At 54.8% G+C, this 55558-nt stretch carries 60 protein-coding genes and 2 tRNA genes (2 of these 62 only partly in view); 23 read left to right on the top strand and 39 right to left on the bottom strand.

The features are described from left to right. The 4 genes in view from HV355_RS14650 to HV355_RS14635 are tightly spaced (at most 1 nt apart) and all read right to left on the bottom strand, a layout consistent with a single transcriptional unit that may run on beyond the window. Positions 1-341, bottom strand: partial view of an amino acid ABC transporter permease gene (locus HV355_RS14650; RefSeq protein WP_010430258.1) — the start only. Its footprint begins 346 nt before the window's first position; 341 of the gene's 687 nt are visible here — the first part of the coding sequence; the start codon lies at positions 339-341; the stop codon falls past the left edge of the window. Then, positions 325-1071 (bottom strand): amino acid ABC transporter permease, encoded by a 747-nt coding sequence (locus HV355_RS14645; RefSeq protein WP_182402433.1) that lies wholly within the window; start codon positions 1069-1071, stop codon positions 325-327. Before HV355_RS14645 ends, HV355_RS14650 begins: the two co-directional genes overlap by 17 nt. After that, positions 1071-1886 carry an amino acid ABC transporter ATP-binding protein gene (locus tag HV355_RS14640; protein ID WP_010430263.1) on the bottom strand — a complete coding sequence of 272 codons (816 nt, stop codon included), beginning with the start codon at positions 1884-1886 and terminating at the stop codon, positions 1071-1073. The genes HV355_RS14645 and HV355_RS14640 overlap by 1 nt, the downstream gene beginning before the upstream one ends. 1 nt (position 1887) lies before the next feature. Next, positions 1888-2718 carry an ABC transporter substrate-binding protein gene (locus HV355_RS14635; RefSeq protein ID WP_182402533.1) on the bottom strand — a complete coding sequence of 277 codons (831 nt, stop codon included), beginning with the start codon at positions 2716-2718 and terminating at the stop codon, positions 1888-1890. Between the two features lie 247 nt (positions 2719-2965). Here HV355_RS14635 and HV355_RS14630 point away from each other — a divergent pair, with 247 nt between their 5' ends. The 5 genes from HV355_RS14630 (at position 2966) to HV355_RS14610 (ending at position 7267) form a co-directional block, all read left to right on the top strand. Then, on the top strand, positions 2966-3133 hold the full coding sequence (locus HV355_RS14630; RefSeq protein ID WP_042713742.1) for a hypothetical protein: 168 nt from the start codon (positions 2966-2968) through the stop codon (positions 3131-3133). A gap of 144 nt (positions 3134-3277) precedes the next feature. After that, positions 3278-4684 carry a DUF1996 domain-containing protein gene (locus HV355_RS14625; protein ID WP_182402431.1) on the top strand — a complete coding sequence of 469 codons (1407 nt, stop codon included), beginning with the start codon at positions 3278-3280 and terminating at the stop codon, positions 4682-4684. Between the two features lie 91 nt (positions 4685-4775). Next, the gene (locus HV355_RS14620; RefSeq protein ID WP_249420870.1) at positions 4776-6089 is read left to right on the top strand and encodes an ATP-binding protein; all 1314 of its coding nucleotides are present in this window, start codon (positions 4776-4778) and stop codon (positions 6087-6089) included. Further along, positions 6082-6693 (top strand): LuxR C-terminal-related transcriptional regulator, encoded by a 612-nt coding sequence (locus HV355_RS14615; RefSeq protein WP_182402427.1) that lies wholly within the window; start codon positions 6082-6084, stop codon positions 6691-6693. Before HV355_RS14620 ends, HV355_RS14615 begins: the two co-directional genes overlap by 8 nt. 94 nt (positions 6694-6787) lie before the next feature. Next, a complete protein-coding gene (locus tag HV355_RS14610; protein WP_126543829.1) occupies positions 6788-7267 on the top strand; it encodes a heme-binding protein in 480 nt (159 codons plus the stop codon). A gap of 38 nt (positions 7268-7305) precedes the next feature. Here the strand turns inward: HV355_RS14610 and HV355_RS14605 are convergent, their stop codons facing one another. Beyond that, the gene (locus HV355_RS14605; protein WP_010430278.1) at positions 7306-7446 is read right to left on the bottom strand and encodes a hypothetical protein; all 141 of its coding nucleotides are present in this window, start codon (positions 7444-7446) and stop codon (positions 7306-7308) included. A 125-nt stretch (positions 7447-7571) separates the two neighbouring features. Here HV355_RS14605 and HV355_RS14600 point away from each other — a divergent pair, with 125 nt between their 5' ends. Next, positions 7572-8354, top strand: coding sequence for an MBL fold metallo-hydrolase (locus HV355_RS14600; RefSeq protein ID WP_108416848.1), 783 nt, complete (start codon positions 7572-7574; stop codon positions 8352-8354). Positions 8355-8426: 72 nt separating this feature from the next. Continuing rightward, the gene (locus HV355_RS14595) at positions 8427-9062 is read left to right on the top strand and encodes a carbonic anhydrase (protein ID WP_010430283.1); all 636 of its coding nucleotides are present in this window, start codon (positions 8427-8429) and stop codon (positions 9060-9062) included. A 28-nt stretch (positions 9063-9090) separates the two neighbouring features. Here HV355_RS14595 and HV355_RS14590 read toward each other — a convergent pair whose 3' ends face one another. The 4 genes from HV355_RS14590 to mdtK all read right to left on the bottom strand — a co-directional run bounded on the left by HV355_RS14590 (position 9091) and on the right by mdtK (position 12490). Continuing rightward, positions 9091-10686 (bottom strand): FAD-NAD(P)-binding protein, encoded by a 1596-nt coding sequence (locus HV355_RS14590; protein WP_182402426.1) that lies wholly within the window; start codon positions 10684-10686, stop codon positions 9091-9093. 119 nt (positions 10687-10805) lie between these two features. After that, a tRNA-Val gene (locus tag HV355_RS14585) sits at positions 10806-10882 on the bottom strand. Between the two features lie 4 nt (positions 10883-10886). After that, a tRNA-Val gene (locus tag HV355_RS14580) sits at positions 10887-10963 on the bottom strand. A 153-nt stretch (positions 10964-11116) separates the two neighbouring features. Beyond that, a complete protein-coding gene (gene mdtK / locus HV355_RS14575; protein ID WP_108416850.1) occupies positions 11117-12490 on the bottom strand; it encodes an MdtK family multidrug efflux MATE transporter in 1374 nt (457 codons plus the stop codon). 225 nt (positions 12491-12715) lie between these two features. Between mdtK and HV355_RS14570 the strand changes: the two genes are divergently transcribed. Continuing rightward, positions 12716-13357 (top strand): riboflavin synthase, encoded by a 642-nt coding sequence (locus HV355_RS14570; RefSeq protein ID WP_010430291.1) that lies wholly within the window; start codon positions 12716-12718, stop codon positions 13355-13357. Between the two features lie 31 nt (positions 13358-13388). Here HV355_RS14570 and cfa read toward each other — a convergent pair whose 3' ends face one another. Both cfa and punC read right to left on the bottom strand, forming a co-directional pair. Next, the gene (cfa, locus tag HV355_RS14565; protein ID WP_182402424.1) at positions 13389-14537 is read right to left on the bottom strand and encodes a cyclopropane fatty acyl phospholipid synthase; all 1149 of its coding nucleotides are present in this window, start codon (positions 14535-14537) and stop codon (positions 13389-13391) included. Between the two features lie 299 nt (positions 14538-14836). Beyond that, positions 14837-16036 carry a purine nucleoside transporter PunC gene (gene punC, locus HV355_RS14560; RefSeq protein WP_182402422.1) on the bottom strand — a complete coding sequence of 400 codons (1200 nt, stop codon included), beginning with the start codon at positions 16034-16036 and terminating at the stop codon, positions 14837-14839. Between the two features lie 114 nt (positions 16037-16150). On the opposite strand from punC, the gene punR reads away from it, so the two are divergent. Beyond that, the gene (gene punR, locus HV355_RS14555) at positions 16151-17062 is read left to right on the top strand and encodes a DNA-binding transcriptional activator PunR (protein WP_174339410.1); all 912 of its coding nucleotides are present in this window, start codon (positions 16151-16153) and stop codon (positions 17060-17062) included. A 16-nt stretch (positions 17063-17078) separates the two neighbouring features. Here punR and purR read toward each other — a convergent pair whose 3' ends face one another. Next, positions 17079-18104, bottom strand: a complete 1026-nt coding sequence (purR, locus tag HV355_RS14550) for an HTH-type transcriptional repressor PurR (protein ID WP_010430302.1) — start codon at positions 18102-18104, stop codon at positions 17079-17081. A 297-nt stretch (positions 18105-18401) separates the two neighbouring features. Here purR and HV355_RS14545 point away from each other — a divergent pair, with 297 nt between their 5' ends. Together HV355_RS14545 and HV355_RS14540 are read left to right on the top strand one after the other, a co-directional pair. Further along, a complete protein-coding gene (locus HV355_RS14545) occupies positions 18402-18491 on the top strand; it encodes a YnhF family membrane protein (RefSeq protein ID WP_042717882.1) in 90 nt (29 codons plus the stop codon). A gap of 165 nt (positions 18492-18656) precedes the next feature. Then, positions 18657-19823, top strand: a complete 1167-nt coding sequence (locus HV355_RS14540) for an MFS transporter (RefSeq protein WP_010430305.1) — start codon at positions 18657-18659, stop codon at positions 19821-19823. A gap of 37 nt (positions 19824-19860) precedes the next feature. Here the strand turns inward: HV355_RS14540 and sodB are convergent, their stop codons facing one another. Beyond that, positions 19861-20442, bottom strand: coding sequence for a superoxide dismutase [Fe] (gene sodB / locus HV355_RS14535; protein WP_089599797.1), 582 nt, complete (start codon positions 20440-20442; stop codon positions 19861-19863). Between the two features lie 123 nt (positions 20443-20565). After that, on the bottom strand, positions 20566-21339 hold the full coding sequence (locus tag HV355_RS14530) for a C40 family peptidase (RefSeq protein WP_120158815.1): 774 nt from the start codon (positions 21337-21339) through the stop codon (positions 20566-20568). Between the two features lie 338 nt (positions 21340-21677). On the opposite strand from HV355_RS14530, the gene grxD reads away from it, so the two are divergent. After that, positions 21678-22025 (top strand): monothiol glutaredoxin 4, encoded by a 348-nt coding sequence (gene grxD, locus HV355_RS14525; RefSeq protein ID WP_010430312.1) that lies wholly within the window; start codon positions 21678-21680, stop codon positions 22023-22025. A gap of 77 nt (positions 22026-22102) precedes the next feature. On the opposite strand, the gene rnt is transcribed toward grxD, so the two are convergent. From rnt to eptA, 5 genes are all read right to left on the bottom strand, one after another. Next, positions 22103-22762: a ribonuclease T gene (gene rnt, locus HV355_RS14520; protein WP_042718996.1), complete on the bottom strand. Its 660-nt coding sequence runs from the start codon at positions 22760-22762 to the stop codon at positions 22103-22105. 96 nt (positions 22763-22858) lie between these two features. Next, complete coding sequence (gene gloA, locus HV355_RS14515; protein ID WP_010430317.1) at positions 22859-23266, bottom strand: lactoylglutathione lyase; 408 nt, start codon at positions 23264-23266, stop codon at positions 22859-22861. Positions 23267-23365: 99 nt separating this feature from the next. After that, on the bottom strand, positions 23366-24463 hold the full coding sequence (locus tag HV355_RS14510) for an alkene reductase (RefSeq protein WP_182402420.1): 1098 nt from the start codon (positions 24461-24463) through the stop codon (positions 23366-23368). 53 nt (positions 24464-24516) lie between these two features. Beyond that, positions 24517-25116, bottom strand: coding sequence for a TetR/AcrR family transcriptional regulator (locus tag HV355_RS14505; RefSeq protein ID WP_100166913.1), 600 nt, complete (start codon positions 25114-25116; stop codon positions 24517-24519). Positions 25117-25142: 26 nt separating this feature from the next. Continuing rightward, a complete protein-coding gene (eptA, locus tag HV355_RS14500; RefSeq protein WP_182402531.1) occupies positions 25143-26783 on the bottom strand; it encodes a phosphoethanolamine transferase EptA in 1641 nt (546 codons plus the stop codon). A 148-nt stretch (positions 26784-26931) separates the two neighbouring features. Here eptA and HV355_RS14495 point away from each other — a divergent pair, with 148 nt between their 5' ends. The 3 genes from HV355_RS14495 (at position 26932) to sodC (ending at position 28715) form a co-directional block, all read left to right on the top strand. After that, positions 26932-27171 (top strand): DUF1289 domain-containing protein, encoded by a 240-nt coding sequence (locus HV355_RS14495; RefSeq protein WP_010430327.1) that lies wholly within the window; start codon positions 26932-26934, stop codon positions 27169-27171. 48 nt (positions 27172-27219) lie between these two features. After that, positions 27220-28116 carry an aldo/keto reductase family oxidoreductase gene (locus tag HV355_RS14490; RefSeq protein WP_126815396.1) on the top strand — a complete coding sequence of 299 codons (897 nt, stop codon included), beginning with the start codon at positions 27220-27222 and terminating at the stop codon, positions 28114-28116. Positions 28117-28196: 80 nt separating this feature from the next. Then, complete coding sequence (gene sodC / locus HV355_RS14485; RefSeq protein ID WP_182402418.1) at positions 28197-28715, top strand: superoxide dismutase [Cu-Zn] SodC; 519 nt, start codon at positions 28197-28199, stop codon at positions 28713-28715. On the opposite strand, the gene HV355_RS14480 is transcribed toward sodC, so the two are convergent. The 3 genes from HV355_RS14480 to HV355_RS14470 are packed head-to-tail and all read right to left on the bottom strand — an operon-like array spanning position 28694 to position 31826. Beyond that, positions 28694-30727 carry an FUSC family protein gene (locus HV355_RS14480; protein WP_182402416.1) on the bottom strand — a complete coding sequence of 678 codons (2034 nt, stop codon included), beginning with the start codon at positions 30725-30727 and terminating at the stop codon, positions 28694-28696. The two genes, sodC and HV355_RS14480, sit on opposite strands and share 22 nt — an antisense overlap. Continuing rightward, positions 30724-31587, bottom strand: coding sequence for an HlyD family secretion protein (locus HV355_RS14475; RefSeq protein WP_120158810.1), 864 nt, complete (start codon positions 31585-31587; stop codon positions 30724-30726). Before HV355_RS14475 ends, HV355_RS14480 begins: the two co-directional genes overlap by 4 nt. 2 nt (positions 31588-31589) lie before the next feature. Further along, on the bottom strand, positions 31590-31826 hold the full coding sequence (locus tag HV355_RS14470) for a DUF1656 domain-containing protein (protein ID WP_010430338.1): 237 nt from the start codon (positions 31824-31826) through the stop codon (positions 31590-31592). A 184-nt stretch (positions 31827-32010) separates the two neighbouring features. Between HV355_RS14470 and slyA the strand changes: the two genes are divergently transcribed. Further along, the gene (gene slyA / locus HV355_RS14465) at positions 32011-32451 is read left to right on the top strand and encodes a transcriptional regulator SlyA (protein WP_182402414.1); all 441 of its coding nucleotides are present in this window, start codon (positions 32011-32013) and stop codon (positions 32449-32451) included. Between the two features lie 41 nt (positions 32452-32492). On the opposite strand, the gene HV355_RS14460 is transcribed toward slyA, so the two are convergent. Together HV355_RS14460 and slyB are read right to left on the bottom strand one after the other, a co-directional pair. Then, on the bottom strand, positions 32493-33854 hold the full coding sequence (locus HV355_RS14460; protein ID WP_182402412.1) for a GGDEF domain-containing protein: 1362 nt from the start codon (positions 33852-33854) through the stop codon (positions 32493-32495). 198 nt (positions 33855-34052) lie between these two features. Beyond that, positions 34053-34520: an outer membrane lipoprotein SlyB gene (gene slyB, locus HV355_RS14455; protein ID WP_010430343.1), complete on the bottom strand. Its 468-nt coding sequence runs from the start codon at positions 34518-34520 to the stop codon at positions 34053-34055. A 254-nt stretch (positions 34521-34774) separates the two neighbouring features. On the opposite strand from slyB, the gene anmK reads away from it, so the two are divergent. The 5 genes from anmK to pdxY all read left to right on the top strand — a co-directional run bounded on the left by anmK (position 34775) and on the right by pdxY (position 39356). After that, complete coding sequence (gene anmK / locus HV355_RS14450) at positions 34775-35899, top strand: anhydro-N-acetylmuramic acid kinase (protein WP_089599506.1); 1125 nt, start codon at positions 34775-34777, stop codon at positions 35897-35899. 93 nt (positions 35900-35992) lie between these two features. Further along, the gene (mliC, locus tag HV355_RS14445) at positions 35993-36316 is read left to right on the top strand and encodes a C-type lysozyme inhibitor (protein WP_182402410.1); all 324 of its coding nucleotides are present in this window, start codon (positions 35993-35995) and stop codon (positions 36314-36316) included. A gap of 57 nt (positions 36317-36373) precedes the next feature. After that, positions 36374-37030, top strand: coding sequence for a pyridoxamine 5'-phosphate oxidase (gene pdxH / locus HV355_RS14440; RefSeq protein WP_003857601.1), 657 nt, complete (start codon positions 36374-36376; stop codon positions 37028-37030). Between the two features lie 125 nt (positions 37031-37155). Then, entirely contained in the window at positions 37156-38430 is a 1275-nt protein-coding gene (gene tyrS, locus HV355_RS14435) for a tyrosine--tRNA ligase (RefSeq protein ID WP_108416861.1), read from the top strand. A gap of 65 nt (positions 38431-38495) precedes the next feature. After that, complete coding sequence (pdxY, locus tag HV355_RS14430) at positions 38496-39356, top strand: pyridoxal kinase PdxY (protein ID WP_120158808.1); 861 nt, start codon at positions 38496-38498, stop codon at positions 39354-39356. Positions 39357-39416: 60 nt separating this feature from the next. On the opposite strand, the gene gstA is transcribed toward pdxY, so the two are convergent. The 12 genes from gstA to blr all read right to left on the bottom strand — a co-directional run bounded on the left by gstA (position 39417) and on the right by blr (position 49596). Further along, positions 39417-40022: a glutathione transferase GstA gene (gene gstA, locus HV355_RS14425; RefSeq protein ID WP_023299960.1), complete on the bottom strand. Its 606-nt coding sequence runs from the start codon at positions 40020-40022 to the stop codon at positions 39417-39419. 109 nt (positions 40023-40131) lie between these two features. After that, a complete protein-coding gene (gene dtpA / locus HV355_RS14420) occupies positions 40132-41640 on the bottom strand; it encodes a dipeptide/tripeptide permease DtpA (RefSeq protein WP_089599511.1) in 1509 nt (502 codons plus the stop codon). Positions 41641-42251: 611 nt separating this feature from the next. Next, positions 42252-42887, bottom strand: a complete 636-nt coding sequence (nth, locus tag HV355_RS14415) for an endonuclease III (protein WP_042719087.1) — start codon at positions 42885-42887, stop codon at positions 42252-42254. After that, complete coding sequence (locus tag HV355_RS14410; RefSeq protein WP_010430367.1) at positions 42884-43570, bottom strand: electron transport complex subunit E; 687 nt, start codon at positions 43568-43570, stop codon at positions 42884-42886. Before HV355_RS14410 ends, nth begins: the two co-directional genes overlap by 4 nt. Before the next feature lie 2 nt (positions 43571-43572). Next, positions 43573-44193 (bottom strand): electron transport complex subunit RsxG, encoded by a 621-nt coding sequence (gene rsxG / locus HV355_RS14405; RefSeq protein WP_182402408.1) that lies wholly within the window; start codon positions 44191-44193, stop codon positions 43573-43575. 10 nt (positions 44194-44203) lie between these two features. Then, on the bottom strand, positions 44204-45256 hold the full coding sequence (gene rsxD, locus HV355_RS14400) for an electron transport complex subunit RsxD (RefSeq protein WP_089599515.1): 1053 nt from the start codon (positions 45254-45256) through the stop codon (positions 44204-44206). After that, entirely contained in the window at positions 45257-47278 is a 2022-nt protein-coding gene (gene rsxC / locus HV355_RS14395; RefSeq protein ID WP_182402406.1) for an electron transport complex subunit RsxC, read from the bottom strand. Continuing rightward, a complete protein-coding gene (gene rsxB, locus HV355_RS14390) occupies positions 47271-47849 on the bottom strand; it encodes an electron transport complex subunit RsxB (RefSeq protein ID WP_042716342.1) in 579 nt (192 codons plus the stop codon). Before rsxB ends, rsxC begins: the two co-directional genes overlap by 8 nt. Next, positions 47849-48430, bottom strand: a complete 582-nt coding sequence (gene rsxA, locus HV355_RS14385; protein WP_010430378.1) for an electron transport complex subunit RsxA — start codon at positions 48428-48430, stop codon at positions 47849-47851. Before rsxA ends, rsxB begins: the two co-directional genes overlap by 1 nt. Positions 48431-48506: 76 nt before the next feature. Beyond that, a complete protein-coding gene (locus HV355_RS14380; protein ID WP_010430380.1) occupies positions 48507-48947 on the bottom strand; it encodes a DUF2569 domain-containing protein in 441 nt (146 codons plus the stop codon). Positions 48948-49032: 85 nt separating this feature from the next. Further along, entirely contained in the window at positions 49033-49248 is a 216-nt protein-coding gene (gene ydgT / locus HV355_RS14375; protein ID WP_108416867.1) for a transcription modulator YdgT, read from the bottom strand. A gap of 222 nt (positions 49249-49470) precedes the next feature. After that, positions 49471-49596, bottom strand: a complete 126-nt coding sequence (gene blr / locus HV355_RS14370) for a division septum protein Blr (protein ID WP_168112406.1) — start codon at positions 49594-49596, stop codon at positions 49471-49473. A 241-nt stretch (positions 49597-49837) separates the two neighbouring features. Between blr and HV355_RS14365 the strand changes: the two genes are divergently transcribed. After that, entirely contained in the window at positions 49838-50878 is a 1041-nt protein-coding gene (locus HV355_RS14365) for an oxidoreductase (RefSeq protein WP_182402404.1), read from the top strand. Positions 50879-50929: 51 nt separating this feature from the next. On the opposite strand, the gene add is transcribed toward HV355_RS14365, so the two are convergent. From add to malX, 3 genes are all read right to left on the bottom strand, one after another. Then, positions 50930-51931 (bottom strand): adenosine deaminase, encoded by a 1002-nt coding sequence (gene add / locus HV355_RS14360; protein WP_010430386.1) that lies wholly within the window; start codon positions 51929-51931, stop codon positions 50930-50932. A gap of 96 nt (positions 51932-52027) precedes the next feature. After that, positions 52028-53200 carry a MalY/PatB family protein gene (locus tag HV355_RS14355; RefSeq protein WP_182402402.1) on the bottom strand — a complete coding sequence of 391 codons (1173 nt, stop codon included), beginning with the start codon at positions 53198-53200 and terminating at the stop codon, positions 52028-52030. 49 nt (positions 53201-53249) lie between these two features. Continuing rightward, positions 53250-54842 carry a maltose/glucose-specific PTS transporter subunit IIBC gene (gene malX, locus HV355_RS14350; protein WP_089599526.1) on the bottom strand — a complete coding sequence of 531 codons (1593 nt, stop codon included), beginning with the start codon at positions 54840-54842 and terminating at the stop codon, positions 53250-53252. 178 nt (positions 54843-55020) lie between these two features. On the opposite strand from malX, the gene HV355_RS14345 reads away from it, so the two are divergent. Further along, positions 55021-55558, top strand: partial view of a Mal regulon transcriptional regulator MalI gene (locus HV355_RS14345; protein WP_126815407.1) — the 5' portion only. Its footprint extends 491 nt past the window's final position; the window shows 538 of its 1029 coding nt (coding positions 1-538); it begins with the start codon at positions 55021-55023; its stop codon lies off the right edge, out of view.

Here is a 55558-nt window from a genome sequence, read left to right as displayed (position 1 = left end):
ATAACCGATGCCGCCGTGAACCAGGCCAGCGCCAGCGTCACGGTAAGAGCGCCGGGCAGATCGCCGCCGGTCATCAGCGGCAGCAGATACCACATCCAGAAAATCACAAAGATGAGCGGAATGCCGCGTATCAACTCTGCCCACAGGAACAGCGCCTTACGCACAAGCCCGGGATAGCGCCACGCGGCGCACGCCAGCGCAATTCCGCAGGGCAGAGCAAGTATGGCGGCTCCTGCGGCCATCAGCAGCGAGAGCAACACGCCGCCGGGTTCACCCGCAGCAGCACGTCCCCACAGCAGATAATCCAGGTTATCAACAATCACGTTAAATCCGGCAATCATGCTGAGTCCTCCCTGCGCGGGGGCCGAGTCGCGTCAGTAGCATACCCATTAGCACGCCGGTAAGCAGATACAGTGCGGATCCCACGGTAAAGGCCTCCAGCGCGTGCGCGTTATAGCTTTCAATCTGCCGCACCTGATAGGTGAGTTCGGCAAAGCCAATGCCGCTGGCGAGTGAGGAGAGCTTCATCAGGTTGAGATACTGACCGATGACAGGCTGCCAGGCATTCGCCAGTCCTTGCGGCAGCAGAATGTAGCGAAATAACCGCCACGCAGAAAACCCCTGCGCCAGCGCCGCCTCCCGCTGTCCGTTGGGGACGGAACGCAGCCCCGACTCAATCTCCTCAATTAAAAAGGCCGAGGTGAACACGCCCAGCCCCCAGGCAGAACATAAAAATTCAGGCGTGAACCACCAGACGTCACCGGGCAAAATCGACCAGGCGTGATCGGCATTCACGACGTCCCGAAACCCGAGCGGCAGCCCGTTCCAGGCGGCGAAGTACCAGAACAGGAGCTGCACCAGCAGCGGCGTGTTGCGAAACAGCGAGACCCAGCCGCTGACGACGGCATGACCGAACCGTCCTGCGGAGAGGCGAAGCAGCAGAAAAAACAACGCAAGCAGGGTGGCAATTACCACGCCCGCGAGCGTGACCCACAGCGTGGTGAGAAAACCGGATACTATCCACTGCAGAGGCTGCCCGGTCAGCACTCCCTGCCAGTCGAGCGCGGGCATTACAGCGGCTCCTGGTGAAGCGGGTCGAGCACTTTTTGCAGGAACCGCTGCGCGCGCGGATGCGACGGTTGACTGAAAAATTGCGCAGGCGGGGCGGTTTCGAGAATGTGTCCGCCGTCGATAAAGACGATCCGGTCAGCAATCTCCCTGGCAAACTGCATCTCGTGCGTCACCACAATCATTGTGATCCCGCTGTGGGCGAGGGCTTTCATCACATATAACACTTCGCCAATCATCTCGGGATCGAGGGCTGACGTCGGTTCATCAAAGAGAATGATTTGCGGCGAGGAGGCCAGCGCGCGAGCAATCGCCACGCGCTGCTGCTGGCCGCCGGAGAGCTGTGCGGGAAAATGATGGGCTTTTTCCAGCATCCCGACCTTTTCCAGCAGCGCCAGCGCGCGCTCCTGGGCAGGCTGCGGCTTCCAGCCGTGTACATGCTCCAGCGCCAGGGTAATGTTCTGGCTGGCGGTGAGGTGGGCGTAAAGGTTAAATTGCTGGAACACAAAACCGACGCGGCTGCGTAACTGGCGCAGTGCCGCAGTGGCAAGCCGGGCGGTGGGTTTGTTATCAATCAGAATGTCGCCGTCACTGAGGGTTTCAAGCTGGTTGATAAGACGGATCAACGTCGATTTCCCTGAACCGGATGGACCGAGGATCGCCACCACTTCACCCGGAGAAATGCTGAGGTTAATGCCTTTTAATACCTCATGGTCGCCGTAACGTTTTACGACGTCACGAAACTCGACGCTGGCGTGTTCCAGATGTGAAAAATCCGCGGCACCGGCCGCGGAGTGTGAAAATAAACCTGAGAGCATATTACCGGGCTTCTATTTTAAAGGCGCGAGGCTGTGGAGCGGGCGTGTTTGGGCCAAACCAGACATCGTAGATTTTTGCCGCCTGGCCGTTCTTCTCGAGATTAACCAGTTCGTCGTTAACGGCCTTCAGCAGCGCGGTTTCACCTTTTTTCACCCCAACGCCAATCTCTTCCTTGCTGAGCAGATCGGGCAGGATTTTAAAGTTCGCTTTATCCGGGGCCTGTGCCAGCAGGCCTGCAAGAATAGTGCTGTCCTGGGTGATGGCCTGCACGTTGCCGTTGCGCAGCGCCGTCAGCGCCAGAGGAATATCATCATAAGAGAGCACGCGAGACTGCGGGAAACGCTGGTGCAGCGCCTGCTCGCCCGTTGTCCCTTTCACCGCACCAATGCGTGCCCGGCTGTATTCATCCAGCTTATCGGGTGATTTTGCGGGGACCAGGAACTGTTGGCCGGTCACGAAATAGGGGGTGGAGAAATCAATCACCTGTGCGCGTTCCGGGGTGATGGTGATATCCGCCACGATCAGATCTGCTTTACCGGACTGAAGCAACGGAATTCGGTTCGCCGGATTGGTGGCAACCAGTTCAAGCTTCACGCCGAGTGATTTTGCCAGCGCTTTGGCAAAGTCCACGTCGTAACCCACGATGTCGTGCGTCTTTGCATCAATAGAGCCAAACGGCGGATTGGCGTCAAAGGTGGCGACTTTCACCACCCCTGCGGCCTTAATATCCGCCAGCTGATCGGCCTGTACCTGCGCTGAAAGCAGGCTCCCGGCTGCCAGTAATCCCAGAACCCATGTCCGTTTGTTAAACCCTTTCGTTTTTGCTGCCATAGTCATACGTCATCCCGTCGTTTTTTGTTTTGTCCCTTTACGCTCCCATAAGCGAAAGCTATCGCCAAATAAGAAATCGTTCTTTGCTATAAGCAAAAAAGCATTAGTGAACAGGGTGTTATGAACAGGTAAATGAAAGGGGACGCTATTTGCAGATACTGCACATGAACAGACGATATTGGTATTTCCCTCGCGCCGAAGTTGAGTGTTTAACTGAGGTCAGGCAAAGCGAAGAGGGGTAAAGACAATGAAAAAATGGATAAGCACGTTACGGCGGTTTTTTGCGACCCGGCAGGTCAATGCGGAGAACAGCGCGCAACGGGTTCTTGAGTCGATACTGCCTGTCGCCAGCCTGTATGGCGTGGACGTTGCCAACATCGATCCGGAGTGGTTCTATGATAAAACGTCACGCTGAGTTGCGCCGGACGCGCGAAATGTACTGGAATGAGCTGTGCGTGATGACTGTAAAGCAGGGATGAGCGGAAAAATACGCAGGCAAATCCTCGGTAAACGATAGCCGTTTTGTTACCACTATCTCCTTTCAGAGATGGAGATGATAATGAAACGGACAGTATTAACCACCACACTTACAACCACCGCATTACTGATTGCCATGCAGGCGGCGCACGCTGCACCACAGGCGCACGTCGTCTGCGGTTACTCCCACACGCTCGGCGATGATGCCATTATGATGTACGGCATGCCCAACGAGGCCATGCTGCACGATTTTTTTGGCAACGTGCAAACGGATGCCTTCTCCAGCCGCGAATCGCTGCGTAGAGATGAAAAGACCACCTGTGATAACAAAGCCGACAGTTCGGCCTACTGGGCACCCTCTCTGAGGTTGCCTGACGGAACGGTGGTCAAACCCGCCTATCAAAAAACCTACTATCAGGCCTCGAACGTTGACGTCTGGCCGCTGCACCCTTTCCCGGCGGGGCTGTCGCTGCTGGCGGGCGATCATCATGGCACCGCGCCGAATCCCCATATCACGTTCTTATGCGCCAACGGCAAGGGCTACACCACCAAAACGGGAGAAGTGTGCGGCTTACGCAAGGCTAACGATGCCGTGCAGTTTAATATCGGCATTCAGTTTCCGAACTGCTGGGACGGGGTCAACCTGAAGCCTGCCCACGGGATGGTCAACGCCACCTACGACACGAAAGGGCAGTGCCCGTCCGCTTTCCCGGTGAAAATTCCGACCGTCAATATGAATATTGCGTACGTGCTCCCGACGGTCAGATCCCTGGATACAAGCAAAGCACAGCTTTCTCTCGACCCCATCATGCACGGCAACGAGCGCGAAGAGCGGTGGGGAAGCCTGTATACGGCGCATGCTGACTTCATGAACGGCTGGACGGAAGACGCCGCGCGCTTTATGACCGATCTGTGCATGAACCGCGGGATAGACTGCGGCACCACCGTTCCGTATGGCTACTCAAAAGCGAAGGCTAACGTCTGGCTTAGCAGCCTGGAGCCAGCGCTTTCCCAGCCGGAACCACAGGTCCTGCTGGTGCAGGATAACTGGCAGAACGGCTGGCGCACGAAAAACAGCGAAACGCTGTCGCTGGTGAAGTTCAACATTCCGCCGCTGCCTGTCGGGCAGGATCCGTCGCAGTTTAAATACCGCGTGCGTATTTATGGCGGGAAAGTGGAAACCAACGGCGCGGATCAAATTTTCTTCTATCCGGCGAGCAATGACTGGGATCCGACCCGCGTGAGCTGGCATACGCGGCCAGCCTGCAACTACCGTTCGGATGCGGTGCTTTACCTTAACCACTCCCGCGAATACCGGATGGTGGACGTGGATAAAGCGGTGCGCAAGGCGCTGGCAGAAGGGAAAACCGAGATTTCGTGGTATATCGGCGGCGATCGTCAGGGAAATCATTACCAGTTTGAGACGGCATCATCTCCGCAAAGTATGCTCCTGATGCTGACCGGCTTTAGCAAAACGCCGGAGATCTAATACCGCCCGCGTTTTTTGTTCTCATCAACGTTAACTGGTAATGTCGGTAGCCTGAATGACGGTGCCAGTTAATGCGATGAGTATAAAAAAGATGATAAAGCGCAGCATCGCCGTATGGGTGGCGATCTGTCTGATAAGCAGTGTGTTGCTGTATGCGGAACAGATCCGCCGTCAGTTCTGGGAGCGCGATCGCGAGTATTCGGTGCTCTTTTCTGAGATTAGCGCCGTCCTTACGCAGAACGAGTCTGTATTGCCGCTACTGAGCGGTAATGAAGACATCACGGCGTTGAATAAAAAATTCCCCCATCTTCTTGCGCTGGAGAAAACAACCGGACGCGCGCTGGACGCCGCCCGCGTTGAGCCCGCCAGCGATCGACAATACTGGCTCTACAATCCCTGGCGGCAAATCCGTGTATGGGTGGATCTTGCCCCTCTACTCAATACGCATCACGCCTTTGAGCGCCTCGACGTCTATTATTCGAAGCGTAGCGAACCACACTCTTCAGATGCCTTCTGGCACTGGGCACGCTCCTTCCCACAGGTAACGCAACCCTTCGTGCTTTCAGCCGATGCTCAGCCGGACTGGCTCGGGATTCAGTGGTTTATCTTCCTGGCCGTCTTTCTCGGATGGGGAATGGTCATTGCGGTGGGCAGCGTGGCGCTCTGGCAGCGCAAGGCAAGACGAGACGCAGAGCAGCGCGCTTTGTATTACCAGCATGCCCGACTCAACACGCTGGGGGAGATCACTGCGGGTATTGTCCATGAGATCAACCAGCCGCTCACGGCCGTGCAGACCTGGATCCAGGGCGCGCAGCGGCAGCAAAAGCTGGACAATCCACAGGCGGTATCCCAGGCACTGGCAGCAGCGCTGGTGCAAACACAGCGTATCAGCGCTCTGTTAACCCGTTTTCGTGAACATGTGGTGCAGGAGAAAGTGACGCTGCGCGAAACCGACCTGGCGCAATGCTGGCAGCAGGTTGTGAATTTACTGGAGCACGAGAGACGCGCTGAACATATTATCGTCACCCATGCGTTTACACCGGAGGCAACGACGGTTCTGGCTGACAGACTCTGGCTTGAGCAGGTACTGCACAATCTGCTCAGCAATGCGATTCAGGCTCAACAGGCGAACGCGCAGGGTTGGGTGCGGATTGAAAGCCGGAAAGGCGCAAATGGCATTCAGGTCATCGTGACGGATGGCGGCCCCGGTTTTAGCCCTGAGGCGCTACAGAATGCCTTTATGCCGTTTTACAGCGGCAGAGAAGAGGGAATTGGCCTGGGGATGACCTTAACGGAGTCACTGATGACGCGCATGAACGGATCGATTACGCTGGGGAATTCGCCGGAGGGAGGGGCGCGAATCGTCCTGCAACTGGCTAATGGAAAGGAGACGACGCATGGATAATATCATCTGGCTGATCGATGACGATGAATCCATCAGAGAGTCGATGGCATTTTTACTTTCGGGCATGGGCTGGGAGGTGAAGACATTCGGGAGTATCGACGCGTTTACCACGGCCCATGTTAAGGACTCAACGCTCGTTGGCTGCCTGCTGCTGGATATGCGCATGCCGGGAAAAGGGGGGCTGACGTGGCTGGAAGAGGGCGAATGGCCGTGGCCGCTGCTGCCGGTGATTATCATGACCGGGCACGGTAGCGTCGACGCCTGCCGCCGGGCGTTCCGTAACGGCGTCTTTGAGTTTTTCACCAAGCCGCTGGATGCGGACAAGCTTATCGAATCCGTGGGGCAGGCGTGTGAGGAGAGCCAGAGACGGTTCGCCGCCTGGCAGGCGCTCTCACGCATAAAAGCGCGCTTTGAACAACTCACCGCGCGGGAACGTGAGGTATTGGCGGTGTTGATGGAAGGGCTCAGCAATAAAGAGGTGGCGGCGCGGCTTAACCTGTCGCCGCGCACGGTGGAAGCGCATCGTGCAGCCGCGTTTGCCAAGCTGGGCGTCACGTGCCTGGTTCAGGCAAGCCGCGAGTACGATAAATTGCAATCCGTATAATTACCAGGATGCGTGCGTAATCAACCGAATTACGCGTCGTTGCCTGTCCCGGTATCCTCGAAGGGTCTTAAGTTATTCTTTTCGAGGTTATGCAATGAAAAAGTTAATGATGGCGGCAGCGCTGGTCGCGGGTAGCGTAAGCCTGACTGCGCAGGCAGATTCCGTGAGTCAGAAGAATCTCTCCCTGGCGCAGGCCAATGCGCTGGCAAACTCTGCCGTTCAGGCGTGTCTGGCGAAGAACTATCAGGTTTCGGTGACCGTGGTTGACCGTGCGGGTGTGGTGAAAGCGGTACAGCGCACCGATAATGCGGGCCCACATACGGTCAAAGCCAGTGAAATGAAAGCCTTCACGGCGCTCAGCGCGAAGAATGCCTCAGGCAAAGTGATGGAAGCGGCGCAGAACAACGCGGGCGCGCAGAATATGCGTGATATCCCCGGCTTCCTGCTGCTGGCGGGTGGCTTACCCGTTAAAGAGGGCGATGAGGTGATCGGGGCGATTGGTATCGGCGGGGCGCCGGGCGGTCATCTGGATGAGGCCTGTGCTCAGGCAGCCATTGACGGGCTGAAGAAGTAATATCAAAAAAAAGCACCGGCTTTACCGGTGCTTTGCAATCAGATCTTGCAGGCGTCGCCGCAGTCATCATCGGCAACCATCGCCTGCGCTTTTTTGTCTGCGTCGTCCAGACGTTCGGCGTTACGCTCTTCTGCTTCATCCAGTCCGTTAAAGACCAGGTTATCGAGATCAATTTCCATGTGGCACCTGCTATGTTCAGTTTTTGATACTGGCACAGTATAGGGCAAAAAAAACCAGGAATGTACCTCGCAGCACATAAGGATAATCCCTGCCATACTCAGTGCGTTGTCACTGAGGAAAGCACATGATTATACTCTGTAAAGCCTGCGGGACCTCGTATGCGTATCAACCCGACAGATGCCCTGTCTGCGAGGATGAACGCCAGTATGTTCCAGTTACCGGGCAGGCGTGGACCGAACTTGAAACCGTCACTGCCGCGCATACCAACAAATGGCAGCAGCTTGAACCGCAGCTCTTTAGCATCAAAACGGTGCCCGCCTTTGCCATCAATCAACGGGCACTGCTGCTGCGCACCCCACACGGCAACATTTTGTGGGATTGCATCGCCAACCTCGACCCGGCAACCCGAACGCTGATCGCCGCCCTCGGGGGTATCAGTGCCATCGCCATTTCACACCCTCACTATTACACCACCATGCAGGACTGGGCGGAGACGTTCGACGCGCCGGTGTATCTTCATGCGAGCGATCGGGAGTGGGTCATGCGCGACAGTCCGGCCATTCACTTCTGGCAAGGCGAAACGCTGGAGATTGTCCCCTCCGTGACGTTGCTGCGTCTCGGCGGCCACTTTGCGGGCGGAACGGTGCTGCACTGGCAGGAGGGCGATGGGGTTTTGCTGGCGGGGGATATCCTGCAGGTCACGCCGGGGAAAGACGCCGTTTCATTTATGTGGAGCTATCCGAATATGCTTCCGCTACCCGCCCACACCGTTGCGTCCGTCACCCATCGCCTTGAAGGCAGAAAATTTGAGCGTCTGTATGGCGCGTTCGAGGGGCAGAACATCCAGGCTTTCGCGGACGATATTGTGCAGCGGTCGGGCCAAAAATATATTGCTTGTCTGAAGTAAAGCACGGTGGGTAAACTTTACGAGTGTGATCGCGATCATACCTAAACTACAACAGATAAAAGAGAAATTGCTATGCAACATATCATTGAAGGTTTTCTCAGCTTTCAAAAAGAGATTTTCCCGCAACGTAAAGAGCTCTTCCGCAGTTTAGCGTCCAGCCAGAATCCCAAAGCGCTGTTCATCTCCTGCTCCGACAGCCGACTGGTGCCAGAACTGGTCACGCAACAAGAGCCAGGACAACTCTTTGTCATTCGTAATGCTGGCAATATTGTGCCACCGTTCGGGCCAGAGCCAGGCGGCGTCTCCGCCACTATCGAATACGCGGTTGTCGCGCTGGGTGTGACCGATATCGTGATCTGTGGCCACTCTAACTGTGGTGCGATGAAAGCGATTGCCGACAATGCAAACCTGGAGCCGATGCCTGCGGTCTCCCACTGGCTGCGCTACTCTGATGCGGCTAAAGCCGTGGTGGAGAAGAAATCCTGGGATCAGCCGATCGATAAAGTGAATGCGATGGTGCAGGAGAACGTGTTTGCGCAGCTGAGCAACATTAAGACCCACCCGTCCGTCGCGGTGGGCCTGCGTAATAATTCCATCCGTCTGCACGGCTGGGTGTACGACATTGAAAGCGGCGACATTCGCGCGCTGGATAAAGCGACGAAAACCTTTATCTCTCTGTCTGAAAACCCGGAGGTTTTCTTCGAGTAATCAGACCGTTCAGGGCAGGGAGGCCCTGTCAGTTTTCCATAAAAGGTAACTTTTTGCGCGTAACCGACGCAGGTTTATTTGCCGCTTTTGCCATTGCTTCCCCAATCTCTGCGCACTCTGCCAGCCCCTGGACAAAGGGGCGGTCGTGCATCAGCCACGGTATCGCACCAAAGGCAATACGTCCGCGAAGCGTATCGGGCGCCAGCAGCGTGTAATCTTCACCAACATCGGGTATATCGTCGCCTGTCGTTTGTAGCAGTTTACGCAAGGACGGGAAGGGTAAATCTTTTGTCTTGAGGGGTTTCTGCCCGCGCGCATCAATAAAGACGTCGAAGCGGTAGCGGTGCCCTTTGGTGGTAATGACCGTTTGAGCACTACCGATATCCAGAGTGTAATCCTCACCCAATGCCACTACGCTTATGCTCCCCGCCTCGCGCAGGGCAAGCAGCCTGCGAATAGACTGAGGGGGGATGGCGGCATAGTTATCAATAAACACGCGCTCCAGCCCGGCTTTGAACCGCGCTCTGTCCTTTTCGTTCAGGGCGGGTACGATTTCTGCAACGATCTCGTGCAGGCGAAGTACGGTATAGCGCCAGGCCACGGTGCGCCGTTCACGTTTGTTTCGCTCGACCTCTTTGAGATTCTCTTCCGCCCAGGTAAAGGGACCGTGCTGTTTACGCTCTTCAAACCACGCCTCGCGAAGGCTGTCTGCGTCCTGTTGCCACAGCGATATGGCCTCGCACCACGCCGGGTCGGCAAGTTCAAGCTCTTTAACCATCAGGGCGAAGATGCGGTCCAGCAAGCCGTCTGCCCCTTTGGCAATCTCGGTTTGAACCACGAATTCAGTCAGTACCGACAGCGGCTCGTAAGGGATCGGGCAGTAAAAATCGGCCTCTGGTAAAATGCCGGTCCGGGACATCAGGACAATTTTTAGCGCCTCGCTTCCTTTATCCAGAATGAACGCGTCGTCCACAAACTCGCCGTGCTGCATCACCACCGCCATGGCCGCGTCCAGGCCGCTCAAAGACGTTCCCATAATGCCCACCTTGCAGGGGCGGATTTCGGCGTCCATGAGTCCTGACCACGGGCTTGGGAAGAACGTGCGCGTGGCTTCATCTTCGCCTGGCCAGACGTGGCCGGTGGCGATAACCGCAAGGTCATACCGATCGGCGAACGCATCACCGTTAACTGAAAGCGTAATAGCGTTTGAGTTGACCTCGATATCTGTGACTTCCGAGGATTCGTGGATCTCGACCTTGAATCCTAATTTTTTAGCCTCTTTTACAACCGTGAGAAAGCTGTCGCGGAAATACTCACCCAGCAGGAGCCGGGGCAGGAACTGCCGGTCATGCAAACGGGCTTTATCAACCTTAAAGCGCGCCAGATGGGCTTCGCTCTGGCCCTTAAGCCAGTCGAGATAGGTCATAAAAATGGGCGGGATTTCAATGCTTGCAATGTTCGCCAGCATCAGACGAGAGTTTTCGTCGTCGTTATAGGGCATACCCACGCCAGCTTCATCAGCTTGTTCAAAGACGGAGATAGAAAGCGGCTGCGGATTTTTAAGAAGTGCGTAAAAGGTGTAAATCCCTGTTGGGCCGGAGCCAATAATCGCGATTTTCTTCATCGGCGTTCTTCCTGCTTTTTTTGTCATGAGAAAAGCGTAGCAGGAGAATAATTAAGAAATCAGGAGATTGGGATAATTCAGAACATAAAGAGAGGATTTGCACCATTTCAGGACTGAAATGGTGCGTCCGAGTGGACTCGAACCACCGACCCCCACCATGTCAAGGTGGTGCTCTAACCAACTGAGCTACGGACGCAGAATGGTGCGTTCAATTGGACTCGAACCAACGACCCCCACCATGTCAAGGTGGTGCTCTAACCAACTGAGCTATGAACGCAACGTGTTGTCGGTGACAACGGGGACGAATATTAGCGGCACAGCATCTTTGAGGCAAGAGGGAAAACGCATTTTTCTCTCTAAATTCACGCGATTGCTTCATTACCGCGCAAAGTGAAGAGAAAGTAGCCGCCAGCTGGCGGCTACTGCCTGTTTAACGTGCGGCGCGTTGCAAAATGACCATGGAAGGCTGGCGTTGCAGAAAACGCATACGCAGCATCATCATGATGGCCGCAGAGGTCAGACCGATGATAAAGCCCATCCAGAACCCTGCCGGACCCATGCGATCAACCACCAGATCGGTAAGCGCCAGGATGTAGCCTGTCGGCAGTCCCAGCACCCAATAGGCGATAAACGTTATAAAGAAAATAGAACGCGTATCTTTATATCCGCGCAGCACGCCGCTGCCAATCACCTGGATGGAGTCAGAGATCTGGTAAATTGCGGCCAGCAGCATCAGGTGCGACGCCAGCGTGACGACTTCCGGGTTGTCGTTGTAGAGCAGCGCAATCTGCTCGCGTAATGCAACGGTAAAGAGCGCCGTACAGACGGCCATGCAGACGCCGACGCCCAGCCCGGTCCGGGCGGCCGTTTGCGCATCCAGCGTTGACCCCTGGCCCAGACGGAACCCTACGCGAATCGTCACCGCCGCTGCCAGTGACATCGGCAGGACGAACATCAGGGAACTGAAGTTCAGCGCAATCTGGTGGCCCGCGACATCAATAATGCCCAACGGGGAGACCAGCAGGGCGACCACGGCAAACAGAGTCACTTCGAAGAACAGCGCCAGCGCGATAGGCAGGCCTAACTGCACCAGGCGCGTCATGATGTTCCAGTCCGGCGTGCTAAATCTTTTCTCGTTGCGAATATCGCGCATGGAACGGGCGCGTTTTACAAAGGTGATCATTGAGAAGAACATCACCCAGTATACGGCTGCCGTCGCCACGCCGCACCCGACGCCGCCCAGCTCCGGCATGCCGAAGTGGCCGTAAATAAAGATGTAGTTCACCGGGATATTGACCAGCAGACCGATAAAGCCCATCACCATACCGGGTTTGGTTTTTGCCAGACCTTCACACTGGTTACGCGCCACCTGGAAAAAGAGGTAGCCAGGCGCGCCCCAGAGCAGGGCGCGCAGATAGCCCACGGCTTTATCCGCCAGCGCCGGGTCAATGTTGTCCATTGCGCGAATGATGTGCCCGGCGTTCCAGAGCACCACCATAATCAGCACGGAGACAAACCCTGCCAGCCAAAAACCCTGACGAACCTGGTGGGCAATGCGCTCGCGGCGGCCCGAGCCGTTCAGCTGTGCAATAACTGGCGTGAGCGCGAGCAGTAAACCGTGACCAAACAGGATGGCCGGTAGCCAGATAGAAGTGCCGATTGCCACGGCAGCCATATCGGTGGCGCTGTAACCACCTGCCATTACCGTATCCACAAATCCCATTGCGGTTTGGGCCACTTGCGCGATGATCACTGGTATAGCCAGTGCCAATAACTGGCGCGCTTCATTCATGTACTTCTGCACGTGAACACCTTTATTTTGTAGTTATTTGAGAGACTAAAAAAGCCGCCGAAACGGGCAGCAAGAAGAAAATGCAGGGGGGTGCCAGCTATTGTAGCGGGCTTTAACTATTTATCTAGTGAAAAAATCGCCAGAAAATGCGCTCCACTGGCAACCTGTTTTTCCAACTGTTATTGTGATGGGATTAAACGGTGTCACCACCGTCCGGAAAAAACAGGAGTTGTAAGCATGTTTACTGGTATTGTGCAGGGCACCGCCAAAGTGGTGTCCATTGATGAAAAACCCAATTTCCGCACTCACGTGGTTGAGCTGCCGGAATATATGCTCGACGGCATAGAGACCGGCGCCTCGATTGCACATAACGGCTGCTGCCTGACGGTGACCGAAATTAACGGTAACCAGATTAGCTTCGATTTAATGAAAGAGACGCTGCGTATCACCAACCTGGGTGAACTGGTGGTGGGGGATACCGTCAACGTTGAGCGCGCGGCGAAGTTCAGCGACGAGATCGGCGGCCATCTGATGTCGGGCCACATCATGACCACCGCCGAGGTCGCAAAAATTGTGACCTCGGAAAATAACCGTCAAATCTGGTTTAAAGTTCAGGATCCCGCATTAATGAAATACATCCTGTATAAAGGATTTATTGGTATTGATGGGATTAGTCTGACGGTCGGAGAAGTGACGCCGACGCGCTTTTGCGTGCATTTAATTCCCGAAACGCTGCAGCGCACAACGCTGGGCGCAAAAAAACTGGGGCATCGCGTGAATATCGAAATCGATCCGCAAACCCAGGCGGTTGTGGATACCGTTGAACGCGTCCTGGCGGCGAAAGAGGCGGCGATAATAAAAGCCGTTGAGGAAGAATAAAAAATAACCCCGGATATCCGGGGTTATTTTTTTAGCGGGCGACACGTAATCCGTGTTCAATGCCGCGACTGAAAACAACCTGCCAGAGCTGAATATCCCGCGCACGGAACGCACCTGCACAGGCATTCAGATAATAGCTAAACATGCGTTTGAACCGTTCGGAATAGTTGTCTGCAATCTCAGGCCAGGCTTCCTGAAAACGGGAGTGCCATGCCATCAATGTGGTGTCGTAATCCGCGCCGAAGTTATGCCAGTCTTCCACAATGAAGTGGGGCTCGCTGGCGTTAGCAATCTGCCGCACGGACGGTAAACAGCCATTCGGAAAGATGTATTTATTGATCCACGGGTCGACGTTATTGTCGGTGCGCTTAGAACCAATGGTATGGAGCAGGAAAATACCGTCAGGCTTCAGGTTTCGGTCGGCAACGTCAAAATAGGTTCTGTAGTTTTTCGGACCCACGTGCTCGAACATGCCAACGGAAACGATGCGGTCGAACTGTTTGTTCAGGTCGCGGTAGTCCTGAAGCCGAATATCGACATCCAGCTCCTGGCAGCGTGCCTGCGCCATTTTTTGTTGCTCAGCTGAAATCGTCACGCCCACAACGCTGGCACCGTAATGCTTCGCCATAAAATACGCCAGACCGCCCCAGCCGCAGCCGATATCCAGCACGCGCATACCCGGTTTTAACTGCAGTTTCTCGCAGATTAGACGCAGTTTATCTTGCTGCGCCTCTTCAAGCGTTGTGGCCTTTTTCCAGTAGCCGCAGGAATATTGCATTAAGGGATCAAGCATACGGCTGAACAGGTCATTACCGAGATCGTAGTGCTCTTTACCGACGATCCATGCCCGCTTTTTACTTTGCAGATTGAACAGTCGAGCGGAGGCGATACGCAGCGTATCTTTGAAGTGGCGAGGGAGTTGATTTTCAAGACCGGCGCGCAATACGCTGGAGAAAAACATGTCCAGACGTTCACACTCCCACCAGCCGTCCATATAGCTTTCGCCCAGGCCTAACGATCCCTCCTGCAAGACGCGTTTAAAAAAATCGGGATGTTTGACCTGCGGATCGGCGGGGGAAGACCCATTAATCGTGATGCCCGCACGCCCCAACAGTTCACTGACGATCCGGGACCAGTTATCGTCCGGAACGCTGACTTCTTCTATACACGATGAACTCATAGCTTCTCCATCACCTTGCTGTGATCAGAACCTTAAAACAGCGTAGACGCTTTTTTGGGTTTGTGAGAAATCTCACGGTAAATGCCCGCGAGGCTAATATCCGACGTAGAACAGAGGAAGGGAGATAACCCTTGCCGAAAAGCCTTCCATGGTAAAACGGGAGCACTCCGGCTCCCGTTAACACTTAATATTTATCGTATTTAATCGAACCAAATTTAGTATAGGCCTCAAAATTTGGTGATTCAATAGAAAATTCTTAGCAACCTAATCACTATGTCTTAACATAATTTCTGGCGCGATTATGCGTGCGACGTTTCCACTTTCTGCCGCGCATTCTGCTCGCGCTGAGCGGAAGACTGCATACGGTAGCCAAGGGCAGCCAGCGCAACGGTCACCAGCATCACGCTGGTGGTGGTCAGGAGCGGCGTGGCAATCAACGCAGAGACCACCAGACTCGCCAGGAAGCACAGACCCAGCTGTAACGTGTTCTGCAGCGCGGCGGCGCGTCCCGTCGCCTGTGGGAACGGACGTAACGCCTGCGCTACCACGATGGGGTAAATAGCACCGTTAGCGACCGCCATGACGCAGAACGGAATCAAAATTTCGGTCAGGCCCGTACCCGGAATAAACCCGACGGCCCATGTGCCGAAAACGCTTAACGCGAACAGCACCAGTAGCCAGGGCAGCATCTGCTGGCCTTCCCACTTCTGCAGCGCTGCACGACAGCCGTAGCCGCCCACCAGGAAAGCGATGGTCTGTGGAACATAACTCAGGCCGATTGCCGCCGGGCTGTATCCCATATCGTGCAGAATGAACGGCGAGCCAGTCAGCCACGCGAAGAAACTGGCGGAACAGGCCGCGTAAATCAGGACGTTGCCACGATACGCTTTTGAACGCAGCAGCGAGGCAAAGGTAATCGGCTTCGAGTCAGGATGCGTCTCTTTTTTATGCGCAGGCTTGAGGAAAAACGCAGGCAGCATCAGTACCAGCGTGATGGCAAAGAGCGTGGCGAAGATCGCCTGCCAGTCAAAATGGGCCAGGATCCAGCTTCCGAGCAACGGTGCGAGGGCAGGCGAGAGACCGACCAGCGGCATAATGGTGGCGAAAATTCGGTTAGTGCGTGATGCCGGGTAATAATCCGTCACCAGCGCCTGCCAGGTGACCGCTGCAGCACAGACGCCAACGGCCTGAATGAATCGCAGTACCAGCAGCCAGGTGGCGTCACGTACCCACAGCATGCCCAGGCAGCCCACGGCAAAAATAGCCAGACCCAGCAGCAGCACCGGTTTACGACCAAAGCGGTCGGAGAGCGGCCCCCAAAGCAGTTGCGCGAAGGCAAAACCGGCGAGGAACAGGCTCAGGCTGGCGCTGATAGCGGCTGCGGGGGTTTGCAGATCTTCCTGCATCGCGGCAAATGCGGGCAGATACATGTCGGTCGCTAAAAAGCCCAGCACGCTTAAGCCGCCGAGCCAGACTAAAAATCCTTTCCTGGGTTGCATTGTTTTATTCTCCTGAGGAGTCAGGTGTACGTTGGCGCAGAGTGTAGGGAGTGCAAAGCGGCTTGTGAAACGCTAATATTTGCTGAGTGCATTCAAATTTTTTGCAGGCAGAACATGTGGTCAGATTATTCTCTTGAAGTTGTGGATGCTGTTGCCCGTAACGGCAGTTTCACCGGTGCCGCACAGGAGTTACACCGCGTACCCTCGGCGATCAGTTACACCGTGCGTCAGCTGGAAGAGTGGCTGGCGGTTCCGCTGTTCGAGCGGCGTCATCGCGACGTGGAATTAACGCCTGCAGGCGCGTGGTTTTTGAAGGAAGGGCGTTCTGTCATCAAAAAAATGCAGATCACCCGCGAGCAGTGTCAGCAGATCGCTAACGGCTGGCGAGGCCATCTCTCCATCGCGGTGGATAATATCGTTAAGCCGGAACGGACCCGGCAAATGATCGTGGATTTCTATCGTCATTTTTCTGATGTCGAACTGCGGGTCTCTCAGGAGGTGTTCAACGGCGTCTGGGATGCGCTGGCAGATGGCAGGGTGGAGATGGCGATTGGGGCAACGCAGGCGATCCCCGTTGGGGGACGCTATGCGTTTCGCGATATGGGGATGCTGAGCTGGACCTGCGTTGTCGCCCGCGATCATCCGCTGGCGGCAATGGAAGGCCCTCTCAGCGATGACACGCTGCGCAACTGGCCATCGCTGGTGCTGGAAGATACCTCGCGCTCGCTGCCCAAGCGCATCACCTGGCTCCTGGACAACCAGCGCCGCGTGGTGGCCCCTGACTGGGAATCGTCGGCAACCTGTCTTTCTGCGGGGCTGTGCGTGGCGATGGTGCCCGTTCACTTCGCGCGTCCGCGCATCGATACCGGAGAGTGGACAGCGCTGACGCTGGAAAATCCGTTCCCGGATGCGGCCTGCTGTCTGACCTGGCAGCAAAACGACGTGTCGCCTGCGATGGCCTGGCTTCTGGATTATCTGGGAGACAGTGAAACGTTGAATCGGGAGTGGCTACGGGAGCCAGCATAACTGGCTCCGTAAGCGATTAACGGCGATAGTCGCGGAACGGACCGTCCGCCACGGAGCGGCGCTCGATGAGGCGTGGGTGAACTTCAATCGACTGGGATTCTTCACGCTTGTTGACGATCCTGTCCATCAGCATGTTGAAAGCCGTTTCGCCCAGCGAGTCTTTTGGCTGGTGAATGGTGGTCAGCGCCGGGGTGAAGAAGCGCGCGTTACGCACGTTGTCATACCCGATCACGGAAATATCCTGCGGCACCCGCAGGCCCAGCTCGTCGGCGGCGCAGAGTGCGCCCATCGCCATAATATCGCCACCACAGAAAACAGCCGTCGGGCGATGCGGTTGGGAGACAATCTGCTGCATTGCGCGGTAACCGGATTCCGGCTCAAAGTCGCCCTGGACAATCCAGTTTTCCGGCACGGTGATGAGCGCCTCTTCCATTGCCTTCATAAACCCGGCCAGACGGCCCGCACCGGTGTTGCGCTCCAGCGGACCCGGGATCACGCCAATCTCGCGGTGACCGCGTTCGATCAGATAACGACCGGCCATATAGCCGCCTTCAAAGGCATTATCGATAACGGAATCGGTGAAGTCCGCGCGCGCTTCGCCCCAGTCCATCACCACCATCGGGATGTGGCGGTACTCTTCCAGCATGGACAGTACGGACTCTGGGTACTCGGAACACATTACCAGCAGGCCATCGACGCGCTTTTGCGCCATCATCGACAGGTAGGCGCGCTGCTTCTCAATGCTGTTCCACGCGTTGCCCAGAATCAGCGTATAGCCTTTCTGGAAGCAGTTTTTCTCAACGGCTTCGATGATTTCGGCAAAATAGGCAGCTTCACTGCTGGTCGCCAGCAGGCCAATCGACTTGGTGTGATTCACCTTCAGGCTGCGCGCAACCGCACTTGGGGAGTAATGTAACTCCTTGATCGCCGCCCAGACGGCGTTGCGCGTCTCTTCCGCGACGAAGCGGGTTTTGTTAATTACATGTGATACGGTTGTAGTGGAAACGTTTGCGCGTTTTGCTACGTCTTTTATTGTTGCCATTCAATGTCACTCCAGACCATATCCTAAACTCCTGAAAAACTTGAAGGTAAACGTTTGCCTTCTCTCACCCTTATTACGCAATCTTGAGTTGCGACACGCCGGGAAAACGACACAGGACGTCAGGAGGGGGTCAATGGCCGGTACGCTAATAAATTTAGCGTGGAATTTTGTCCTATCTTGATGAAAAGGGGAAGAGCTAAAGTGGATATCAGTTTAAATCCAGGAAGATTTTTGACGTAAACTGTGTAAAAATGAGCAAGCTCACTTTTCGTGGGGTGATTAAAAGGAGAAAAATTGATGAGTTCCGATCTGAAGTTTTCGCTGGTGACCACCTTTATCGTGCTGGCATTGATTGTTGCCGGTGGTTTGACGGCTGCGCTGCACTGATTTACGCGGGGGGAGAGTCCTCTCCCTCCTCATTTTCTTCCTATTGTTACCTCTCCGGCAAAAATCTTTTGCCAAAATGTTAACTTCTCAAATTTTGTGATTGATGTCATGCTTTTGACTTCTTAGTTCTGTGTCGCGTGATGACACGGCATCCGGAGTTGACTCATGAAAATCAATTTTCCTCTGCTGGCCCTGGCGATTGGCGCCTTTGGGATCGGCACCACTGAATTTTCCCCGATGGGGTTACTGCCTGTTATCGCACGCGGTGTAGACGTCTCTATTCCTGCGGCCGGGATGTTAATCAGCGCCTATGCCATCGGCGTGATGGTCGGGGCCCCGCTGATGACGCTGCTGCTGTCGCACCGCGCGCGTCGCAATGCGCTGATATTTTTGATGGCGATCTTTACGCTGGGCAACGTGCTCTCCGCGATTGCGCCGGATTACACCACTCTGATGCTGTCGCGTATTCTGACCAGCCTGAACCACGGCGCATTTTTCGGTCTGGGCTCGGTTGTTGCGGCAAGCGTGGTTCCGAAGCACAAGCAGGCCAGCGCGGTGGCGACCATGTTTATGGGGCTGACGATCGCCAACATAGGCGGTGTGCCTGCGGCCACCTGGCTGGGTGAAGTCATTGGCTGGCGAATGTCTTTCCTGGCGACAGCAGGGCTGGGCGTGGTGGCGATGGTGGCGCTGTTCTTCTCCTTACCGAAGGGGAGCGCCGGGGAACGTCCTGACGTGCGCAAAGAGCTGTCGGTGCTGATGCGTCCTCAGGTGCTTTCCGCGCTGCTGACCACGGTGCTGGGGGCCGGTGCGATGTTTACCCTCTACACCTATATTTCACCGGTGCTGCACGATATTACCCACGCGACGCCGATCTTTATTACCGCGATGCTGGTGCTGATAGGCGTGGGCTTCTCTATCGGTAACTATCTGGGCGGGAAACTGGCCGATCGTTCCGTGAGCGGTACGCTGAAAGGCTTTTTAACCCTGCTGATTGTCATCATGATTGCGATCCCGTGGCTGGCACGCAACGAATGGGGTGCGGCGATCGCAATGGTCGTGTGGGGTGCTGCCACCTTTGCCGTGGTACCACCGCTGCAGATGCGGGTGATGCGTGTCGCCCATGAAGCGCCAGGTCTCTCTTCTTCCGTGAATATCGGTGCGTTTAACCTGGGTAATGCGCTGGGGGCTGCAGCGGGCGGGGCGGTGATTTCCGGTGGGCTGGGATACAGTTTTGTGCCGGTGATGGGGGCAATTATTGCCGCACTCGGCCTGCTGTTAGTGCTGATGTCCGGTCGTAAACAGCCAGAAGCTGCCTGCGCGGCGGAATAAACAAAAACGCAGAAGGGCGAACCCTTCTGCGTGTCTCTTACGCGGCGAAGTTCTTCGCCACAAAGTCCCAGTTAGCCAGTGCCCAGAAGTGCTCCAGATAGTTAGGACGCGCGTTACGGTAATCAATGTAGTAAGCGTGTTCCCATACGTCCACGGTCATCAGCGGTTTAGCGCTGGTGGTCAGCGGGGTGCCCGCATTAGAGGTGGAAACGATAGCCAGCTTGCCATCCGCTTCTTTGACCAGCCACGTCCAGCCGGAACCGAAGTTTTTGATGGCCGCATCGGTAAACTTCGCCTTGAAGTCCGCGAAGCTGCCAAAAGCGGCGTTAATGGCGCTTGCCAGTTCACCGTCAGGTTCACCACCGGCATTTGGCGCCAGGCAGTGCCAGTAGAAGGTGTGGTTCCACACCTGAGCCGCGTTGTTAAACACGCCACCCTCTGAGCTACGGACGATCTCTTCCAGCGTTTTGCCTTCGAAATCGGTACCTTTAATGAGGTTGTTCAGATTGGTGACATAGGTTTGATGATGTTTGCCGTAATGGTACTCCAGCGTTTCCGCAGAAATGTGTGGTGCCAGGGCGTCTTTTGCATACGGTAGTGCAGGTAATTCGAACGACATTGCTTCTCTCCTTATTTTATTTGTACGTTGTCAATAACCCTACAGACAACAGGGAAAGGATAGCAAATTGAAAGAGTATGCAAAAGAGGAACTTACCCTGCCACGCGTGCGGCAGGGCAGGGGTTAGCGAATGGTTTTTGGCGTCATCACACGGCGCGCGCCAACGTAATGACGCACCCAGTAGTCTTCACTGAGTGAGGTAATCTGGATGTCCTGGCCGCTACGCGGTGACTGAATGAATTTTCCGTTGCCGACATAGACCCCGACATGGTCAGCCGTGCCGCGACCCTGGGTACGGAAGAACACCAGGTCACCGTTCTCCAGCTCACCACGATTGACCGGTGCGGCGTCGCGCAGGTGGTACATCTCATTAGCGGTACGCGGAATACGGAACTTCACCAGGTCTTTATAAGCGTAATAGACCAGGCCACTGCAATCGAAACCCGTACGCGGAGAAGTGCCACCCCAGTGATACGGTTTACCTATTTGCCCCATTAATTTATTCATCGCCGTTTTTTGCGCTTTCTGCATACGGACTTTATGCACTTCGGCTAATTTCGTGACTTTCGTGCACTTCGCTTTGTGACCTTTACGCGTAGTGCATTTTTCTGTCACGAGGTTGGCGGCCGTTTGCGAGGCTTTACGTCGGCTAGAATGTGCGGTGTGGGTTGGGGATGTTTTCGTCTTGCTGGAGGCGGTCTTTTTGGTCGGTGTGGGTGTTTTTTTCTTTACGGTCTTGCTGGTGGTTTTTTTCTTACGTTCTGTGGACTTAACCAGATGCGATTTTTGTACAGCAGAATGCCGCGCCTGTTCAGAGGCGTTCGCCGCTGGCGTGAAAGTGAGTGATGTAAACAGTAAAGCACAGAGCGTGATCGAGATTTTATTTATCCGCGCCACTGGGCAGTCCCCTGATTAATGCAGGCCATCAATAATACCCGCGTATGATTTACAAAGCCTGTCGATTCTAATCCATAAAAACCCGAGAAGTTAATAGCATTTTTCATTCTAAAATCATGTTTCGTTAGCAAGTGCAAAAAAATTCATCGTTCTGTCGCACTATTGTTCACTCCCTAAGCAAAACCGTACGGCAAACAGGGATAAACGTCATTTGCAATGCATCTTTTAGCGTTAGCCGTTAAAATAGTAAGACGTGACAAAAATGTTATTTTCCGATGTCTGTCTGAACCGCTACAATGTCAGACTAATGCCGTAACAGAAGTTAAAGGAAGCAAGACATGAGCACCACTATTGAAAAAATTCAGCAACAAATCGCTGAAAACCCGATTCTCCTGTACATGAAAGGTTCTCCGAAGCTGCCAAGCTGCGGTTTCTCTGCGCAAGCGGTTCAGGCGTTATCTGCCTGTGGTGAGCGTTTTGCTTACGTTGATATCCTGCAGAACCCGGACATCCGCGCTGAGCTGCCAAAATACGCAAACTGGCCGACTTTCCCACAGCTGTGGGTTGACGGTGAGCTGGTGGGCGGTTGCGACATCCTGATTGAAATGTATCAGCGTGGCGAACTGCAGCAGCTGATCAAAGAGACGGCGGCGAAGTACAAAACGGAAGAACCAGACGCAGAGTAAGTTTCTGCGTTAATAAAAAAGCGACCCGCTTAGTGTGGTCGCTTTTTTTTTGCCGGGTGGCGCTGCGCTTACCCGGCCTACGATTGGCGATCGGCCTCATCATCCATCGGCAAAGGCCAGCCGCCCAGACGTTTCCAGCGGTTCACAATTTCACAGAACAGTTCTGCCGTACGCTCTGTATCGTAGAGCGCCGAGTGCGCCTGGGTGCCGTCAAACTCAATCCCTGCCGTGATGCAGGCTTTGGACAGCACCGTTTGTCCCAGCGCCAGACCGCTTAGCGCTGCGGTGTCAAAGGTCACAAACGGATGGAACGGGTTGCGTTTCAGCGAGGCGCGCTCTGCGGCGGCCATCGTAAAGCTGTGGTCGAACGTCGCGTTGTGGGCCACCATAATGGCGCGGCTACAGTCATTCTCTTTCATGCCTTTGCGCACCATTTTAAAAATGGCGTGCAGCGCGTCATATTCGCTGACCGCGCCACGTAACGGGTTTTTCGGATCGATACCGTTAAAGGCCAGCGCCTCAGGCTGCAGGTTTGCCCCTTCGAAAGGTTCAACATGGAAATGCAGCGTGGTGTCCGGTGTAAGCCAGCCCTGTTCATCCATCTTCAGCGTGATGGCGGCAATTTCAAGCAGCGCATCGGTTTTAGCGTTAAATCCGGCTGTTTCTACATCAATGACAACGGGATAAAAACCACGAAAACGGTCGCACAGACCGGTAAATTGAGCGTTATCGGACATCAGGGTCTCTTACAAGGGGAAAAAAGCAGTGCGCATTATGGCAAATTTTGAGAGGGGATGCAGTAAAACTACGGGCGCATAGTGCGCCCTGCGGGATCAGTTGCCCAGACCGCGGCCAGCGTCTTTGGCTTCGATCAGTTCGATTTTATAACCGTCGGGATCTTCAACAAACGCAATCACGGTGGTGCCGCCTTTTACCGGGCCCGCTTCACGTGTAACGTTGCCGCCGTTACTGCGGATGCGCTCGCAGGCTTCCGCTGCGTTGTCCACTTCCAGCGCGATATGACCGTATGCGGTGCCAAGCTCATAGCTGTCTACGCCCCAGTTATAGGTCAGCTCGATGACGGCTTCATCGGTTTCCGGGCCGTAACCCACGAACGCCAGCGAGTATTTGTATTCTGGGTTTTCGCTGGTGCGCAGCAGCGTCATGCCCAGAACGTTAGTGTAGAAATTGATGGAACGTTGCAGGTCGCCAACGCGCAGCATGGTGTGAAGTAGGCGCATAATTTCCTCATTAACCAATAGAATGGAGTATCTTTTTGAACAGAAACGATGTTTTAGTATAGCGGCGAAATGTCGCCGCTATCAATGCACAATGGGGGATTACAGCGAAGGGTAGTCGGTATAGCCTTCCGCGCCGCCGCCGTAGAAGCTTTCAGGGCGCTGTGGGTTCAGCTCCGCTTTCTTCTGCAGACGGGCAACCAGATCCGGGTTCGCAATAAAGTCACGGCCAAACGCGACGGCGTCGATCAGGCCTTTGCCGATCAGATCTTCCGCTTTTTCTGGGGTATAGGCACCCGCACCGATGATCACACCGTGGAAGCGCTCGCGCACTTTCTGGCGGAATGCTTCTGTGTAGGGCTGGCCGCCTGCCCAGTCCGGCTCGGACATGTGCAGATAAGCAATACCGCGTTTCGCCAGCTCTTCAATCAGATACAGCGCGTCCGCTTCTTCGTTCGGGCCGTTGTCGACGTTCTGGAAAGAACCAATTGGAGAGACGCGAATACCAATACGGTCTGCGCTCCACTCTTTACACACCGCATCCACCACTTCCAGGACCAGACGCGCGCGGTTTTCAACGCTGCCGCCGTACTGGTCCGTGCGGTGGTTAGAGGACGGTGACAGGAACTGGTGCAGCAGGTAACCGTGTGCAGAGTGCAGCTCAACCAGGTCGAAACCGGCTTCACGGGCGTTCGCCACGGCCTGACGGAAATCGTTCACGATGCCAGGGATCTCGTTCAGCTCCAGCGCGCGCGGCATGGAGGTATCGACGCGGATTGCATTGCCGTTTTCATCGCGCAGGGACGTTCGGGTATTTGCGCTCAGGGCAGAAGCAGAGACCGGTGCCTGACCGCCAGGCTGGATGCTGCTGTGCGAGATACGGCCGGTGTGCCACAGCTGAACCGCAATGCGGCCATCTTCTGCGTGCACGCCTGCGGTGATTTTCTTCCACGCGGCAATCTGCTCCGGGCTGTGCAGACCGGGCGCACCGGCATAGCCTTTCGCCTGGGCTGAAATCTGCGTGGCTTCTGAGATGATAAGGCCTGAGCTTGCGCGCTGACGGTAATATTCACCCATCAGAGGCGTTGGGATGTCACCCGGCTCGATGCTGCGAAGACGGGTCAGCGGGGCCATAAACACACGGTTTGGCACGGTAACGGCGCCCACTTTCAGTGGGGTAAATAACTTTTCAGCGGACATAACGACTCCTGAGTAGACCAGTCGACTAGTAATAACGTAAATAAAAACGCCTGCTAAGCGCCAGGCGCAGTAATACTGCTTTTTACATGTGCCAGCGCGCTTTCGAGCGGCACGGCACTGCGAGAAATCTTGGCCTGCAGGTTGGCTCCTAACCAGAGGGAGTATAAAACCTGAGCCTGTGTAAGCGGGTCACCGGGGAAGGAGAGCGTGTTTTCATCACGCCCCTTCGCCAGCGCCTGTGCGAGCAGGGCGATAACCCCGCTGGCACCTTTATCCATCGCCGCGCGCATATCTTCGGAGAGATCGCACACTTCCGCAGATAGTTTGACCGTCAGGCAACCGCTGATGATGCCCTGCTGACAGAACTGCGTCAGCGTTTCCTGATAGTAGTTCAGAACACGATCCCGGTAGTTACCTGCACCGCTGGCGAAGTGGGTGGCAAGGCGCTGATGGTAGCTGGCGTAGTGCCGCTCCAGCATGGCCACGCCGAAGGCTTCTTTGGAGCGGAAGTAGTGATAAAACGACCCCTTCGGCACCTCAGCGGTTTTCAGTAACTCACTCAACCCCATACCGGTAAACCCGCGGTGCATGCAAAGACGCTCGCCGGTTGCCAGTAAATGTTCGCGTGTATCGTGTTCAGTGTGTCTGCTCATGGGGGCACTCTAATAGACCGTTCGGTCTAATGCAAGCTTGCTGAGTGACGACATGGCGACAAAATATCCATCTGTTGCTGATAAACCGTTGATTTCACGTCCATCATGCCCAGTACGGTGGCGAACAAATTGTCCTGCGATACCGCATCTTTTGCTGCATGGTCACGCAAACACTGCTCGTTGACGCCATAATTTTTCGCGTAGTCAGGGGAGAGCCAGAACATAAAGGGAATATGCGTTTGCTGCTCGGGCGCCAGCATGTAGGGCGTACCGTGCAGATAAATCCCGCTTTCACCCAGTGATTCACCGTGATCGGAAAGATAAATCAGCGCCGTATTCATGTTGGCCTGACGGGCTTTTAAGGCGTCAATCGTTTTACTGACCACACTGTCGGTATAGAGGATGGTGTTGTCATAGGTATTCATCAGCGCCTGATGATCGCAGTCCTGAATTTCGTTGGTATCACAGGTTGGCGTAAATTTTCGGAAACTGTCCGGATAGCGTTTGTTATACGCCGGACCGTGACTGCCCATCAGATGGATAACCAATACCGTGTCTTGCTTCAGACCGTCCAGCACATTATCCAGACGATAGAGATTCACATCATCAATACAGGTTTTGTCTTTGCAGAATTGATCCAGTTTCCACTGCGTCATGTCCGTGTGCGGCACACGGTCGCAGGCACCTTTACAGCCGCCGTCGTTATCGCGCCACAGCAGATTGACACCTGCATGGTTAAGCACGTCGAGCAGACCTTCCTGGTGACGCGCGAGGTCGGCATCGTATTTTTTCCGGGTCATGCCGGAGAACATACAAGGGACAGAAACGGCGGTTTCGGTACCACAGGACGAGGCCTGCGGGAAGTTAATGACGTCTTGCTTTTTCAGTTCCGGGTTAGTTTCGCGCCCGTAACCGTTGAGCGAGTAGTTTGCCGCGCGTGAGGCTTCACCGACGACCAGCACCAGCACGGTTTTTTTCTGCTGCCCGGCAATCAGTGGGCCTTTATGGGCATCTTCACCGATGCGTACCAGCGTTTGGTCGCCCGCAAACCAGCGCATTTTGCTGTATTTCACGACGGCGCTGACGTAGTTCGCCGGCGTGACCATTTTGACAATGCTTTTATTATTCCGAAACAGCGAGGCGTAATCTTTATAAAAGACAGCAGCCACCAGAATAATGACCAGAAGTGCCCCCAGCATTGCTGCAAAGCGCATCAGGAGGGCATACCACCATTTCCCGGTACGGATCCGCGTCAGTGCGAGTATGACGGAAGGGACAATACCAGCAACGGCAATCCACAGGATCATCTGCGGCGTGAGCAGTGCCGTGGCTTCCTGGGAATTGGTTTCAAACACGTTCACAATCATGTTCTGATCGATAACCGCGCCGTAGGTGTACATAAAGTAGGTCGCGGCAGCACATCCCATGGTCAGGACAATCAGCAGCGGCTTACGAATAAAGGGAATATTAAGCAGGCTAAAAACAATTACCCAGCCGCAGAACAGCACCAGCGGTACGGAAGCGGCAAAGAGGATATCGTGCAGATGTGCAGGGGCGATAATGGCCCAGCTGCGCTGAATAAAAAGTGCATTTAGCGCAGTGAAGAAAAGCGCACAACCCAGAGTGAATTTAATATCGTTACAGTGTAACTTTTTTGCAAACCACATCATAAGCAAACCATTCTTTATAGTGATGCGGCGAGTATAGAGAGGGAAGATTAGTGAAACCTTAATGCCACAAAACGGTGGTAAATCTCTTGCACAGTAGGCGCATAACGTCTTCACTGTAAGTGATGGTCGGTTTGTGGAGGTGAGTGTGGCAGAGCAACTGGAATTTTTCCCCATCCAGAGCCCGTGCCGGGGGATTTGTCAGGTGGATGAACGCGGCTATTGCCGTGGGTGTATGCGTACCCGTGACGAGCGGTTTAACTGGCAAAACTTTAGCGATACGCAAAAGCAGGACGTGCTTCGCCTCTGCCGACAGCGCCTGCTGCGCAAAATTCGCGCAAACAAAGCGGGGGAAACCGAAGAACCCCAGCAACCTTCACTGTTTTAACACGGTAATTGCGTATACTCATGACATCACGTTCTTGAGGAAAATGTTATGGTTCAGCGTATTACCCTTGCCCCGCAGGGCCCGGAATTCTCCCGTTTTGTCATGGGCTACTGGCGTTTGATGGACTGGAATATGTCCCCGCTTCAGCTGGCAAGCTTCATTGAAGAGCATCTCGATTTAGGCATCACCACCGTCGATCATGCCGACATCTATGGCGGCTATCAGTGTGAAGCCGCCTTCGGCGAGGCGCTAAAGCTGGTGCCAGCCCTGCGTCAGCGGATGGAGATCGTCACCAAGTGCGGGATCGCCACCACCGCGAAACCTGAAAACACCCTCGGCCATTACATTACCGACAGCGCACACATTATTAAAAGTGCCGAACAATCTCTGGTGAATCTGGCAACCGATCATATCGATCTGCTGCTAATCCATCGTCCGGACCCGTTGATGGATGCCGATGAGGTGGCGGAAGCGTTTCTGAATCTGCACCAGAGTGGCAAAGTCCGACACTTTGGCGTGTCTAACTTCACCCCGGCGCAGTTTGCGCTCCTGCAATCGCGTCTGCCGTTTACCCTGGCCACTAATCAGGTCGAGATCTCTCCAGTACACCAGCCGCTGCTGCTGGATGGTACGCTCGATCAGCTGCAGCAGCTGCGCATCCGTCCTATGGCGTGGTCGTGCCTAGGCGGCGGTCGTTTGTTCAATGACGATGAATTCCAGCCCCTGCGTGACGAGCTGGAAACCGTTGCCCGCGAACTGAATGCCGAAAGCATTGAGCAGGTGGTCTATGCGTGGATCCTGCGTCTGCCGTCTAAACCACTGCCGATTATCGGTTCGGGTAAAATTGAGCGTGTGCGGTCCGCGTTGGCGGCCGAAGAGCTGCAGATGAGCCGTCAGCAGTGGTTCCGCATCCGCAAGGCCGCGCTGGGTTACGACGTGCCATAAACCGCCATAAGGTGACTTTCCGGTGAAATCTTTGCCTCTGGTATACACTTAAGGGGCAAAAAATAACCAGCGGAGGTCATATGAAGCGTTTTGCTCTGGCATTGGTCACGCTGGTTGTTTGCGCAGGGGCGCAGGCAGCCAGCGACGAAGTAGAAATGAATCTCGTCACCTCACAGGGGGTAGGTCAGTCCATCGGTACGGTGAAGATCACGGAGACCGATAAAGGGCTGGAGTTCGTCCCCAACCTCAAAGCACTTCCTCCCGGTGAACATGGTTTCCATGTCCATGCTAAAGGCAGCTGTCAGCCTGCATTAAAAGAAGGCAAACCGTCGGCGGCGGAAGCAGCAGGGGGTCACCTCGATCCGCAGCATTCCGGCAAGCATGAAGGCCCGGAGGGAATGGGGCATTTAGGCGATTTGCCTGTGCTGGTGGTGAACAATGACGGTAAAGCGACGGATCCCGTGGTGGCACCTCGTCTGAAAAAGCTGGACGAGGTGAAAGGGAAAGCGCTAATGATCCATGTCGGCGGCGATAACATGTCCGATCAGCCTAAACCCCTCGGGGGTGGCGGAGCACGCTATGCCTGTGGCGTGATCTGATCCCCAATCGTTCCCGGTGGCGGTGCCTGTTCCAGCTGCGACAGCGAGCAGTGCAGGCGCCAGATTATCGAGGCCAAATCACGAGCCGCGAGCAGATGATGCCGCGCAAGGGTATCGCAGATCCGCTGCAGTTCAGCCAGCGTGGTTTCCAGCGGCCGCTGCTGGACGCCGCTCTCACTCATTACATCGCGTAGCAGGGAGAGGCAGACATCGCGCACCTGCGACAGCGGGTCGGAACGCGTTTCCCACGCACGAAGCTGCCAGACGACGTGTGAACAGTTCAGCAGTACCACGCCCCAGCGTAACAGCCAGCGGCGGGAAAGAGAGTCCTGGCTATTATTGAGCTGGCTGACATGGTGATAAACCAGCGATTCATACTCGCTTTCACGCAGATGCGGTTTACGGCTAAGCTGGTCGACAAATCCCCGCCTTAGCTCACGGATATGTCTGCGGCTTTTACGCGCATCAGAACCCGGCCGTAGTACGGCGAACGCCAGCCACGCCAGACCCACGCCGAGGATCTTCGCCAGATTGTCATTGAGAAAGTCGGCGTAATCATACACCGGTGGATTCGTCACAGAGATAAACGACCCCATAAAGACAATCAGCTGTCCCCAAAGACCGGCCAGCCTGGGCATTTGCAGCTTCAGCAGCTGCATGGTGGTTAACAGCGGGAACAGGAACAGCAGGAACTGCCACAGGTCGCTTATCTGAACCATCAATCCAAACTTCACCACAAAACTGAACAGCGACAGCAACAGCAGCGTGCGTAACAGCAGCGTAAGCGAGTTAAACGGTGACGCGGCAACGGAATAGAGCACGCAGCTGATGGCGGCAAGCGTCAAGGCCGCAGAGCCGGATTCCCACTGCGTGGTGATGCTCCACGCGCCAACGAGGGTAAGGGCGCAAAAGGTGCGAAAACCGCTCCACAGCGCTTCCATATAGTCGGTGTGGCGTGCCAGCGCCGGGCTGCTGGGGACGGTGAATTCCGTTATTGGAGTGGCATTTTCGACCGCGTTGATCCAGCGACTGCTTCGCAGATACAGCCGACAAAAATAGTTCAGGCGCTGCCAGAACGCGCGGTGGCGGTAATCGTATTCATCGACGGGAGCGAGCGGGGCGATGATCCTTGCCACGGTGTAGATGTCCGTATCCGGGCGGGCGAGGGCAGCTAGTAAGGTATCAATGACGGCGCGCGTGTTGGCGGGCGGCGCGGGCCAGTTGAGCAGCATTCGACGCAGGCTGGAGATAGCGCTGGTCATCCGCAACTGCTGATGCAGCAAATAGTTGAGGAGTTTGTTCTGCCGACGAAAGCGATAGTGGCTCCAGAAGGCCTGAATGCGCAGAAGATTCATGGTCAGGATCTGCCCGATGACCTTTTCGTGGGCCAGACGGATTTCATCGTTGGTATCTGGCTGCCAGAGAAGGCTTGCATGCTCCAGTAAGCGGGCATGCATGGTCTTCAGGGCGGTGATAAGCGCTGTCCCGTCGGAGGTACTGGGCAGGATCATCATCATAAACCCACCGCTAAGAATGCCGACAATCACTTCACAGACACGCGCCTGGGCGATGTCCCATAGCTCGGTGGTGTCGAGTACATTCACGACGGGAAAGGCAATAATGGCGGCGGTATAACCCGCCAGCTGGAATGCGTAGGCAACGTTATTGGTAAAATGGGCGCAGGCCCAGGTACAAAACCCCAGCCAGGCCGCCATGCTCAATAAAAAGAGCCACGGATCGTTTAGCGTATGCCCCGCAATGATTAACGCTGCGGTGGCTCCCAGCAGGCTCCCGGCCACGCGCCCCAGACTTTTGCTGATGACCCCACCGACGGTCGGGAAGCTTACCACCGCCGCAGAGGTCATCGCCCAATAGGGTTCATCCAGATTCAGGTAATAGGCGACGGTCAGCGCAAGGCACATGGCAATGCCGTTTCGCAGCGCGTAACGCCACTGAGGGCGCGACGCTTTTACCCACGGAAGGTTTTGCCAGGAGAGCACCCGAAGGTTCATCTGCGTGTTCCGATAGAAACAGTACAGGTCGTGCCTGAAACCAGCGTGAGATGCTGGGGCAGGTTATCAAACTCTACGCGAACCGGAACGCGCTGTGCCAGACGAACCCACGGAACGTTAGGTTTAATATCGGGTACCAGGCCGGAATCCGTCTCAACGCTTTGATCGTAAATGGCGCGCCCAATGCTGGAAACGTGACCCTGTAACCTTTTCGAGCCGCTATAGAGTGTGATAGTTGCAGGTGCCCCTTCCTGAATATGGCGAAGCTTGGTCTCTTCAAAATAGCCCACAACATAAAAAGAGTGGCTGTCGACTAAGGCAAAAACGGGTTGACCGGTAGTGGCATAGTTCCCCACGCGGGCAGAGAGGTTTGTCACCCAGCCATCGACCGGTGCTTCTACCACCGTTTGCGTTAACGCCCACTGCGCCTGCTTGAGCGTAGCTTCCGCCACGTTAACGCTGGCTTGCATAGCCTTAACGTTTATGTTGGCAGTGTCTAAATCTTCGGCAGAGATATAGTTTTGCGACAAATGCCGACGGCGGGTCGCTTCGTTGTTGGCTTTCGCGAGATCGGACTGCGCTTTCGCTAGCTGTGCCTGGGCGTTGAGGATGGCGATATGAAAGGGCGTATCATCAATACGGAATAAAACGTCTCCCTTTTTGACGAACTGGTTATCCTTAACAAGAAGCGTCGTGATGCTTCCGGACACCTGCGGTGTGATGCTGACCTGCTCTGCGCGAATTTTACCGTCGCGTGTCCAGGGGGACTGCATGTAGTAGTTCCACATCCACCAACCGGCAACCAGCGCCAGCGCCAGAACAACAAGAGTGGAAAAGTATTTCAGCGTTTTCAGAGACATATTCACCACACGGTCAACACAGCAAGGCCCAGGCATACGGAGAGGGCAAACAGGGAGAGATCCATCAGCATGGGGTGCCAGATCTCGCCGGAATACATCCAGTCTCGCAGGAGCCGGTGTGCGACAAGCCAGATAGCAAAGCCCACCAGTACGGCTTTAAACAGGGGAGGAAAATAGACTGATGCACCAAAGATCAGGTCCTGGAGGGGTAACCCCGTGGAGTTTAACGAGAACGTCACGAGCAGTGGTCCTTTGCAGTGAACTGAGTGCCACGATGGGCTGTCTTAATGATGTAACATGAGTATTCAGTGTAAATCATACTTTTATTAATGTTGAATGCAGTAATGCATTTGTTTTGGCAATACAAATACTGCACACTATTCTAAAATCAGTATAATAACTTAGCAAGCTAATTATAAGGAGATGAAATTGGAATCGCCATTAGGTTCTGATCTGGCAAGGTTGGTACGCGTCTGGCGTGCTCTGATTGACCATCGCCTGAAACCTCTGGAATTGACACAGACGCATTGGGTCACGCTGCATAACATTCATCAGCTACCGCCCGAGCAGTCGCAAATTCAACTGGCAAAAGCGATCGGTATTGAGCAACCGTCACTGGTGCGCACGCTCGATCAGCTGGAAGAGAAAGGACTTATCTCCCGGCAAACCTGTGCCAGCGATCGTCGCGCGAAGCGGATTAAACTGACGGAAAAAGCGGCGCCTATCATTACTGAGATGGAAGCCGTTATCAGCAAAACGCGAGGTGAAATCCTGTCCGGGGTATCACCTGAAGAACTGGAAATGCTCATCAGACTTATTGGACGCCTTGAGCAAAACATTCATGAGTTGCAGTCACGCGACTGAGAAGTAAAAAAAGGCCTTGCATGAGCAAGGCCTTTCTCTTTTTACTGGAAAATCACCACGCGGTTTCGGCCAGTCTCTTTGGCCTCGTACATCGCCTTATCCGCACTTTCTACACACTTCTCGGCGGTTATGTCCGGCGATGTTGCCGTGAAGACGCCCATACTGATCGTAATCGGCTCGGGCAGTTGCCCCTCACTGCTGGCTTTATCAAAGCTGCTTAACTTTATACGGATGCGTTCAGCGACCTGGCGTGCTTCTTCTGAAGAGGTATTTTCCAGCATCAGGACAAACTCCTCGCCGCCGATGCGTGCCGCGATATCTTGCGGTCGCACGGAATCCATCAGCAGGTTAGAGACAAACTGCAGCACTTTGTCTCCCTGCAAGTGCCCGTAGTTGTCGTTGATGCGTTTGAAGCGATCGAGATCGCTGACAATCACGGAAACCGGACGGTTGGCTTTGGCGATAGCCAGCGCCTGATTTAATGAATCATAAAAATAACTGCGGTTATAAAGACGCGTCAGCGGATCGCGAATCGAGTTCTGATAAGACTGCTGATACTTTAAATGTGATTCACGATACAAATTGAAAACATCGTAAAGCAGGACAAAAATAATAAGCAGCGTCGCGACGGTTTCAAATAAACGGGCGCGATACCAGGAGATATCTTCGGCATGCCCACCCACTAACAGCATTGACAGCGTGACCACATAACAGACGCAAAGGAAATTCCCTCCGACCCAGAAAAGATTGCGTACGCGCGTAATAAACATCAGCGTTGCTAATGTCACTATCCACAGGACAATTAATGAAATATTAATGCACTGGCTCCAGAGAACCATAAACTGGCGGGTTTCATTATCCATCAGGTCAATTGATAACAAATCTGAATGACTTGAATAGACCCAGGCCAGAAACACGGCACAAAAGGTAAAGACAAATAACCCGCTAATAATTGAAACATGCGCCAGCCGTGACAGTGGTCGACTCCGCGTGATGTAGAGTAATGCCGAGACGATGATCAGTATCGCCATTAACAGATGGCGGAACATGTAGTAAATCATCGCATCGTTATAGTTGACGACATTGAATTGATAGAGATCCAGCCAGGCCGGGAAACTCGACAGCGTGCCAATCATCAACAATGCCGAACCGGCAAAGGCGAAGGCGATCGCTACCAGATACAACCGTTTCCTGTCACACCAGTATTTCATTAGCATAAAACAGGCAATAAACAGGTGAAATACCAGCAAGAAAATGGTGAGCGTCGGGAACAGAAACGGTGAAAAGGAAGGGATCCAACCCACCAGTTTGATAAATAACGTTTGTAATATCCCGATGACAACAATGCAACCGAGACAGAACGAGATATAACGACCTTTTACAAAACGACTCATCGCAAGCATATATTTTTTAACAAAGTTATAATGAATTAAAAGAGGTAATTGCGACGAGTCTAAACTATTAATTCAATAAATACTTTGCGCAGAAACAATATCAGATAACATTAATAATAAGTGCAATAAATATATATTGTAAATATATTCATTCAAATGATGTATTTTGTAAACGGATGTGGCCCGAGAGCCACATCCGTTATCAGATTAACGCGGGGAAACCGTCACCTGACGGCCATTGCTCGCCAGAACAACACGCTGGCCAGCGGAGAAGCGGGTGTTGCCTTGTTTCTGAACGACCATAATGGTGCTACCGTCATCTTTGCGGATTTCCAGCTCCACGCCCTGGGTTTTGTTCATTGCACCCTGAACGCCCTGGCCTGCGACACCACCGGCAACGGCACCTGCTGCTGTCGCCAGAGAACGGCCCGTACCACCGCCTACGGTGTTACCGAGGAAGCCGCCCAGAACCGCACCGCCGATAGCACCCATTACGTTGTTTTCATCGCCGCCCTGAATTTGAACAGGACGCGCATTAACAATGGTACCGTAAGTCACGTTCTGAACTTGTTTAGCCTCAGAAGCGCTATAGACGTCGCCAGAAAGTGAACTGTCATTCACACAACCAGCGAGTGTTAAACCAATCAGCGAAACGCCCAGTACACGTAAAATCATTTGAATCTCCTGTTCACCCAAAACGCCCGGTTCGGGCATCCATTATGGCTAAATTATATGGCATTACGGGCCATACTTCATATCTTTGCACTAACTATCAGAAAATTGTACTTGAATTTGGCTTAACGGAAGATAAACGGACTTCCCGCGTGCCGACTGTCTGACATTGTTAAAAAATATTATCTCCGCATAGCAAAGCACCGCTGTTTATGGTGGAGTGGTTATCCTTAGCCCACTCAACGTAAGGAAAGCGCATGAAATCGGGTCGCTATATCGGTGTGATGTCTGGAACCAGTCTTGACGGTGTCGATGTCGTTCTGGCCGCCATTGATGAAAACATGGTGGCGCAGCAGGCGAGTCTGACCTGGCCTATCCCCGTTTCGCTCAAAGAAGACATTTTGAGCATTTGCCAGGGTCAACAACTGACGCTTTCGCAGCTGGGACAGCTCGATGTGCGGCTGGGGGCGCTGTTTGCAGAGGCTGTTTTAGGCCTGATGCGCAAAGAGAATCTGCAACCGCAGGATGTGGTCGCCATTGGTTGTCACGGTCAGACTGTCTGGCATGAACCCACCGGCGACGCGCCGCACACGTTGCAAATCGGTGATAATAATCAGATTGTGGCAAAAACAGGTGTCACCGTGGTGGGGGATTTTCGTCGCCGCGATATTGCGCTGGGCGGGCAGGGTGCGCCGCTGGTGCCCGCGTTCCATCACGCGTTGCTGGCACATCCGGTTGAGCGCCGTATGGTGCTTAATATCGGCGGGATTGCAAACCTGTCGATGCTGATACCCGGCCAGCCCGTGCGCGGGTACGATACGGGGCCGGGCAATATGTTAATGGATGCCTGGATCTGGCGTCAGTGCGGGAAGCCCTATGATAAAGACGCGGAGTGGGCCAGCGAAGGCAAAGTCATTCTTCCGCTGCTGCAGTCCATGCTAAGCGATCCCTGGTTTGCGCTGCCCGCGCCGAAGAGTACGGGGCGCGAGTATTTCAACTACGGCTGGCTTGAACGCCAGCTGGCGCAGTTCCCTGCGCTGGCACCACAGGATGTTCAGGCCACGCTCACCGAATTGACCGCAGTGTCGATATCCGAACAGGTTCTCCTCAGCGGAGGGTGCGAACGCCTGCTGGTGTGTGGCGGAGGGAGCCGCAATCCGCTGGTGATGGCGCGTCTGGCGGGGCTGCTGCCGGGTACCGAAGTCACCACAACGGATGAAGCCGGGATCAGCGGTGATGATATGGAAGCGCTGGCTTTCGCCTGGCTTGCCTGGCGTACCGTTGCCGGTTTGCCCGGTAATTTACCTTCTGTCACCGGCGCGCGGGAGGCAAGCGTCCTCGGGGCGATTTTCCCGGCAAATCCGCGTCATAATCAGAGTTAACTGAAATTCATCGTGGCGTGTCGTCGTTAGAATGGAACGAAACAGGAGGGCAGCGATGTCCTCCAGGACCAGGAAAGTCTTCGGAATACGCCCATGAAAAAACTTCTTCTTATTGCCGCGCCTTTATTGCTGTCAGGATGCAGCGTCTATAACCAGCTCCTTGAGCGCATGCAGACCGATACGCTGGAGTATAGCTGCGATGAAAAGCCGCTGACCGTTAAGCTGAATAATCCGCGTCAGGAAGCCAGTTTTGTCTACGACAACAAACTGCTGACCCTGAAACAGGGGATGTCGGCTTCCGGGGCGCGTTATACCGACGGGATTTACGTGTTCTGGTCGAAAGGTGACAGCGCAACGGTCTACAAACGTGACCGCATTGTGCTGAACAATTGCCAGCTCGAAAATCCGAAGCGTTGAGATTTTTACAGGGGCGGCGCACAATAGCGCCTCCCACTCTCAATGTCAGCTAACGCCATGTCAGATAACGACGAACTGCAGCAAATTGCGCATCTGCGCCGTGAATACACCAAAGGCGGCCTGCGTCGCCAGGATCTTCCCGCTGAACCCCTTGTGCTTTTCGAACGCTGGCTGAAACAGGCCTGCGAAGCGAAACTGGCCGACCCCACCGCCATGGTTGTCGCGACGGTTGATGAAAACGGTCAACCGTATCAGCGCATCGTATTGCTCAAGCATTATGACGAGAAAGGGCTGGTGTTTTATACCAACCTGGGCAGCCGCAAAGCGCACCACCTGGAAAACAATCCTCGCATCAGCCTGCTGTTTCCGTGGCACATGCTGGAGCGTCAGGTGATGGTGACAGGCAAAGCGGAACGTCTTTCGACGCTGGAAGTGGTGAAGTATTTCCACAGCCGCCCGCGCGACAGCCAGATTGGCGCCTGGGTTTCAAAACAGTCCAGCCGTATTTCTGCCCGCGGCGTGCTGGAAAGCAAATTCCTCGAGCTCAAACAGAAGTTCCAGCAGGGCGAAGTGCCGCTGCCAAGCTTCTGGGGTGGTTTCCGCATCCCCATTGAGCAGATGGAATTCTGGCAGGGGGGCGAACACCGCCTGCACGACCGCTTTTTATACCAGCGCGACAACGGCGGCTGGAAAATCGACAGACTGGCACCGTAATCCCCGAAATTTGTTGATTTAAGCGCTAGCGCGCACCGCGCTTGCGCTTTATTCTATGGTCCTTTCGCATCAGGCGAAAAGTCGTGTACCGGCAAAGGTGCAGTCGTTTATACATGGAGAATTTGATGGCAAGCAGTAACTTGATTAAACAATTGCAAGAGCGGGGCCTCGTGGCCCAGGTGACGGACGAGGAAGCGTTAGCAGAGCGACTGGCGCAAGGCCCGATCGCGCTCTATTGCGGCTTCGATCCCACCGCTGACAGCTTGCATTTGGGGCATCTTGTTCCATTGTTATGCCTGAAACGCTTCCAGATGGCGGGCCATAAGCCTGTTGCCCTGGTGGGCGGCGCGACCGGTCTGATTGGTGACCCAAGCTTCAAAGCCGCTGAGCGTAAACTGAACACAGAAGACACTGTGCAGGAGTGGGTGGATAAAATCCGCAAACAGGTGGCACCGTTCCTCGACTTCAACTGTGGCGACAACTCCGCAATTGCTGCTAACAACTACGACTGGTTTGGTGGCATGAACGTGCTGACCTTCCTGCGTGATATCGGCAAACACTTCTCTGTTAACCAGATGATTAACAAAGAAGCCGTGAAACAGCGTCTGAACCGTGACGACCAGGGCATCTCCTTTACCGAGTTCTCCTACAACCTGCTGCAGGGCTATGACTTTGCCTGCCTGAACAAACTGCACGGCGTTTCCCTGCAGATTGGCGGTTCTGACCAGTGGGGTAACATCACCTCCGGTATCGATCTGACCCGCCGTCTGCATCAGAATCAGGTCTTCGGCCTGACCGTTCCGCTGATCACCAAAGCCGACGGCACCAAATTCGGTAAAACTGAAGGCGGCGCGGTGTGGCTCGATCCGAAGAAAACCAGCCCGTACAAATTCTACCAGTTCTGGATCAACACGGCGGATGCCGATGTTTATCGCTTCCTGAAGTTCTTCACCTTTATGGACATTGAAGAAATCAATGCGCTGGAAGAAGAAGACAAAAACAGCGGTAAAGCGCCGCGCGCGCAGTACGTGCTGGCGGACGAAGTGACCAAATTGGTTCACGGTGAAGAAGGTCTGGCCGCGGCAAAACGCATTACCGCAAGCCTGTTCAACGGTACCCTGAGCGATCTGAGCGAAGCGGACTTCGAACAGCTGGCGCAGGACGGCGTGCCAATGGTTGAGATGGAAAAAGGGGCTGACCTGATGCAGGCGCTGGTGGATTCTGAGCTGCAGCCGTCTCGCGGTCAGGCGCGTAAAACCATCGCGTCTAACGCCATCACCATTAACGGTGAGAAGCAGACTGACCCGGAATACACCTTCGTTGACGGCGATCGTCTGTACGGACGTTACACGCTGCTGCGTCGCGGTAAGAAAAATTACTGTCTGGTCTGCTGGAAGTAATTAAAAGTACACAGGGGCGTGGGAAACCACGCCCCTTTTGTTTTTACAGGGTTTGGTAAGAAAAAATGAAGAACATCCTCGCCATCCAGTCCCACGTTGTTTTTGGGCATGCTGGCAACAGCGCAGCGGAATTCCCGATGCGCCGCCTCGGTGCCAACGTCTGGCCCCTCAATACCGTACAGTTTTCAAACCACACGCAATACGGCAAATGGACCGGCTGCGTGATGCCGCCATCGCATCTGACGGAGGTTGTGCAGGGTATTGCCGAAATCGACCAGCTCAAGCGCTGTGACGCCGTACTGAGCGGCTATCTTGGCTCGGCAGAGCAGGGTGAACACATCCTGGGGATCGTTCGTCAGGTGAAAGCGGCGAATCCGGCGGCAAAGTATTTTTGCGATCCGGTCATGGGCCACCCAGAAAAGGGCTGTATTGTCGCGCCAGGCGTGGCGGAATTCCACGTCCGCCACGCGCTGCCGGCCAGCGATATTATTGCGCCAAATCTGATCGAGCTTGAAATCCTCTGCGAGCATCCGGTCAACAGCGTAGAAGAGGCTGTAAGCGCCTCTCGCGAGCTAATTGCTCAGGGGCCTGAGATTGTACTGGTGAAGCATCTTGCGCGCGCAGGGTTAAGCCAGGACCGTTTTGAGATGCTGCTGGTGACGAAAGACGAGGCATGGCACATCAGCCGTCCGCTGGTGGATTTTGGTACGCGTCAGCCGGTAGGGGTGGGCGATGTGACCAGCGGCCTGCTGCTGGTGAAGTTGCTCCAGGGGACGGCTCTGCGGGATGCGCTTGAGCATGTGACCGCAGCCGTTTATGAAATTATGATGGCGACGAAAAACATGCAGGAATATGAGCTGCAGGTGGTGGCAGCGCAGGATCGTATCGCGAAGCCCGAGCATTATTTCAGCGCAACCCAATTGTAAGAGCAGGGATAGTGTGGGCCGGGTAAGCGCAGCGCCACCCGGCAATACAGAGCGCTCGGATTAATTCAACCCTTCCGCCTTCAGCGCCGCTGCAACCGCAGGGCGTGCCGCGACGCGTTCCATATACGACGCAATATGATCTAACCCTTCCAGGTTCAGCTTCACCGCGCGCGCCCAGCGCAGAACGGTAAACAGATACGCATCAGCAATGGTGAAACGCGCGCCGCAGATCCACTGATCGTCTTTCAGTGATTCATTAATGTACTGCATCTTTTTCTCAAGTAACGCACGTACGGTCGGTTTGTACTCTTCCGGCGTGTCCGGGCGGAACAGCGGCGTAAAGCCTTTGTGCAGCTCGGTCGCGATGTAGTTAAGCCACTCAAGGGTTTTATAGCGAGAGATACTGCCTGTTGGTGCCAGCAGTTGACGATCCGGCACGTTGTCGGCCAGGTACTGCATAATCGCCACACCTTCGGTCAGCAGCGTACCGTCATCCAGCAGCAAAGCCGGAACTTGTCCTTTCGGGTTGATCGCGAAAAAATCATCGCCGTTTTCGAGGCGCTTTTTCATCAGGTCAACGCCGTCCAGCGTGAAATCTTTGCCGCTCTCGCGAAGAGTGATATGGGAAGCAAGAGAGCAGGCGCCCGGTTTGTAGAACAGTTTCATCGGTAACTCCTTTTTGCTGAGGTATCAGCTATGTTAGTGCGCGTTCGGATAAAAAAAAAGCCGCTAATGCTTTAGCGGCTTCTTTCCATTCAGTCGTTTCCCGATGACATTACGCGGTAGCGGTTTCAGTCGCTTTAGACGTTTTGTCGTCGTCCTGAGTCATGCGATTCAGCTTAGGCGCGGTCAGCAGCATCAGCACAGCGATAACCGCTGTGGCAATACCAATCTGCATGAACACGGTGCCGTATACGTTCAGGGAAAGCAGTGGGTCAGTCACGTTTTCCGGAACCGCCATCAAGTTAGCAATCTTACCTGCAATGATTGCCGCACCCGCAGTGGTCAGGAACCAGCTACCCATGATGAAGCCCATCAGACGCTGTGGCACCAGTTGTGCAACCATCGCCAGGCCCAGACCGGAGATCATCAGCTCACCGATAGACTGCAGGGCGTAGCTCAGGATCAGCCAGTTAACGGAGACGATACCCGCGTCGGACGCAAATTTCGTCCCCAGCGGCAGCACCAGGAAGGCGCAAGAACACAGCACCATGCCCACGGCGAACTTGTGCGGCATTGGCAGACGGTCGCCCATCTTGTTATAGATAGCGGCCAGAATCGGGGAACCAATCATGATCCAGAACGGGTTCAGGGCCTGGAACTGCTCAGGTTCGAACGCGATACCGAGGATTGAATGTTCAACGTTACGGATAGCGAAGAAGTTCAGGGAAGTTGGCATCTGGCTGTACAGCACGAAGAAGATAATCGCTTCCAGCATCAGGATGAACGCGACAATCATCTTACGACGTGCAGCGCCCTGCATGGCGAAGGCTTCTTTCGCAAAGATGCAGACGATACCCAGCGCAACCACGCCCAGAACCGCACGTGCAACGCCCTGGTTGTGCAGCAGCCAGGTGGCGATCGCGGCGAGAACGACAACGCCCACGATAGTGGCCAGCAGTTTACCCATGTGAACCGGTTCGAAGTCTGGCTTAGAACCGTAGTCTTTAACCCAGCTGCGGCAGAACAGGAAGTTCACAACGGTGATCAGCATACCTACGAAGCTCAGCGCAAAGGCCACGCTCCAGCCGAATTTCGCTGCCAGCCATGGTGTTGCCAGCATGGAGAAGAATGAGCCGATGTTGATGGACATGTAGTACATGGTAAATGCACCGTCCAAACGTGGGTCATCTTTGTTGTAGCAGGTAGAGAGCAGGGAGGACGGGTTCGCTTTGAACAGACCGTTACCGACGGCAATCGTTGCCATACCCATATAGACCACAGCCGCATCGTGTCCAGACCACGCAACCAGACCATAGCCAATCGCCAGGACAATGGCGCCCAGCATAATGACGCGTTTGGTGCCGAGGACTTTGTCACCCAGCCAGCCGCCGATTGCAACCAGACCGTACACGAGAGCACTGAAGGAGGAGAACAGCGTGATGGAATCCGCTTCGGACATACCCAGTTGTTTAACCAGGTAAACCGCCATGATCCCTTGCAGGCCGTAATAACCAAAACGCTCCCATAACTCGATAGAGAAGATGAGATAGAACGCTTTCGGCTGTTTGAAAGCGTTGAGACTCACGCTTTCATTTGTTGGTTTATTGTTTGCAGTAGACACATATACCTCTTTTTTTACATCCCATATTAACGGGGGTGTTCATAGCGTGATGACCGTAGTCCATCCGCTTTATAGTTATATTGGGAGGGGAAACGGCGGGTAATGTTCACTATCCTGACCCATCTGGCAATATGTTTGAAATACTCTGTTACATATAACTGGGGTGGTATAATCCACGGGTCACACAAATGTTATTCAGCGTTAAATTTCATCCGTTGCGTTTTGTTGGTTTTTTTCACTACCCAAAACCCCTTTTCAGCCCGATATGGCGATATGTTCTGCTATTTGACCTTTAAGGTAGTGATATAGCCCATAATCTGAAAAATGACTGGTCTTATATGCGGTAAATGAACGGTTAATTCTTGTCAGGCAAAGGTTTTACGAGGGGTTTGACAACAAAAATCCAACATGACGTTATCAGAGTGATCTTGATCACAGATGTATAGAAATTTTTGGTGATGAAAAAACTATTAACCTGTTTGAGTGTTAAACGGCCGAACAATCCATAAGGTGGGATAGCGAAAAAGCGGACAAATTACGGTCAAAAGGAAGGTGTGCAGATGACCTTCCTTTTGTAGGGTTTTGATTCAGGAGTAAAAACACTAAAGCGATCAGGAGTAGACTTTTTCTTTATATTCGCAAAGATCTTCGATGATGCAGGAGCCGCAGCGAGGCTTGCGTGCGATGCAGGTATAGCGGCCATGCAAAATCAGCCAGTGATGACAGTCGACCTTAAATTCCGCCGGAACGACTTTTAATAACTTCTCCTCAACCTGTTCAACGTTTTTGCCAGGTGCAAAGTTGGTGCGGTTAGAGACGCGGAAAATGTGCGTATCGACGGCGATAGTCGGCCAGCCGAAGGCCGTATTCAGCACCACGTTCGCCGTTTTGCGTCCGACGCCGGGCAATGCCTCCAGCGCGGCGCGATCCTCCGGCACTTCGCCTCCGTGCTGTTCCAGCAAAATCCGGCAGGTTTTGATGACGTTCTCGGCCTTGCTGTTAAACAGGCCGATGGTTTTGATATACGACTTCACGCCTTCGACGCCTAACTCAAGCATCGCCTTCGGCGTATTGGCCACCGGATAGAGCAGGGCGGTGGCTTTATTGACGCTGACATCGGTAGCCTGCGCAGAGAGCAACACGGCGATCAGCAGCTCAAACGGGGAGGTAAAATTCAGCTCCGTCGTTGGGTGCGGGTTCTCGTCCCGCAGACGGGTCAGGATCGCAATGCGCTTTTCTTTATTCATGAAGCCTTCTCGGGTGTCCCTTCCAGAACGCTACGCTCAGCCGCGCGGCGCTTACGTTTTTCATCGATCAGGTATTTTATCGCCAGCATCATGCCAAGGCCAATGAAAGCACCCGGCGGCAGCATGGCCAGCAGGAATGGCGTATCGGTGTGGAACACTTCAATACGCAACGCTTTTGCCCAGCCACCCAGCAGCGCATCTGCACCGTCAAACAGCGTACCGTTGCCGAGGATCTCACGAAGCGAGCCGAGGACAAACATGGCACCTGTCGCCCCCATACCGATGGCGAAACCGTCAAGCGCCGACATCGCCGGGCTGTTCTTCACGGCAAACGCCTCGGCACGCCCGACCACAATACAGTTGGTGACGATCAGCGGAATGAAGATCCCAAGCGACTGATACAGGCCAAACGCGTAAGCGTTAATCAGCATCTGAACGATACTCACCACCGACGCGATGATCATGACGTAAATCGGAATACGGATCTCGGAAGGCGTCCAGCGGCGCAGTGCGGAAATGGACAGGTTAGTCAGTGTCAGCACCAGCGTGGTCGCCAGCCCCAGACCGAGTGCGTTGGTCGCAGTAGAGGTGACGGCCAGCAGTGGACACATCCCCAGAAGCTGCACCAGCGCGGAGTTGTTCTTCCACAGCCCCTGAACAATAACCTCTTTAACCTGGCTCATGGCTACTCCTCACAGGCCGGAAGATTGTTAATCTGCGCAGGCAGCGTTTCAGCATACAGCCCGGCGCGTTTTACGGCGTTAACCACGGCGCGCGGCGTGATGGTCGCACCCGTGAATTGGTCGAACTCACCGCCATCTTTCTTCACCGCAAACGCTGCATCATTTTCGCCGTGGATCACTTTACCGGCAAAGTGCAAAATCCAGTCGCTTAAGCGTGTTTCAATTTTATCGCCAAGTCCCGGCGTCTCGTGATGCTCCGTCACACGGGTACCCAGTACGGTACCGGAAAAATCGCTGCCGACGAGCAGTTGAATGGCTCCGGAATAACCGTCGGGGGCCGTGGTTTCCATGACTGCACCCACGGGTCTATCCCCTTTGCGGGCGATAAAGACGCGGTGCGGGCCTTTCCCAAGCTGCGGCGCGTCTACAACAAAGCAGCTTTTCTGCAGGTCATTATCGTAGAAGTCAGACGGGATCACCTGATCAAACAGCGCTTTTTGCTGCTTTGCCGCCTGCTCATCAATCGTCGATTTGGTCAGCTCGTTCACCAGCGCCGTCAGGCCGGTCAGTACCGCAGCGAAAATAGCCAGCGTGACGCCGTGTTTTTGCATGGTCTTTAACATGGCGAAACCCTTAGCGATGACCGTACACGCGCGGACGCGTGTAGTAGTCGATGAGCGGAACGGTAATGTTGGCGAGCAGGACGGCGAACGCTACCCCATCCGGATAACCGCCAAAGCTGCGAATCAGCCACACCAGCAGACCCGCCAGCGCGCCGAAGATCAAACGGCCACGATTGGTGGTGGACGCCGTAACCGGGTCGGTAAGAATAAAGAATGCACCCAGCATGGTCGCGCCGGAGAGCAGATGCATCTGCGGGCTGGCCAGTGACTCAGGAGAGAAGACCCAGCCCAGCGTAGCGCAAACCGCCAGCGTCACGAGGAAGCTGACCGGAATATGCCAGCGGATCGCTTTCTGCTGCAGCAGGAACAGGCCACCCAGCAGATACGCCAGGTTGACCCACTGCCAGCCTGCACCGGCCAGCACGCCGCTGTAGATGGCGGATTTCATGATCTGCTCAACGCTGTGCCCGGCGTGCAGTGACGTTTTAAAGGTATCGAGAGGCGTTGCCTGGCTGATACCGTCCACGCCCATACGCAGCGCGTTCATATCCGCGCCGAGGGCCGTATGGCCGGTAAAGATAACGTGCAGGGCATCCATAAAGCCAGGAACCGTGGCGGCAATTTCATGGGGTGGTAACCAGCTGGTCATCTGCACCGGGAAGGAGATCAGCAGAACAACATAGCCGATCATTGCCGGGTTAAACGGGTTATGCCCGAGCCCGCCGTACAGCTGTTTGGCGATAATCACCGCAAACACGGTACCCAGCACCACCATCCACCATGGGGCAAACGGTGGAATACTGATCGCAAGCAGCAGCCCGGTCAGTAACGCGGAGTTGTCAGCGAGAATGCGGGAGACCGCCATTTTCCGCAGCTTCAACACGAGCGCTTCCGCCGCTAACGCACTGGCGCAGCCAAGGACCAACTGGAAAAGGGTTCCCCAGCCGAAAAACCAGAACTGAACGGCGATGCCTGGCAACGCCGCCAGGCAGACCAGCATCATGATGCGCGATGTCTGGCGCTGGTTATGGGTGTAAGGGGAACTTGCGATTCTGAAAACCATTTAATCCTCGTTAACTGCTTGTTGTGCGGCTTTCTTCGCCTGAACGCGCGCAATCGCGGCGGCGACGGCGGCTTTGCGTGGATCGTCGTTTGCGGCCTGCGGCTGCTCTTCCTGCTGGGCGGCTTTGCGCGCTTTGGCCCGAGCGATAGCGGCTTCGACAGCGGCTTTGCGAGGATCAACCGGCACTTCGGGCTCCGCAGTTTGCGCCTGCTGCGCTGCTTTGCGCGCTTTCGCGCGTGCAATGGCCGCTTCGACGGCAGCTTTACGCGGATCTTCAGCGTCTTTCTCAACAACCACGTCCTGCTGGCCCGCTTTACGGGCTTTGGCACGGGCAATTGCCGCTTCAACTGCCGCTTTACGCGGATCGACGTCCGTTTCAGGCTGGGCAGTTTCTGCTTTCTCTGCCTGACGGGCGCGAGCCTGGGCCTTGCGCGCTTCGCGTGCCGCAATCGCTTCGCTGTTATCCGGTTTTTCGCCTGCCGTGATCACCAGGGTTTGCGCTGCAGTGGCTTTTTTCTCCCGCACGCGCGCCAGTGCAGCGTTGATGGCGTCCTGATCTTTCTCACCAGGCTGAACGGCAGCTTGTTTATGGCGCTCCTGGCGGGCGATTTTCTCGCGTTCGAGACGCGCCTGGCGGGCTTCAAAGCGCGCTTTGGCTTCGGCTGCGCGCTTCTCTTCCATTGAGATGGCATAAATCTCGGCCTTCTCCTGACGGAAGTATTGCACCAGCGGAATATTGCTTGGGCAGACCCAGGCGCAGGCGCCGCATTCAATGCAGTCGGCAAGATTGTGGGCTTGCGCTTTGTCGTGCAGTTGGCCTTTGCTGTACCAGTACAGCTGCTGCGGGAGCAGATCCGCCGGGCAGGCATCAGCACAGGTGCTGCAGCGGATGCAGCCTTTTTCTTCCTGTTCTTCACCCATCTCGGTCGGAGAGGGGGCGAGCAGACAGTTAGTAATTTTGACGACCGGGACATCCAGCCACGGCAGGGTAAAGCCCATCAGCGGGCCGCCCATGATCACCATCTGGTCGCTACCAGGGCAAAACTCGGCCTGCTCCAGCAGATGACGCACCGGCGTACCCAGACGCGCCCAGACGTTGCCTGGACGGGACACCGACTCACCGGTCAACGTCACCACGCGCTCGGTTAGCGGCTCGCCGTCAATCACCGCACGTTTTACCGCATACGCCGTACCGACGTTTTGCATCAGTACGCCGATGTCAGAGGAGCGGCCACCGTGCGGTACTTGTTTACCGGTGAGGATCTGGGTTAGCTGCTTTGCGCCGCCAGACGGGTATTTGGTCGGGATTACGCGCAGGCTAATATCATGGCAACCCGCCAGCACGGCCCGCAGCATGGAAATGGCCTGCGGCTTATTGTCTTCAATGCCTATCAGCACTTCTCGTGGCTGCAGAATATGGGCGAGAATGCGAATACCTTCCACCACCTGGGCGGCACAGTCCTGCATCAGACGGTCATCGGCGGTGATATAAGGTTCGCATTCCGCAGCGTTGATGATTAGCGTGTTAATTTTGTCGCCACCGCCGCGCAGTTTGGTACCCGTAGGGAAACCTGCGCCGCCAAGACCGGCCACGCCGAACTGATGGACGCGTTCAATCAGCTCTTCGCGGCTGCGGGAACGGTAATCGCTCCAGCCGTCACGGTCGATCCAGCGGTCTTCGCCGTCGGCTTCAATAATCACGCTCAGTTCAGACAGCGCTGAAGGGTGCGCGACGGTATGTGGGGCGATCGACACCACTTTACCGGAGGTGGGGGCGTGTACCGGCAGCATTCGTCCCCGACCAAAGGTCAGCGGCTGGCCGCGAAGAACGGTATCGCCTTCTTTAACGCAGAGTTCGCCTTCCGCGCCGATATGCTGTTTGAGCGGCATGACGTAACGCGTCGCCAGCGGAATTTGTCGCAGCGGCGTGCCGTTTGACTGGGTTTTCATCTCCGGGGGATGGATACCGCCGTCGAAGTCCCAAATCTTCTCTTTTCTGAAAGCAGAAAATAACTTAAGCATGTTGTTCCACAGGAATATTGCGAACCGGAATGGTCTGAAGATCCCATTTCCAGCTTTCGGTAGTTGTTTCAACCGGGCGCAGTTCTATGCACTGCGTTGGGCAGGGGGCCACGCAAAGGTTACAGCCGGTGCACAGATCGGCCACAACGGTGTGCATGGCGCGGGTTGCGCCCACAATGGCATCAACAGGGCAGGCCTGAATACATTTGGTGCAACCGATGCAGTTCGCTTCGTCAATCACCGCGAGGGCGCGAACCGGTTCCTGCACCTCGGCATCGCCGTCAACAGGCTGCGGGTCAACGTTAAGCAGGGCGGCAATTTTGAGCATCACCGCTTCGCCACCGGGTGCACAGCGGTTGATTTTTTCACCCTGCACGCCAACCGCTTCGGCATAAGGCCGACAGCCGGGGTAGCCACATTGCCCGCACTGGCTTTGCGGCAGCAGCTCATCAATTTTTTCGACAACGGGATCGTCCTCAACCGCGAAACGGCGGGAGGCGTAACCCAGAATCAGGCCAAACACCAACCCCAGTACGCTGATGGAGGCGATGGCAATCCAGATAGCACTCATTACAACTTCACCAGACCACTAAAGCCCATAAAGGCCAGAGACATTAAACCTGCCGTCACCAGTGCAATGGCGTTTCCGCGGAAGGGTGCGGGAATATCCGCTGCAGCCAGACGTTCACGAATAGAGGCAAACAGAACCATGACCAGTGAGAAACCGACGGCGGCAGAAAAGCCGTACAGCGCCGATTGCATGAAGTTATGCCCGAGGTTGATGTTCAGCAACGCCACCCCGAGTACGGCGCAGTTGGTGGTGATCAGCGGCAGGAAGATACCCAGCAGGCGATAGAGCGCCGGGCTGGTTTTGCGCACCACCATTTCGGTAAATTGCACGACGACCGCAATGACCAGAATAAAGGACAAGGTGCGCAAATAGATCATGTCCAGCGGGATCAGGATCCAGGTATCAATCAACCATGCGCAGATGGACGCCAGCGTCATGACGAAGGTTGTCGCCAGCCCCATGCCCATCGCGGTCTCCAGTTTTTTGGAAACCCCCATAAAAGGACACAGGCCAAGAAACTTCACCAGAACGAAGTTGTTAACCAGCACAGTGCCGACAAAGAGCAGTAAGTAATCGGTCATTATTTAGCCTGAAATAAAAAAGCCGCCTATTATCGGACAAAGCACGACAGGCGACAACAGGTTAACAGTAAGGTTATTACGGGTTCACGAAGGTTTTCTTCACCCGCGTCGAACGCTTGAAGTAAGGGACCAGCAGCGCAGCAGCCAGTAACGGGAATAACAGCTGGCGAACCGCTAGCGCGTCAGAAACCGGAGAAAAAGCAAAGGCTTTCACCGCCAGCAGCACGGAAATCAGCAGCCAGATAATATAATGTTTTGGCACACTTTTGCGACGCTTAAAGAACGCAATGGTCAACCAGAGCGTGTAGTACCACATCCCGATGGCGAAGACGAACGAGGCAAACCACAACGCAATATTAAGCACACTTTGCGACATCAGGGTCTGAATGGCATGAGGTGTGATCAGCGCGGTGGTATAGAGTAACAGCGCAAGCGATGCGCTTAATAATGCAACCAGCAGCCATGCCAGCGGGGCGATTAACCAGCCTCCAATTCTTTCTCCAGGCGATACGGTCATGCTCTCTCCCATAGTCTGCGCGAAAGGTTATACAGAAATTTGCAGGGCGGAGAGTATATAACATTTCGCGCGGATGGCTACTTTCTTATAAAACGTAACGCCATACGGACTTCGGCACTTCCCCGACGTTGAACAAACGGCCACCGGAGACCAGTTCCGCCCGGCGGTGATCAGCAGCGCGATACATATTGATAATTTCGTGATTATCCAACAGCGTGTAGTTTAGATGGTCAAACAGTTTTTCCAGGCTCTCAAGGGAATTGATCTTGCGAAATTTTAATAAATAGTCCTGAACTGTCATGTTAATAAGTTTCCATATAAAAGTGAGTAATACCCGTGTCGGTAATTCGTTCGAATAATAAACGGATAAATAAAGGCGTAAAACAGCCCACTCACGTAATGTGACGAAATTAGGAGTTTTCTTTGCTGAAAGATTCAGGCATCAGACGATGCCTGGAAGAGAAGGTTAACCCTGTTCAACACGGCTGGCAATATGCAACTGACAGAATGTGTCACAAGGGCGTTACTTCGGTTGTGCGACGGTGACAGGCTCCGGCGGTTGGTAGTTATCGATGTGGCTGGCAACGCCAAGCAAAATGACCGAAACCCCAAGGACAATCCATCCCGCTAATTCAATGATTCGATTAATTATTGATGACATAACTCGTGTTTGTAATTTATCCATAAATACAGATTGCAAATGTTACCGTGCAGCACTGACCTCGGCAAGCGGTTTGGGAACGATACCCTTAATCAATCTTAGTGAGTTACATCCTTGTAACAAAAACATCTGGTGCAAGGTGCTATTTTAAGTCATATGACACATTATTAATGTGTAGTAATACCCGCAAAGCCAGTGTGAAATAAGATAATGACAGGAGGGCACTACGATGAGTGAAAATATCCGTGTCGGGCTGATTGGTTATGGTTACGCGAGTAAAACCTTTCATGCGCCTCTGATTAGCGGGACGCCGGGAATGTCTCTGGGGGCGGTTTCGAGCAGTGATGCCGCCAAAGTACATGCCGACTGGCCAACCGTTCCGGTTGTTTCTGAGCCTAAACATCTTTTCAACGATCCGAATATTGATGTCATCGTCATTCCCACCCCAAACGACACGCACTTTCCGTTAGCTAAAGCGGCGCTGGAAGCGGGTAAGCATGTTGTGGTCGATAAACCTTTTACCGTGACACTGTCACAGGCGCGCGAGCTGGATGCGCTGGCAAGAAGTCTTGGCAGGCTGTTGTCCGTCTTCCATAACCGGCGCTGGGACAGTGATTTCCTGACGGTGAAAGCCCTGCTTAGTGAGGGCACTCTCGGTGAAATAGGCTATTTTGAATCGCATTTTGACCGCTTTCGTCCGCAGGTGCGTAACCGCTGGCGTGAACAGGCGGGCCCCGGAAGCGGTATCTGGTATGACTTAGCGCCGCATTTACTCGATCAGGCCGTCAACCTGTTTGGTCTGCCGGTGAGTATGACGGTTGATTTAGCGCAGCTTCGGCCTGGCGCGCAGACGACAGATTACTTCCATGCCGTTTTGAGCTATCCGCAGCGTCGTGTTGTACTGCACGGGACGATGCTCGCCGCCGCGGAATCCGCGCGTTATATCCTTCATGGTACGCGCGGTAGCTACGTGAAGTTTGGTCTGGATCCGCAGGAAGACCGCCTGAAAAACGGTGAGCGTTTGCCGCAAGAGGACTGGGGCTACGACATGCGTGATGGCGTGCTGACGCGCGCGGAAGGTGAAGAGTTGGTTCAGGAAACGCTACTTACCATTCCAGGGAATTATCCGGCTTATTACGCGGCTATCCGTGATGCGCTCAACGGGACGGGGGATAATCCGGTTCCGGCCAGCCAGGCGATTCAGATCATGGAGCTGATTGAGCTGGGCATTGAATCTGCCAAACATCGCGCCACGCTCTGTCTGGCATAAGTTCTACATGTTTTTGTAGGCCGGGCAAGCGCAGCGCCACCCGGCAAATGCTCAACCGCGAGCCACTTTATCTTTAAGCGCCTGCTTCTCTTCAGGCGTCAGGAACGCTATTTCCAGCCCGTTAATCTGCGCCTGGCGGATCTGCTCGCGGCTCAGGCCCGCCTGCGGTGCGGCGATGTTGTATTCGTGAATAATATCCACACCCTGAACCGCCGGATCGTCGGTGTTCAGCGAGGCCAGCACGCCGTGTTCCAGGAAGGTTTTCAGCGGATGTTTATCCAGCGTTGCCACGGTGCTGGTCTGAATGTTGGAGGTCAGGCAGGATTCGATACCGATGCGCTGCTCCGCCAGGAAATCCATCAGGGCACGATCTTCGACGGCTTTCACCCCGTGGCCGATACGCTCTGCGCCCAGCTCGCGAATGGCCTGCCAGATGCTTTCCGGGCCTGCTGCTTCACCCGCATGAACGGTAATGTGCCAGCCCGCGTCACGCGCGCGATTGAAATGAGAGAGGAACAGGCTACCCGGGAAGCCCAGTTCATCCCCGGCGAGGTCGACAGCGGTAATCTGGTCACGATGCGCCAGCAATGCTTCCAGCTCCTGAAGGCAAGCCGCTTCACCGAAGGTGCGGCTCATGATGCCAATCAGACGTGCCTGAACGTCGAAAGCTTTACACCCTTCGCGAACGCCCTCAATCACCGCTTCCACCACGCCCGCGACGGGCAGGTTGTGGGTCATTGCCATGTAGCCCGGCGAGAAGCGCAGCTCGACGTAATGCAGGCCGTTACGGGCGGCGTCTTCAATGTTCTCGAACGCCACGCGGCGGCAGGCATCGAGCGAGGCCAGCATCTTTACGCCCCAGTCGAGCTTGCTCAGGAAGCTGACCAGATCCGGCTCATTCGAGGTGACCTGAACATGTGGGATCAGGGTTTCAAGCGTTTGTGCTGGAAGCGTTAAATTGAACTGGCGGCCAAGATCGAGGATGGTTTGGGCACGAATGTTACCGTCAAGGTGACGATGAATATCAGTTAAAGGCAGGCGTGTATCAATCATGGTCGCACTCTTTGCTGGTTAAAGTGCGCCATATTATAAAAACAAAACGGGGTAAAAAGCTATTTGCGCAAGGGAATATTCCGTTGCGCAATGGTATTACACCAGGGTAGCGATCCCGGCGATGAGGCGTTGCACCCCTTGTTCCAGCTTGCTGCGCGGGCAGCCTGCGTTCAGGCGCACGAAGCCATTACCTTCTTCTCCGTAGGTATATCCCGGCATGATCGCCACTTTTTCCTGCTCTATCAGCACTTTTTGCAGCACCCTGTCGTCAATGTTCAGCGGGCGCAGGTCAATCCAGGCCAGATAGGTTGCTTCCGGCGGCTGCCAGTTCAGTTTCGGAAAAGCGCGGTTTAATTCCTGCGCGATATACAACAGATTCTCTTCCAGATAACCCCGCAAGGCATCCAGCCATGGCGCTCCCTGCTGATAGGCGGCGATATGCGCCGTCAGCGCCAGCACGGAAGGGGAAGAGAGTCCGTCGCGGCCTTTAAGCGCGCGGAGGTAACCCGTGCGACTCGCTTCATCGCCGATCAGCCCGTAAGCTCCGGTCAGCGCCGGAATATTAAAGCTTTTCGAGCCAGAGGTGAGGAGCGCCCATTTGCCGCGCGCCACCTCATTCCACGGTGTGTGATGATGTTTTCCCCACACCATGTCCATATGAATTTCATCGCTGATCGCCGCCACGTCATAGCGTGCGCACAGTTCCGCCATCTGCGTCAGCTCATCCCGCGTCCAGACCTTACCGGTTGGATTTTGCGGGCTACAGAGCAGCAAAATTTTGTTTTCGGGTTTGGCCAGGGCCGTTTCCAGCGCGGCCATATCACCCATCCAGCCGCTCGCCTGTTTCACCATCGCAACCGGCACGACGTGGCGCGCGTTGCCTTCGATGGCGTTATAAAACGCATCGTACGCGGGAGTATGAACCACCACGCCGTCGCCGGGCTGCGACCAGAGACGGATCAGTTCTGACACCATGTAGATGACGGAAGGGCCATAAACGACGGATTCGGTATCGATACGGCTGTTAAAGCGTTGCTGGAACCAGTGCGCGACGGCAGCCAGAAACTCATCGTTTTTCCATCGGCTGTAGCCAAACACGCCGTGATCGATGCGCTGATGCAGCGCGTCGGTAATGCAGGGAGCGGTGGCAAAATCCATATCCGAGATAGTGAAGGGCAGCAGATCGGCCGCGCCAAAGCGGTCGGCAACGTAATCCCACTGGGTGCACCAGGTGCCGTGACGATCCACGACGGTCGAGAAATCAAACATAATTCTCATCCTTAAACGTAAAACCCCCTCATGAGAGGGGGCTGAGGCATCAGGCTTCTACTGTTCGCATCAGGGTTGCCAGTTCATCTTTTACCGACTGTACCTGCGGGCCGATAACCACCTGCAAATTATGCTGATTTAACTGTACCACACCGATGGCGCGGTTAGCTTTCAGCGCATTGGTATCCACTTTCGACATATCCGCCACCGACAGACGCAGGCGGGTAATGCAGTTATCCAGCGAGGTGATGTTATCCGCACCGCCCAGCGCTGCCAGAATGGCAGGGGTGTTGTAACCCGATTTTCCTACCGTCCCTGCAACCGCTTGTTCAACGCTGGTCGCTGTTTCAGCATCACGGCCCGGTGTTTTCAGGTTAAAGCGGGTGATGGCGAAGCGGAAGATGCCGTAGTACACCGCAAACCAGATTGCCGCCACGACCGGCACCAGATACCACTTGGTGGACAAGCCGTGCAGGATCCCGAACACCACGAAGTCAATCACGTTGCCGTCGGTGTTGCCGATGGTGACGCCCAGCACCGCCATCACGGTGAAGCCCAGACCGGTCAGCACGGCGTGAATGAGATACAGCACCGGCGCGACGAACAAGAACAGGAATTCGATTGGCTCGGTTGTGCCGCCAACGACGCAGGCAATCACACCGGAAATCAGCAGGCCTTTAATCTTATGACGGTTTTCCGGACGAGCACAGTGGTACATCGCCAGCGCCGCGCCCGGCAGGCCGCCCAGGAAGGCAGGCATTTTGCCCTGAGAAAGGAAACGGGTTGCGCTCTCAGAGAAGCCGTGGGTGGTCGGGCAGCTCAGCTGCGCCTGGAAGATCGTCAGCGCACCGCTCACGTCGTGACCGCACACCTCCATCGTCCCGCCCGCTTCGGTGAAGCGAATCAGAGCCACCAGAATGTGCTGCAGACCAAACGGCAGCAGCAGACGTTCACCGGTACCGAAGATCATCGGACCGAAATCACCCGCGCCGTTAATGATGCGACCAATACCGGTGATACCCATCGCGAAGACAGGCCAGATCAGCGGAATGATCAGACCAAACAGACCCATGACCACGAGGGTGATAATCGGGACAAAGCGGGTACCGCCGAAGAAGGCCAGGGCATCCGGCAGGCGGATATTGTGGAAGCGTTCGTGCAGCATCCAGATAATCACACCCGCGATCACCGCACCGAGGATCCCGGTGTCGATGGACTGTATACCGATCACGCTCTGAATATTATTGGCTTTCAGTACGGCAGCGTCGGTGGTAGGCAGAATGCCTTTTGCGGTCAGCCAGAAGTTAACCGCAAGGTTCATCACCGCGTAGCCTACGAAGCCCGCAAAGGCGGCTACGCCTTTATTCTCGCGCGCCAGGCCCAGCGGGATGGCGATGCAGAACATGACGGGCAGGAAGCTAAACGCAAAGGAGCCGACTTTGCTCATCCAGATGAAGATCGCCTGCAGCACCGGGTTGCCGAGGAACGGGATCAGCGTGATGACGTCATGGCTGCTCAGGGAGCTGCCGATCCCCAGCATGATCCCGCAGAATGAGAGGAGTGCCACGGGCAGCATAAAGGTTTTACCCAGTTGCTGGAAAAACTCCCACAGCGATATTTTTTGTGCTGCTTTCGCCGTCATAAAACGACTCCTTGATGGTTAAAAATAGTTTACCTGCTTCAATGCAGCGAGAAGATAAAACGTTTTATCAAACTTTAGTGCGCGCTAAATCACATTCTCAGGCTTTTACTGGTAGTATAAAGATAACGTATTGATAAAACGTTTTACCGATCTCATTATCAGGGAGTCACGCCAACCCATGGCTGTAGCGAAAAAGATCACCATCAATGATGTTGCCCTCGCGGCTGGCGTTTCCGTCAGCACGGTGTCGCTGGTTTTAAGCGGGAAGGGGCGTATCTCCCCCGCCACCGGACAGCGGGTCAACGAGGCGGTTGAGCAACTGGGCTTTGTGCGTAACCGCCAGGCGTCCGCACTTCGCGGTGGGCAAAGTGGGGTGATTGGTTTGATCGTTCGCGACTTAACCTCGCCGTTTTATGCGGAGCTCACAGCCGGATTAACGGAAGCGCTAGAGGCACAGGGACGGATGGTGTTTTTGCTGCACGGTGGTCGCGACGCCGAGCAACTGCTGTCCCGGCTGGATATGCTGTTGACGCAGGGGGTTGATGGCGTGATCGTGGCGGGGGCGTCGGGTGTGGGCAGCGAGCTGTGCGAGCGCGCCGCAGAGAAGGGCGTACCGCTGGTCTTTGCTTCCCGCGCCAGCTATCTCGACGAAGCCGATACGCTGCGTCCGGATAACATGCAGGCTGCACAAATGCTGACCGAGCATCTTATTCGTC

Origin of the sequence: Enterobacter sp. RHBSTW-01064 (genome assembly GCF_014103035.1) — a bacterium.
GTDB lineage: Bacteria > Pseudomonadota > Gammaproteobacteria > Enterobacterales > Enterobacteriaceae > Enterobacter > Enterobacter mori.
This window is presented reverse-complemented; position numbering and strand designations above follow the sequence as displayed.

Bases quoted from the DNA above. Each gene is read 5' to 3' on its own strand.
- rsxC (WP_182402406.1), bottom strand. From the start codon at position 47,278: ATGCTTAAGTTATTTTCTGCTTTCAGAAAAGAGAAGATTTGGGACTTC.
- nth (WP_042719087.1), bottom strand. From the start codon at position 42,887: ATGAATAAAGAAAAGCGCATTGCGATCCTGACCCGTCTGCGGGACGAG.
- HV355_RS14625 (WP_182402431.1), top strand. From the start codon at position 3,278: ATGAAACGGACAGTATTAACCACCACACTTACAACCACCGCATTACTG.
- eptA (WP_182402531.1), bottom strand. From the start codon at position 26,783: ATGTGGTTTGCAAAAAAGTTACACTGTAACGATATTAAATTCACTCTG.
- add (WP_010430386.1), bottom strand. From the start codon at position 51,931: ATGATTGATACACGCCTGCCTTTAACTGATATTCATCGTCACCTTGAC.
- HV355_RS14505 (WP_100166913.1), bottom strand. From the start codon at position 25,116: ATGAGCAGACACACTGAACACGATACACGCGAACATTTACTGGCAACC.
- pdxH (WP_003857601.1), top strand. From the start codon at position 36,374: ATGTCAGATAACGACGAACTGCAGCAAATTGCGCATCTGCGCCGTGAA.
- HV355_RS14545 (WP_042717882.1), top strand. From the start codon at position 18,402: ATGAGTTCCGATCTGAAGTTTTCGCTGGTGACCACCTTTATCGTGCTG.
- sodB (WP_089599797.1), bottom strand. From the start codon at position 20,442: ATGTCGTTCGAATTACCTGCACTACCGTATGCAAAAGACGCCCTGGCA.
- HV355_RS14410 (WP_010430367.1), bottom strand. From the start codon at position 43,570: ATGAGCCAGGTTAAAGAGGTTATTGTTCAGGGGCTGTGGAAGAACAAC.
- gloA (WP_010430317.1), bottom strand. From the start codon at position 23,266: ATGCGCCTACTTCACACCATGCTGCGCGTTGGCGACCTGCAACGTTCC.
- grxD (WP_010430312.1), top strand. From the start codon at position 21,678: ATGAGCACCACTATTGAAAAAATTCAGCAACAAATCGCTGAAAACCCG.
- HV355_RS14590 (WP_182402426.1), bottom strand. From the start codon at position 10,686: ATGAAGAAAATCGCGATTATTGGCTCCGGCCCAACAGGGATTTACACC.
- pdxY (WP_120158808.1), top strand. From the start codon at position 38,496: ATGAAGAACATCCTCGCCATCCAGTCCCACGTTGTTTTTGGGCATGCT.
- punC (WP_182402422.1), bottom strand. From the start codon at position 16,036: ATGCAACCCAGGAAAGGATTTTTAGTCTGGCTCGGCGGCTTAAGCGTG.
- rsxA (WP_010430378.1), bottom strand. From the start codon at position 48,430: ATGACCGATTACTTACTGCTCTTTGTCGGCACTGTGCTGGTTAACAAC.
- punR (WP_174339410.1), top strand. From the start codon at position 16,151: ATGTGGTCAGATTATTCTCTTGAAGTTGTGGATGCTGTTGCCCGTAAC.
- HV355_RS14540 (WP_010430305.1), top strand. From the start codon at position 18,657: ATGAAAATCAATTTTCCTCTGCTGGCCCTGGCGATTGGCGCCTTTGGG.
- HV355_RS14355 (WP_182402402.1), bottom strand. From the start codon at position 53,200: ATGTTTGATTTCTCGACCGTCGTGGATCGTCACGGCACCTGGTGCACC.
- HV355_RS14570 (WP_010430291.1), top strand. From the start codon at position 12,716: ATGTTTACTGGTATTGTGCAGGGCACCGCCAAAGTGGTGTCCATTGAT.
- HV355_RS14595 (WP_010430283.1), top strand. From the start codon at position 8,427: ATGCAACATATCATTGAAGGTTTTCTCAGCTTTCAAAAAGAGATTTTC.
- tyrS (WP_108416861.1), top strand. From the start codon at position 37,156: ATGGCAAGCAGTAACTTGATTAAACAATTGCAAGAGCGGGGCCTCGTG.
- HV355_RS14490 (WP_126815396.1), top strand. From the start codon at position 27,220: ATGGTTCAGCGTATTACCCTTGCCCCGCAGGGCCCGGAATTCTCCCGT.
- cfa (WP_182402424.1), bottom strand. From the start codon at position 14,537: ATGAGTTCATCGTGTATAGAAGAAGTCAGCGTTCCGGACGATAACTGG.
- slyB (WP_010430343.1), bottom strand. From the start codon at position 34,520: ATGATTTTACGTGTACTGGGCGTTTCGCTGATTGGTTTAACACTCGCT.
- HV355_RS14645 (WP_182402433.1), bottom strand. From the start codon at position 1,071: ATGCCCGCGCTCGACTGGCAGGGAGTGCTGACCGGGCAGCCTCTGCAG.
- HV355_RS14610 (WP_126543829.1), top strand. From the start codon at position 6,788: ATGAAAAAGTTAATGATGGCGGCAGCGCTGGTCGCGGGTAGCGTAAGC.
- anmK (WP_089599506.1), top strand. From the start codon at position 34,775: ATGAAATCGGGTCGCTATATCGGTGTGATGTCTGGAACCAGTCTTGAC.
- HV355_RS14365 (WP_182402404.1), top strand. From the start codon at position 49,838: ATGAGTGAAAATATCCGTGTCGGGCTGATTGGTTATGGTTACGCGAGT.
- slyA (WP_182402414.1), top strand. From the start codon at position 32,011: ATGAAATTGGAATCGCCATTAGGTTCTGATCTGGCAAGGTTGGTACGC.
- HV355_RS14380 (WP_010430380.1), bottom strand. From the start codon at position 48,947: ATGACCGTATCGCCTGGAGAAAGAATTGGAGGCTGGTTAATCGCCCCG.
- HV355_RS14605 (WP_010430278.1), bottom strand. From the start codon at position 7,446: ATGGAAATTGATCTCGATAACCTGGTCTTTAACGGACTGGATGAAGCA.
- gstA (WP_023299960.1), bottom strand. From the start codon at position 40,022: ATGAAACTGTTCTACAAACCGGGCGCCTGCTCTCTTGCTTCCCATATC.
- purR (WP_010430302.1), bottom strand. From the start codon at position 18,104: ATGGCAACAATAAAAGACGTAGCAAAACGCGCAAACGTTTCCACTACA.
- ydgT (WP_108416867.1), bottom strand. From the start codon at position 49,248: ATGACAGTTCAGGACTATTTATTAAAATTTCGCAAGATCAATTCCCTT.
- sodC (WP_182402418.1), top strand. From the start codon at position 28,197: ATGAAGCGTTTTGCTCTGGCATTGGTCACGCTGGTTGTTTGCGCAGGG.
- rsxG (WP_182402408.1), bottom strand. From the start codon at position 44,193: ATGTTAAAGACCATGCAAAAACACGGCGTCACGCTGGCTATTTTCGCT.
- HV355_RS14630 (WP_042713742.1), top strand. From the start codon at position 2,966: ATGAAAAAATGGATAAGCACGTTACGGCGGTTTTTTGCGACCCGGCAG.
- HV355_RS14640 (WP_010430263.1), bottom strand. From the start codon at position 1,886: ATGCTCTCAGGTTTATTTTCACACTCCGCGGCCGGTGCCGCGGATTTT.
- HV355_RS14615 (WP_182402427.1), top strand. From the start codon at position 6,082: ATGGATAATATCATCTGGCTGATCGATGACGATGAATCCATCAGAGAG.
- HV355_RS14510 (WP_182402420.1), bottom strand. From the start codon at position 24,463: ATGTCCGCTGAAAAGTTATTTACCCCACTGAAAGTGGGCGCCGTTACC.
- HV355_RS14480 (WP_182402416.1), bottom strand. From the start codon at position 30,727: ATGAACCTTCGGGTGCTCTCCTGGCAAAACCTTCCGTGGGTAAAAGCG.
- mliC (WP_182402410.1), top strand. From the start codon at position 35,993: ATGAAAAAACTTCTTCTTATTGCCGCGCCTTTATTGCTGTCAGGATGC.
- HV355_RS14460 (WP_182402412.1), bottom strand. From the start codon at position 33,854: ATGCTTGCGATGAGTCGTTTTGTAAAAGGTCGTTATATCTCGTTCTGT.
- HV355_RS14635 (WP_182402533.1), bottom strand. From the start codon at position 2,718: ATGGCAGCAAAAACGAAAGGGTTTAACAAACGGACATGGGTTCTGGGA.
- HV355_RS14620 (WP_249420870.1), top strand. From the start codon at position 4,776: ATGATAAAGCGCAGCATCGCCGTATGGGTGGCGATCTGTCTGATAAGC.
- malX (WP_089599526.1), bottom strand. From the start codon at position 54,842: ATGACGGCGAAAGCAGCACAAAAAATATCGCTGTGGGAGTTTTTCCAG.
- rsxD (WP_089599515.1), bottom strand. From the start codon at position 45,256: ATGGTTTTCAGAATCGCAAGTTCCCCTTACACCCATAACCAGCGCCAG.
- rsxB (WP_042716342.1), bottom strand. From the start codon at position 47,849: ATGAGTGCTATCTGGATTGCCATCGCCTCCATCAGCGTACTGGGGTTG.
- HV355_RS14475 (WP_120158810.1), bottom strand. From the start codon at position 31,587: ATGTCTCTGAAAACGCTGAAATACTTTTCCACTCTTGTTGTTCTGGCG.
- HV355_RS14600 (WP_108416848.1), top strand. From the start codon at position 7,572: ATGATTATACTCTGTAAAGCCTGCGGGACCTCGTATGCGTATCAACCC.
- rnt (WP_042718996.1), bottom strand. From the start codon at position 22,762: ATGTCCGATAACGCTCAATTTACCGGTCTGTGCGACCGTTTTCGTGGT.